51 protein-coding genes (1 of these 51 cut by a window edge) are annotated in these 57,671 nt (G+C 50.1%); 20 read left to right on the top strand and 31 right to left on the bottom strand.

What is annotated here, in order from left to right:
* Positions 1-99: the final stretch of a hypothetical protein gene (locus ACN5NT_RS02500; protein WP_419174369.1), read on the top strand. It extends 882 nt beyond the left edge of the window; only the last 99 of its 981 coding nucleotides appear in the window; its start codon lies beyond the left edge, outside the window; it ends in the stop codon at positions 97-99.
* Between the two features lie 44 nt (positions 100-143).
* On the opposite strand, the gene ACN5NT_RS02495 is transcribed toward ACN5NT_RS02500, so the two are convergent.
* The 8 genes from ACN5NT_RS02495 to ACN5NT_RS02460 form a co-directional block, all read right to left on the bottom strand.
* Complete coding sequence (locus tag ACN5NT_RS02495) at positions 144-347, bottom strand: hypothetical protein (protein ID WP_136799412.1); 204 nt, start codon at positions 345-347, stop codon at positions 144-146.
* A gap of 101 nt (positions 348-448) precedes the next feature.
* The gene (locus ACN5NT_RS02490) at positions 449-769 is read right to left on the bottom strand and encodes a hypothetical protein (protein WP_136799413.1); all 321 of its coding nucleotides are present in this window, start codon (positions 767-769) and stop codon (positions 449-451) included.
* A 29-nt stretch (positions 770-798) separates the two neighbouring features.
* Positions 799-1,137 (bottom strand): STAS domain-containing protein, encoded by a 339-nt coding sequence (locus tag ACN5NT_RS02485; protein ID WP_136799414.1) that lies wholly within the window; start codon positions 1,135-1,137, stop codon positions 799-801.
* Positions 1,138-1,234: 97 nt separating this feature from the next.
* Entirely contained in the window at positions 1,235-1,636 is a 402-nt protein-coding gene (locus ACN5NT_RS02480) for an ATP-binding protein (RefSeq protein WP_136799415.1), read from the bottom strand.
* Positions 1,637-1,639: 3 nt separating this feature from the next.
* The gene (locus ACN5NT_RS02475) at positions 1,640-2,155 is read right to left on the bottom strand and encodes a Crp/Fnr family transcriptional regulator (RefSeq protein ID WP_136799416.1); all 516 of its coding nucleotides are present in this window, start codon (positions 2,153-2,155) and stop codon (positions 1,640-1,642) included.
* Positions 2,130-4,655, bottom strand: coding sequence for an ABC transporter ATP-binding protein/permease (locus ACN5NT_RS02470; protein ID WP_136799417.1), 2,526 nt, complete (start codon positions 4,653-4,655; stop codon positions 2,130-2,132). Before ACN5NT_RS02470 ends, ACN5NT_RS02475 begins: the two co-directional genes overlap by 26 nt.
* A 126-nt stretch (positions 4,656-4,781) precedes the next feature.
* Positions 4,782-6,560: a SpoIIE family protein phosphatase gene (locus ACN5NT_RS02465; protein WP_419174368.1), complete on the bottom strand. Its 1,779-nt coding sequence runs from the start codon at positions 6,558-6,560 to the stop codon at positions 4,782-4,784.
* A gap of 126 nt (positions 6,561-6,686) precedes the next feature.
* Positions 6,687-7,295: a PAS domain-containing protein gene (locus ACN5NT_RS02460; RefSeq protein WP_136799419.1), complete on the bottom strand. Its 609-nt coding sequence runs from the start codon at positions 7,293-7,295 to the stop codon at positions 6,687-6,689.
* A 652-nt stretch (positions 7,296-7,947) separates the two neighbouring features.
* On the opposite strand from ACN5NT_RS02460, the gene ACN5NT_RS02455 reads away from it, so the two are divergent.
* Positions 7,948-8,133: a hypothetical protein gene (locus ACN5NT_RS02455; protein ID WP_419174367.1), complete on the top strand. Its 186-nt coding sequence runs from the start codon at positions 7,948-7,950 to the stop codon at positions 8,131-8,133.
* A 72-nt stretch (positions 8,134-8,205) separates the two neighbouring features.
* Here ACN5NT_RS02455 and gnd read toward each other — a convergent pair whose 3' ends face one another.
* Together gnd and ACN5NT_RS02445 are read right to left on the bottom strand one after the other, a co-directional pair.
* The gene (gnd, locus tag ACN5NT_RS02450) at positions 8,206-9,654 is read right to left on the bottom strand and encodes a decarboxylating NADP(+)-dependent phosphogluconate dehydrogenase (protein WP_419174366.1); all 1,449 of its coding nucleotides are present in this window, start codon (positions 9,652-9,654) and stop codon (positions 8,206-8,208) included.
* Between the two features lie 60 nt (positions 9,655-9,714).
* Positions 9,715-11,688 carry an FAD-containing oxidoreductase gene (locus tag ACN5NT_RS02445; RefSeq protein WP_419174365.1) on the bottom strand — a complete coding sequence of 658 codons (1,974 nt, stop codon included), beginning with the start codon at positions 11,686-11,688 and terminating at the stop codon, positions 9,715-9,717.
* A 535-nt stretch (positions 11,689-12,223) separates the two neighbouring features.
* On the opposite strand from ACN5NT_RS02445, the gene ACN5NT_RS02440 reads away from it, so the two are divergent.
* Together ACN5NT_RS02440 and ACN5NT_RS02435 are read left to right on the top strand one after the other, a co-directional pair.
* Complete coding sequence (locus ACN5NT_RS02440) at positions 12,224-13,402, top strand: adenylate/guanylate cyclase domain-containing protein (protein WP_419174364.1); 1,179 nt, start codon at positions 12,224-12,226, stop codon at positions 13,400-13,402.
* Between the two features lie 279 nt (positions 13,403-13,681).
* Complete coding sequence (locus tag ACN5NT_RS02435; RefSeq protein WP_419174363.1) at positions 13,682-14,773, top strand: GTP pyrophosphokinase; 1,092 nt, start codon at positions 13,682-13,684, stop codon at positions 14,771-14,773.
* 807 nt (positions 14,774-15,580) lie between these two features.
* Here the strand turns inward: ACN5NT_RS02435 and ACN5NT_RS02430 are convergent.
* The 3 genes from ACN5NT_RS02430 to ACN5NT_RS02420 form a co-directional block, all read right to left on the bottom strand.
* Entirely contained in the window at positions 15,581-17,476 is a 1,896-nt protein-coding gene (locus ACN5NT_RS02430) for a chorismate-binding protein (RefSeq protein WP_419174362.1), read from the bottom strand.
* Positions 17,477-17,880: 404 nt separating this feature from the next.
* Positions 17,881-19,056, bottom strand: coding sequence for an ABC transporter substrate-binding protein (locus tag ACN5NT_RS02425; RefSeq protein WP_419174361.1), 1,176 nt, complete (start codon positions 19,054-19,056; stop codon positions 17,881-17,883).
* 410 nt (positions 19,057-19,466) lie between these two features.
* The gene (locus tag ACN5NT_RS02420) at positions 19,467-19,691 is read right to left on the bottom strand and encodes a hypothetical protein (protein WP_136797458.1); all 225 of its coding nucleotides are present in this window, start codon (positions 19,689-19,691) and stop codon (positions 19,467-19,469) included.
* 61 nt (positions 19,692-19,752) lie between these two features.
* Between ACN5NT_RS02420 and ACN5NT_RS02415 the strand changes: the two genes are divergently transcribed.
* Positions 19,753-20,967: a molybdopterin molybdotransferase MoeA gene (locus tag ACN5NT_RS02415; protein ID WP_419174360.1), complete on the top strand. Its 1,215-nt coding sequence runs from the start codon at positions 19,753-19,755 to the stop codon at positions 20,965-20,967.
* A 647-nt stretch (positions 20,968-21,614) separates the two neighbouring features.
* Here ACN5NT_RS02415 and ACN5NT_RS02410 read toward each other — a convergent pair.
* Positions 21,615-21,809: a hypothetical protein gene (locus ACN5NT_RS02410; protein ID WP_419174359.1), complete on the bottom strand. Its 195-nt coding sequence runs from the start codon at positions 21,807-21,809 to the stop codon at positions 21,615-21,617.
* Positions 21,810-22,152: 343 nt separating this feature from the next.
* The gene (locus tag ACN5NT_RS02405; RefSeq protein ID WP_419174358.1) at positions 22,153-23,547 is read right to left on the bottom strand and encodes a glycoside hydrolase family 1 protein; all 1,395 of its coding nucleotides are present in this window, start codon (positions 23,545-23,547) and stop codon (positions 22,153-22,155) included.
* A 554-nt stretch (positions 23,548-24,101) separates the two neighbouring features.
* Here ACN5NT_RS02405 and ACN5NT_RS02400 point away from each other — a divergent pair.
* Both ACN5NT_RS02400 and ACN5NT_RS02395 read left to right on the top strand, forming a co-directional pair.
* Positions 24,102-24,677: a glutamine amidotransferase-related protein gene (locus ACN5NT_RS02400; RefSeq protein WP_167495761.1), complete on the top strand. Its 576-nt coding sequence runs from the start codon at positions 24,102-24,104 to the stop codon at positions 24,675-24,677.
* Positions 24,678-24,699: 22 nt separating this feature from the next.
* The gene (locus ACN5NT_RS02395; protein ID WP_136797465.1) at positions 24,700-26,850 is read left to right on the top strand and encodes an ATP-grasp domain-containing protein; all 2,151 of its coding nucleotides are present in this window, start codon (positions 24,700-24,702) and stop codon (positions 26,848-26,850) included.
* A 27-nt stretch (positions 26,851-26,877) separates the two neighbouring features.
* On the opposite strand, the gene ACN5NT_RS02390 is transcribed toward ACN5NT_RS02395, so the two are convergent.
* Positions 26,878-27,657: a dimethylarginine dimethylaminohydrolase family protein gene (locus ACN5NT_RS02390; RefSeq protein ID WP_419174357.1), complete on the bottom strand. Its 780-nt coding sequence runs from the start codon at positions 27,655-27,657 to the stop codon at positions 26,878-26,880.
* Positions 27,658-27,819: 162 nt separating this feature from the next.
* Positions 27,820-28,515, bottom strand: a complete 696-nt coding sequence (locus ACN5NT_RS02385; RefSeq protein WP_419174356.1) for a thermonuclease family protein — start codon at positions 28,513-28,515, stop codon at positions 27,820-27,822.
* Positions 28,516-28,820: 305 nt separating this feature from the next.
* On the opposite strand from ACN5NT_RS02385, the gene ACN5NT_RS02380 reads away from it, so the two are divergent.
* The 4 genes from ACN5NT_RS02380 to ACN5NT_RS02365 all read left to right on the top strand — a co-directional run bounded on the left by ACN5NT_RS02380 (position 28,821) and on the right by ACN5NT_RS02365 (position 31,504).
* Positions 28,821-29,276 (top strand): hypothetical protein, encoded by a 456-nt coding sequence (locus ACN5NT_RS02380; RefSeq protein ID WP_136797468.1) that lies wholly within the window; start codon positions 28,821-28,823, stop codon positions 29,274-29,276.
* Positions 29,277-29,402: 126 nt separating this feature from the next.
* Complete coding sequence (locus ACN5NT_RS02375; RefSeq protein ID WP_136797469.1) at positions 29,403-29,615, top strand: hypothetical protein; 213 nt, start codon at positions 29,403-29,405, stop codon at positions 29,613-29,615.
* Between the two features lie 179 nt (positions 29,616-29,794).
* Positions 29,795-30,187, top strand: coding sequence for a hypothetical protein (locus tag ACN5NT_RS02370; protein WP_419174355.1), 393 nt, complete (start codon positions 29,795-29,797; stop codon positions 30,185-30,187).
* Between the two features lie 291 nt (positions 30,188-30,478).
* Complete coding sequence (locus ACN5NT_RS02365) at positions 30,479-31,504, top strand: alpha/beta hydrolase (RefSeq protein WP_419174354.1); 1,026 nt, start codon at positions 30,479-30,481, stop codon at positions 31,502-31,504.
* Positions 31,505-31,544: 40 nt separating this feature from the next.
* Here ACN5NT_RS02365 and ACN5NT_RS02360 read toward each other — a convergent pair whose 3' ends face one another.
* Together ACN5NT_RS02360 and ACN5NT_RS02355 are read right to left on the bottom strand one after the other, a co-directional pair.
* Complete coding sequence (locus ACN5NT_RS02360; RefSeq protein ID WP_419174353.1) at positions 31,545-31,928, bottom strand: hypothetical protein; 384 nt, start codon at positions 31,926-31,928, stop codon at positions 31,545-31,547.
* 36 nt (positions 31,929-31,964) lie between these two features.
* Positions 31,965-32,153 (bottom strand): hypothetical protein, encoded by a 189-nt coding sequence (locus ACN5NT_RS02355; RefSeq protein ID WP_419174352.1) that lies wholly within the window; start codon positions 32,151-32,153, stop codon positions 31,965-31,967.
* 435 nt (positions 32,154-32,588) lie between these two features.
* Between ACN5NT_RS02355 and ACN5NT_RS02350 the strand changes: the two genes are divergently transcribed.
* From ACN5NT_RS02350 to ACN5NT_RS02325, 6 genes are all read left to right on the top strand, one after another.
* A complete protein-coding gene (locus ACN5NT_RS02350; RefSeq protein ID WP_419174351.1) occupies positions 32,589-33,791 on the top strand; it encodes an efflux RND transporter periplasmic adaptor subunit in 1,203 nt (400 codons plus the stop codon).
* 12 nt (positions 33,792-33,803) lie between these two features.
* Positions 33,804-36,977, top strand: a complete 3,174-nt coding sequence (locus ACN5NT_RS02345) for an efflux RND transporter permease subunit (protein ID WP_419174350.1) — start codon at positions 33,804-33,806, stop codon at positions 36,975-36,977.
* Entirely contained in the window at positions 36,970-38,400 is a 1,431-nt protein-coding gene (locus ACN5NT_RS02340; protein WP_419174349.1) for an efflux transporter outer membrane subunit, read from the top strand. Before ACN5NT_RS02345 ends, ACN5NT_RS02340 begins: the two co-directional genes overlap by 8 nt.
* Positions 38,401-38,433: 33 nt before the next feature.
* Positions 38,434-38,955 (top strand): DUF3833 domain-containing protein, encoded by a 522-nt coding sequence (locus tag ACN5NT_RS02335; protein WP_419174348.1) that lies wholly within the window; start codon positions 38,434-38,436, stop codon positions 38,953-38,955.
* Between the two features lie 226 nt (positions 38,956-39,181).
* Positions 39,182-40,171 (top strand): arsenic resistance protein, encoded by a 990-nt coding sequence (locus ACN5NT_RS02330; RefSeq protein ID WP_419174347.1) that lies wholly within the window; start codon positions 39,182-39,184, stop codon positions 40,169-40,171.
* A 266-nt stretch (positions 40,172-40,437) separates the two neighbouring features.
* Positions 40,438-40,914, top strand: coding sequence for a bacteriohemerythrin (locus tag ACN5NT_RS02325; RefSeq protein ID WP_419174346.1), 477 nt, complete (start codon positions 40,438-40,440; stop codon positions 40,912-40,914).
* A 95-nt stretch (positions 40,915-41,009) separates the two neighbouring features.
* Here the strand turns inward: ACN5NT_RS02325 and ACN5NT_RS02320 are convergent, their stop codons facing one another.
* Together ACN5NT_RS02320 and ACN5NT_RS02315 are read right to left on the bottom strand one after the other, a co-directional pair.
* The gene (locus ACN5NT_RS02320) at positions 41,010-42,554 is read right to left on the bottom strand and encodes an AbgT family transporter (RefSeq protein ID WP_419174345.1); all 1,545 of its coding nucleotides are present in this window, start codon (positions 42,552-42,554) and stop codon (positions 41,010-41,012) included.
* Between the two features lie 548 nt (positions 42,555-43,102).
* Positions 43,103-44,308 (bottom strand): NAD-dependent epimerase/dehydratase family protein, encoded by a 1,206-nt coding sequence (locus ACN5NT_RS02315; RefSeq protein WP_419174344.1) that lies wholly within the window; start codon positions 44,306-44,308, stop codon positions 43,103-43,105.
* Between the two features lie 284 nt (positions 44,309-44,592).
* Between ACN5NT_RS02315 and ACN5NT_RS02310 the strand changes: the two genes are divergently transcribed.
* Positions 44,593-45,225 (top strand): MBL fold metallo-hydrolase, encoded by a 633-nt coding sequence (locus tag ACN5NT_RS02310; protein ID WP_419174343.1) that lies wholly within the window; start codon positions 44,593-44,595, stop codon positions 45,223-45,225.
* Between the two features lie 391 nt (positions 45,226-45,616).
* Here the strand turns inward: ACN5NT_RS02310 and eda are convergent, their stop codons facing one another.
* From eda to hexR, 10 genes are all read right to left on the bottom strand, one after another.
* Entirely contained in the window at positions 45,617-46,270 is a 654-nt protein-coding gene (eda, locus tag ACN5NT_RS02305) for a bifunctional 4-hydroxy-2-oxoglutarate aldolase/2-dehydro-3-deoxy-phosphogluconate aldolase (protein ID WP_419174342.1), read from the bottom strand.
* Positions 46,267-47,103, bottom strand: a complete 837-nt coding sequence (gene kduI / locus ACN5NT_RS02300) for a 5-dehydro-4-deoxy-D-glucuronate isomerase (RefSeq protein ID WP_419174341.1) — start codon at positions 47,101-47,103, stop codon at positions 46,267-46,269. Before kduI ends, eda begins: the two co-directional genes overlap by 4 nt.
* A 109-nt stretch (positions 47,104-47,212) precedes the next feature.
* Positions 47,213-48,232: an alcohol dehydrogenase catalytic domain-containing protein gene (locus ACN5NT_RS02295; protein ID WP_419174340.1), complete on the bottom strand. Its 1,020-nt coding sequence runs from the start codon at positions 48,230-48,232 to the stop codon at positions 47,213-47,215.
* A 64-nt stretch (positions 48,233-48,296) separates the two neighbouring features.
* Positions 48,297-49,271: a Gfo/Idh/MocA family protein gene (locus ACN5NT_RS02290; protein WP_419174339.1), complete on the bottom strand. Its 975-nt coding sequence runs from the start codon at positions 49,269-49,271 to the stop codon at positions 48,297-48,299.
* Between the two features lie 120 nt (positions 49,272-49,391).
* Positions 49,392-50,363, bottom strand: coding sequence for a TRAP transporter substrate-binding protein (locus tag ACN5NT_RS02285; protein ID WP_419174338.1), 972 nt, complete (start codon positions 50,361-50,363; stop codon positions 49,392-49,394).
* 12 nt (positions 50,364-50,375) lie between these two features.
* Positions 50,376-51,665: a TRAP transporter large permease gene (locus ACN5NT_RS02280; RefSeq protein WP_419174337.1), complete on the bottom strand. Its 1,290-nt coding sequence runs from the start codon at positions 51,663-51,665 to the stop codon at positions 50,376-50,378.
* Positions 51,666-51,716: 51 nt separating this feature from the next.
* Positions 51,717-52,214 carry a TRAP transporter small permease gene (locus tag ACN5NT_RS02275; RefSeq protein WP_419174336.1) on the bottom strand — a complete coding sequence of 166 codons (498 nt, stop codon included), beginning with the start codon at positions 52,212-52,214 and terminating at the stop codon, positions 51,717-51,719.
* Between the two features lie 103 nt (positions 52,215-52,317).
* The gene (allD, locus tag ACN5NT_RS02270) at positions 52,318-53,334 is read right to left on the bottom strand and encodes an ureidoglycolate dehydrogenase (RefSeq protein ID WP_419174335.1); all 1,017 of its coding nucleotides are present in this window, start codon (positions 53,332-53,334) and stop codon (positions 52,318-52,320) included.
* Positions 53,335-53,371: 37 nt separating this feature from the next.
* The gene (locus ACN5NT_RS02265) at positions 53,372-54,334 is read right to left on the bottom strand and encodes a sugar kinase (protein WP_419174334.1); all 963 of its coding nucleotides are present in this window, start codon (positions 54,332-54,334) and stop codon (positions 53,372-53,374) included.
* Between the two features lie 7 nt (positions 54,335-54,341).
* The gene (hexR, locus tag ACN5NT_RS02260; RefSeq protein WP_419174333.1) at positions 54,342-55,199 is read right to left on the bottom strand and encodes a transcriptional regulator HexR; all 858 of its coding nucleotides are present in this window, start codon (positions 55,197-55,199) and stop codon (positions 54,342-54,344) included.
* Positions 55,200-55,524: 325 nt separating this feature from the next.
* Between hexR and ACN5NT_RS02255 the strand changes: the two genes are divergently transcribed.
* Together ACN5NT_RS02255 and uxuA are read left to right on the top strand one after the other, a co-directional pair.
* Positions 55,525-56,340, top strand: coding sequence for an SDR family oxidoreductase (locus ACN5NT_RS02255; RefSeq protein WP_419174332.1), 816 nt, complete (start codon positions 55,525-55,527; stop codon positions 56,338-56,340).
* Between the two features lie 101 nt (positions 56,341-56,441).
* Complete coding sequence (gene uxuA / locus ACN5NT_RS02250; RefSeq protein WP_419174331.1) at positions 56,442-57,620, top strand: mannonate dehydratase; 1,179 nt, start codon at positions 56,442-56,444, stop codon at positions 57,618-57,620.
* The last annotated feature ends 51 nt before the right edge of the window (positions 57,621-57,671 follow it).

The raw sequence follows: 57,671 nt of genomic DNA, 5'->3' as shown, positions 1-57,671 counted from the left end.
AAGAATATCCAGTACCTGAAAAAGATAGTCCCCAAAAGCGAGAAAAATCCCGCCTTGCTGGGTCACTACCTCAAGCGGCGTCATCCACAAAACAGGTGACCCCATGCCAGCCCCGGCGACCTTGTCTCTATGCTCCGAACATGCTATTTCTGTCTGGGATCCTTACCTGTTTCAAACATTTCAAACAGTTCATAAAAAGTTCTGGCCACGGCACTGTAGTGGGTAACTGAGCCTGAACTGGCATACGCCTTACTCAGCTCCATTGCCTTCACGAAACTTTCATGGCTCTGTGATTTCTGCGGTTCTTTCACTGCTTCTACCAGCTTCTCTCCAATAGTATCCTTCACGCCTTTCGTCCTTACCTGTTAATTGCCTGTAATTTCTGCCAGGCCAAATCTTTGCAGGAATCGCGACCCGATAAGATTCTTCTTTTGCTGTAGAATCTCTTTCAGGCCTGCACCCTTGTACCAGAGCTGTACCACCCATCGAAAACAGCTGCCACGCCAGCCTGCTCCGCCTTTTTATAAACCGACTTCAGCATGCCTTCCATGTTTTCCACATGATGTCTGCGCACCATCATGGTCCGTTTGACCTCTATGATTTCCCAGTGGTTCCTTGCCACATGCCGTCCAGCCCTCGCCTTGGCAAGTTCAATATCCTCGGCAAAAACCATCACTGTCGCTATCGCACCGCTCAGGTCTGAATATCCATCGTTTTCACCCGTCGGTCGAACCTGATATTGAAAATAAAATGGATACGTGGTGATCATGCGTACCTCCATGGCAACAAATGCGTTTATCAATCTCCTTGGGCAAGAATAAAATCACCAATGGAATTATGGATCTTGATAAAACTGTCAAATCCCGAAATTTCAAAAACCTCGCGGATATGATCCTGCATATTACATGCTGCAAACTGCCAGTCAATCCCCCGATACACCTTCGCCACATTCAGCACCACCCGGAGTCCGGCGCTCGATATATAATCCAGATCGTTAAAATCCAGCAGCAAATTGTTTTTCGGTGTGCGCACATACTCTTCCATCTCTCTTTCAAAATCGGGTGATGTGAGCGAATCCAGCCGACCGACCGGTTTTACAATGATTGTGTTTGCTTCCTTTGCAATGGTAAATTCCATATTTAAAGCCTCATGAAAATATTCACACCGGGCAACCGCCCGCTGTCTGTGACGATTTGCAGATGGCTCCAGTTCTACGATAGTTCCCTGTCTTCTGCTAATCTATAGTTTTACGAACCACAGTTACATTCTTTTTGTCCCGGCGCTGGTACTCAATACTGTCAGTATAACAATGTACCAGATGCACCCCCAGCCCTCCCGGTACACGCTGCGCCAAAGCTTCACAGGTGTCAGGCAATGGCTGCTTGGTTATATCGAAAGGCGCGCCGTCATCGACCATGGTAATGATCAGCTGATCCCAGTCCTTAACAAGGGATATTTCTATGTTTTTACCTTTCCCATGCCTTACAACATTAGCGCACAACTCCTCTATGACCAGCAGAATTTCAAACATCTGCTTGTCTGAGCACTGGATTGACTCCTGAAGATTCTCTATCGCATTACTGAGCGTATCCAGTTGATCCAGGGTGGCGTCTGTCAGTTGAAAAGTAACGTTCATTCTTTATAATAGGGTCACGCCCACTTTTTGTAGACAACAAAGATCCAGGTTTTCCAGGTTCCTCTGCTCCCAGAGCCTCAACTGCTTTAACATCGTTTTCCTCAACAGAGGCGCAAGCTGCGGGTGTTTTTCACGAATAGTCAAAAATTGATCCCGGTTGAGAATGAGCAGTGTCGAAGGTTCCTCCACTTTCAGGGTGAACAGGGACGGCATGCTGCCCACCAGAGAAAAGGCCCCGATGAATTCTTTTTCGCCATAACTTCTCAGGAGTCTCTCTTTTTTGTCCACCTCCAGATAGACCCCCAAAGCCCCTGAAATTATATAAAATGCCATTCCCGGATCATCGCCTCTCTCTATCAAAACGTCACCGGCCCGATATCTCCCCTGCTCAAAGAGATATGCGATCAGCTTCACCACCTCTGGGGGAAAACCTTCAAAAAACTCGATTTCTCTGACTATTTCCAGATTACGCTGCAGTTCTGAAACATGCTTTTTACCGTCTTCCAGAGACGAGCTCATGGAGCACCCCCTTCTTTTTCATCAATTCCTTATAATTGCCGAACTCGATAATTTTTCCCGCCTTCATCACCGCCACAAAATCAAAATTGGCAATTGAATCGAGTCGGTGAACCACAGAGATAACCGTCGATTTCCCTTTCCAGCGGGTATCCATCAACTGCTGAATACGGGCCTGAGACTTATTATCCAGGGCAGATGTCGCCTCATCCATAATAATCACTCTCGGCTCTTTCAGCAGAACACGGGCAATTGCCAGTTTCTGCCGCTGCCCGCCGGAAAGCTTGTCTCCCATACTACCGACCCCGAAATCCATGCCAATGCTCGCGACCTGCTCAAGAAGATCTTCTTCAATGAGTAACTGGATCATGGCTATATTTATTTTTTCCTGGGCGTGGGGCAGATCTGTCACAACTCTGCCAAAGAAAATATTGTTGAGAATGGGCTCATCAACAATATACTCTTTCTCATCGTAATGACTGAATCTTTTAGGATATTTCTCAGTACTCCAGCTTACCCAGGCTTTTCTCGCATTAAGAATCTCCCTTTCAATCTCGTCGGTAAAGGTTGCGACCTTGTGGCGTCCAGGGCTGTAATTAAGGGCCAGGTGAATCAGGGATTGCTTGTCAGCATCAGCCATACGGTAATTTTCCGCAGGCCGGATTCTATCCAGCAATAACCGGTAGTCCTGCATACGTTCAGGTTCAACAGGGCTAAACCTGAAGAACATCTCCACCGAGCCAAAACCAGAGAGTATATCTTCGGTCTGATGGGCGATCTCAATACCGAGGTCTATCAGCAATTCTTCAAGACCTGCATGCCTGATGAACGCTTTAAAGTCATCATGGCCGATGAGCCGGTCGATATTCCAGCTTCTGTCATGGTACATACCAAACAGGATATTCTCTGCCAGCGTCGCCTGATAGAGAAACACATCGACCTGATAAAACTCCACATAATCTGCCAGTTGCTCGCCGAAATTCTTCCGGAAATTTGCGCGCATGCGCACTATTTTCTCCATCATTGCCGTATCGGAATTGTCGAGCAGTGATTTGAGCCCAAATCTCAATACATCAACAAACAAACCAGCCTGCTGCAGGCAAAGAATCATTCTGTCGAGCGGAGGTGCTTCAAGTTGCGGCAGGTTCTCCGGTGTAGCCGCAATCTCGCTTACAGCCCGTTCTGCATAAAGCAGATTCTCCCTGATGGTTCCTGTAAAGACGAATGGGCTCTGGGAGATGTAGCCTATATTTTTAATTATATCCTGTTTGGTGAAATCAAGCAGGTCATGACCATCCAGGGTGATGGTGCCCGATCGGTACTTGTGCATTCTGGCAATACACTGAACAAGTGTTGACTTGCCACTTCCTGAAAAACCAACCACAGCCAGATGCTGCCCGGGTGCAAGTTTCATGCTCACGCCATCGAGCAACCGGGCGCCTTCCGGCGTTTGATAGACGAGATTTTTAATCTCGATCTCCCCCTGCAGGGTCAATTGCTCGTCCCTGGTGATGGTCGGGTCAAAATCGGGCATGGCCGAGTATTGATGCATAGTGCGCGAATACCTTACCTGCGCATCCTGATACACCTGGTAATAATCAACAAGCTCCTTCCAGGGGTCATAGAGCTTCTCCTGGGCAGACAGAAAAGCCACCATGGCACCCAACTCAAGTTCACCACGCAGGATAAGAATACCACCGAAAATAAAGACGATGAACGGGCCCAGACTGACAAAGAAGTTGTTGGTCGTCTTTATACCCTGCCGCAGTAACGTCCAGCGAATTCGGACCTTTCTGAGCGCCTCCGCCAACAACCCGAATTTTACATTCTCCCTGGTATAGGCACCATGAACCTGGACTTCCTGAATTCCCGTGATCGACTCGGCTATCTGGCTTGAGAATTTTCTGGAAAGATCCACCCGCTCGGCATTGGCAATGTTGGCTTTTTTCTGCATGCGCGGAAGTACAAATACTATGAAAGGATATATTCCCAGTGTCGCCATTGCGAGCTTAGGGTTCAACCATAGCAAATAAACGCCAAGGGCCAGCAGGGTTAAAATATTAGTGACCGGCACCGAAAGCGCCATACCTGCAAATGCTCCTGCCGTGCTCAGTTCAGTTACCAGGGAAGAGACAACCATTCCCGGCTGGGTTTTTCTGAAAAAGGAAAGAGGCAGGGTTACGATATGCCTGTAGAGTTCCCTGCGCATCTCCACCATGGCCTTTTCGCCGATGATGGTCTGTATATAGTTGATAGCCAGCTTCAGCCCGCTTGCCGCCGCGACGGCTGCCAGGTAAATGCAGGAATAGAGAATGAGATTGTCGAATTTTCGGAGAGCGATCGAGTCATTGATGATCCTCTTCTGCATCTCAAGCGGCAAAACCCTGGCCACAACCACGAGGAGAATTATGAATAACAGGAGCAGCTGGAGTTTGAGATTTCCATGCAGCACCCAGTAAAAAATCGATCTGCGGGTCAGCTCTGTCGCCTTCTTTTCAGCCATTCACAGGCTCCTTGACCTCGCTGTCAACTCGCAGGGGTGCTATTGCAGAGCTATCTTTAAAAATTTCCAGAATAATCATCTTCGGCCTTAACACGAAATTTACGGGTGACATGTGTCTTGCCTTTTTCAGGTCACAGCCTGCCCATTGCTATTAATTTTGACCATAACCAGGGTAACGTCATCTCCCAGCGATTTTTCACCGCAAAAATGAATTACCGCGTCTGTGATAATTCTGCACAATTCTTCACTTGTGCAGGCTGAGTTGGCAAGCATAAGCGCTTCGACCCGCGCCCTGCCAAAACACTCTCCCGAGGTGTTTTGGGCCTCCCATATACCATCACTGCCGATCATCAGCAGAAGTTCTCGATCTTTTATCTCAATACTGTTTTCCTGAAATTGCCAATTCTTATCAAAGCCGAGAACCAGGCCGTCCCCCCTCACCTCGACAAATTCTCTGGCAGCCGGGTCATACAGTATGGCAGGCTCGTGACCACAACGAACCCAGCGAAGAATATTTTTGTCCCGCTCAACAACCAGAAAAAACAGAGTCACAAAATTGCCTGTCTTTTCAGTATCCTTGTATAGCAGCTCATTGACATCCCGGACGACCTCCACCAGGGTTCCCGGTTGTTCACTTCGACAACGGACCAGCGCCCGCACAGATGCCATCAGCAACGCTGCGCCGATGCCGTGCCCAACCACATCGCCCACGACAACCCCAACCCGCTGACAATTCTTCGGATCAGGCAGTATATCATAATAATCGCCACCCGTTTCATCGTGGTATTGACTCAGCCCGAAGATATCTATGCCATCTTCTTTGTAGCTTGATTTTGGCAGCAGGTTCTGTTGCACTTCCCTGGCAACGGTCATTGCTTCCTGCAACTCCATCCGCTCCTTGAGCTGCCGGGTCATGACGTTAAAATTTCTCACCAGCTGGCTTACTTCGTCCCGCCCTCTCTCTTCCAACTCCGGCCCAAATTGACCATTTGCCAGGTTATGGGCCGACTCCGAGACGTTTCTGATCAATTTTGCTGGAGCGCTGGTCGCAAGCTTGATAAAAATCAGCACAGTAAGCATACCGATACCCGCCACCCAGAAAAAATAGCGGCGAAAAGTGATAATATCCTTAAGAATCCTCTCTCCCGGTGCGACCACAACCAATGCCCAGGGCGCCTCCTGCAATCGATAAAAAGCACTCACCCGTTCCGGCGGCATTCCGGCACCATAGACAATGCCGTGATGCTTTTTATTGATCTCTTCCATGGTAATTTTTTCCAGCCTTCCACCTTCCCCGAATTTCTCGTTTACCCGGTACTGATCATCAAACTCGAGAATGTTTTTTTGGGTCAGGACGTTACCCTGGTTATCGACGATGAAGGCCAAATTTTCCTGCCAGACCTCAGAATCGACAATGTCCTTGATAAGGCTGTAAAAAAGGATTTTCACCTCCACTCTTCCCACGCGCTGGCCATCATTGTTATAAAACTCACTTACCAGCGATGTCGTGGGACCTTTCAACTCGGCATCATATTCCGGGATCGTAAGCTCAAGAGGCTGCTTGCGCCTGACGCGCATTCCCTCCATTACATGCCCCCTCTCACCGGATCTGCTTTCATTATTATACCAGATGACCTGAGCTGTAATCACTCCCTCCTGCTGTCGAATCTCATCAAGCAGATAGCTTGCCACCCGTCTGTTTTGGTTCTGCTCCAGATTCTCCTGATACATAAACAGCAGTTCTTTTGGCTGCATCAGCAGCATATCAACATGGTGAGCGGCCTGCTGCATACGGGCGACTGCCGTCTGTTCCCACTGCTCCAGCAAAACATCGCGGGCAAGGCGCAAGCAGACCACCCCGACAACCAGCAAAATGATCATCGTGGGCAAGATTATATAATACATATTGCGCTGCTGAAGTGTTCTCGGCAGCAGAAGTTCGCGCAGGTTGAAGGTCATGAGAATTGTTTGACAGTGTTTTTGTGAACAGTCGATTAGGTCAGAGACATCTTTAACGCTCAAAGACCAGCGTTACTCATCATCGAGATCAGGATAGAGCTTTTGAGCGCAATCCGGGCAGATTCCATGACTGAACGTCGCCTTGGTATTTTCAGCTATGAATTTCTCAATACGTACCCAGGCGCCATCACCTTCCTTAATGTTTTTACATGACACGCAGATTGTCAAAATTCCGTTAAGCACCTTCAGTTCGGTAAGAGCTTCACTCAATTCTCTTATGAGCTCTTCCCGCTTTCGTTCGCGATGCCTCTCCCGGGAGATATTGCGGGCGATGTGGACAACAGCAACAATCTGGTCTGTTTCATCATAGATGGGGCAACAGCTTACCAGCAAAGGCACAGGCAAATTGTCGTCTTCAATTACCTCGCTGACTGTACTGTTAAATTCCAGGCTCTTTTTGTACGGGCAGTTTGGCCATGGCTCACTTTTCCCGTGAAACACCTCATAACAGTGCTTGCCCAGCAGATCCTCCTGCGATTTACCAATGAAACTGTAAAACGACTTGTTCGCCCGGACGATCCTGAAGTTCCTGTCATGAACTGATATTATATCCGTAATAGAGTTGAATAACTTCTCCAACTCAAAGTCTGTCGCTTTCCCGACGGGATGATCAGTATCCATAGCCCACCCAGGTTTGAGTATTTGAACAACGAATATCTACCGGTCAAAACTCCACCACAGGGAACAGCCCACAAGCAATTGATTTTTCCATATTATTTCAATCCCTGCAACCTGTTCCGTTAACGCGCCCCGCTTCAATCAGGCGGGTCTACCTGAATTTGCAACGCTTCGTGTTTAATTCTACCTCAAAATACAATGGGGTTGCCAATCACATCTAACCGACGAAACACCAACAAGAGGATCACCTATTAAATGAAATCACCCAACTATCATAATCGTATTCGACTCTTTTCAGTGCACATCTGATAATCAGCAAATTTGCCTGACGTGCCGGGTGGAGTGCTGGCTCCTACCTTCCCGACATAAGATTTGTGAGGAGGAGCAGGAACAAGTGGCCTGGGAGTACAACTAAAAACCAAACAGGACTCCTCAACAATCCGACATAATTGATTATTATAGGAGATAACCACTTTACAATCCACAACGCCCAACGCCTCACGCCCAACGCCTGACGTTCTCTCCTCACCTTTTTAAGCTGAGGATTGGTGATAACCAAGATATTTTATCCTGTATAAGCAGGGACTTTAAGGTAATAGTAAGACAGCCCCGGTAATTTGTTCCATATCTTTAAAACATCGGGGGGAGAAGAGTGATGACACCGGAGCAACGTTACGATCTGGCAATAGAGTGGCGCCGAACCAGCCACAAGGTGCGGCATATGATCAGGCTGGAGTACCGGCGACGATTCGGCAATGACAATTCGGAGGAACACTGGGAAGAGTATTTAACAGAAGCTCTGAACATCAAGCCTTTCTGGAAAACGGCTGGCCTTATCTGACCCGCCGTTCCCATTGTGATGGATAAGCGCAATCAACACCGTCGCTAAGCGTTTCCGTCTTTTCGGCGGACACTATTTCGAATAGCTTGTTGAAGTAGTCGTCCCGCCCCTGCCGGTCCAGTTGGTGTGAAACCACTCACCACGCGGTTTATCAACACGCTCGTAGGTATGCGCGCCAAAATAATCGCGCTGGGCCTGGAGCAGGTTGGCAGGCAGCCTTTGGGTCCGTAATCCGTCAAAATAGTTGATGCCTGCACTGTGACAGGGCATGGGAATGCCTGCCATCAACGCCGTGGCAACCACCCGCCGTAAGCTCATCTGCGAACCGACAAGTTGTTCTCTGAAATACGGCGCCAGCAGCACGTTGGCCAGCTTCGGATTTTCAGTATACGCCTCGGCTATGCGGTCGAGAAATGCCGAACGAATTATACACCCGCCACGCCATATCCGGGCAATATCGGCATAATTCAGCTGCCAGCCATACTCCTCCGACGCTGCCTGCAACAACCCGAATCCCTGGGTATATGAGATAATCTTGGCACAATAGAGTGCTTTACCCAGATCTTCCAGGAGAGCGTGTTTGTCGCCTGCGAATTTCGCCACATCCCCTGAAAGAACTTTTGACGCCTCCGTTCTCAACTCCTTAAAACTCGACAAACAGCGAGCGAATACCGACTCTGAAATCAGCGAGAGCGGGATCCCGTAATCAAGTGAGGCATCAACAGTCCACTTGCCTGTGCCCTTTTGGCCTGCGGCATCGAGAACTCTGTCGACCACGGCAAAGCCTTCCTGATCGCGAAAAGCCATGATCTCCGCGGTAATTTCTATCAGGTAGGAGCTCAGCTCCCCTTTATTCCAACGGGCAAATGTTGAGTGGATCTCATTATTATCCATGTCCATGATTTCTTTCATGAAATGGTAGGCCTCGCAGATCAATTGCATATCGCCATACTCTATGCCGTTATGCACCATTTTCACGAAGTGGCCTGATCCCCCGGGCCCCATCCAGGCGCAGCAGGGAGTACCGTCATCAACTTTAGCAGCCGCTGCCATAAATACAGGTTCAAGATAGGGCCAGGCAGCTGCAGAACCACCGGGCATAATCGAGGGGCCTTTCAGCGCTCCCTCCTCCCCGCCGGAAACACCGCTGCCGATAAAGCGAAACCCTTTCTGCTCGACATACTCCAGCCTGCGTATGGTATCGTGATAATTGGAATTACCCCCGTCGATGATGATATCACCTTCTTCAAGATAAGGAATGAGCTGGTCAATAAACTGGTCCACCGGATCACCAGCCTTCAGCATCATCATGATTCTTCTCGGTGATTCAAGACTCTCAACAAATGATTTCACACTCTCGAAGCCCGTTATATTTTTCCCCCGGGCCCTGCCCGCCATAAACTTTTCCGTCTTCGCATACGTGCGGTTATAAACAGAAACGGAAAAGCCTCGTGATTCGATATTCAGCACCAGGTTTTCGCCCATTACCGCCAGGCCGGCCAGACCAAATGTGTTTTTCATGTTCGTCTTTCCATTGTTATGCTTAACTATCAGCTTAGAATATAAAAATCCGGCAATTGCCTACCGTCTCAAGGCCATCAGATTGTGAAAAATACTCTTTATGGTCGGAGTAAGCCGATCTCGATTGTACGCGTCGCCGCACTGACGAATCGCCTCCGCCATTGTGGGATATGGGTGTATGACAGCGGCAAGGCTCCCTAAAGTTGTCCCCGATTGCATCGCCAGCGTTATCTCGCTGATCATATCTCCAGCCCCACTACCCACAATGGTGGCACCGAGAATATTCCCTTTCCCTCTGGAAACATGAATCTTTACAAACCCCTGTTCCCGGCCATCAACTATGGCCCGGTCCAGATGTCTGAACTCGCGGCTATAGGTAGTATAGGCGATATCTCGTTCTTTGAGGTCCCTTTGGTACAGCCCCACATGGGCGACCTCCGGATCGGTATAGGTGGCCCATGGGACTATCAGCTCAGATACTTTATCCTTGCCGAAAAACAGTGCATTCTTTATCACCTGCCGTGCCATGAAATCGGCCATATGAGTAAACTGATAGCGCCCGGCAACATCCCCCACAGCAAAGATATCCGGATTTGAGGTCTGCAGTTGATCGTTGACCAGCACGCCCTTGCGACTGTCAAAATCCACCCCCGCCTTTTCAAGACCAAGATCAGCAACCGCTGGTTTTCGACCCGCCGCGACCAGAAGCGCATCAAATTCGTGCACCTCTTCTCCACCGTCCTTTGCAAGAACCAACCGGATTGGAGCTTCACTATCTTTGCCCTCAATCCTCTGGTACTGTGCATGAAAGACTATCTTCACACCATCTCTTTCAATAGATTCCCTGACGAGCTCTGCTGCTTCCCTGTCCTCTTTGGGCAATATCCTGCCAGATCTGGAAAAGGCCGTAACCCTGGAGCCAAAACGCTGAAATGCCTGGGCCAGCTCCATTCCGATCGGGCCAACACCTATAACTCCAAGACGTTCCGGCAGCTCTGTAAGATTGAATATTGAGCTGTTGGTCAGATACCGTGACTCTTTTAACCCCGGGATATTCGGCAAAGCCGCAGTTCCTCCGGTCGCAATCACAGCTTTTGCAAAGTTCAGTTCTTTGCCGTTAACCTCCACCCGGTCTTTACCAATAAATCTTGCCCTGCCCTGGAAGACATCGACACCGAGCTGGTTCGCATACCGTGCAGCTGAATCCACCGGCGAGATCTGTGCTCGCAGCCGCCTCATCCGCTCCATGACAAAACCAAAATCGACACGGACCTCCCCTTCGATCCGCACTCCATAGTGATGGGCCTCACGGGTATGGGCCGCCGCCTTTGCACAGGCAAGAAGCGCCTTGGAAGGTACACAGCCCACATTCAGGCAGTCTCCTCCGAGAAGATGTGACTCCACCAACGCCACCCTGCCACCAACGCCCGCTGCGCCCGCTGCTGTAATCAATCCACCGGCTCCGGCACCTATCACCACCAGGTTATATTTCGGCTTCGGTTCAGGATCACGCCAGGCTCTGGGATGGACATTATCAAGAAGTTGTGCATTATATTCATCGAGTGGCGAGATCCCCACTTCTTCGAGGCAAACCTGATCCATACTGGCGAGATTGACATCCGGCTCAGGGAGAGTCGGTTGCAATACCTTCTCACCTCTCCTGCCGGCCCCTCCGCTACTCAAAAAATCGGCCCATTTGACCCAGGATTCCTGACTCGCTTCAGCAGCCACCCCGCCATGATCCTCATCGACAGCAAACCGATAAAAGAGATATTCATTTTTAAACGAATGCGCTCGCTGCACGTGGTGGAACACCCCATGCGCCATGAGAAGATTGCCAAGACGCAAGGCATCCCCTTCATCTATGGCCATGCCGGTTTCGAGAAGGCGGGCAACCGCTTCTTCACCGACAAAACAATTCCGGTAGGTCCTGGCAGGAAAGCCATATTTTCTGTGCTGAATATCAAATATCGACCTGAACTCGGTGGCCAGAGACTCCAGTTCCTCATTTCCCAATGACACATTTTCACTCAAGCCCTTCTCCTTAACCACAACGCACCTCATTATTCGGTAATCACGAATTCCCGGCCTGATTTTCTCACACGCCTCAATCCAGAACCTGCACGTGCCGAATTTGCTACCGGGCCGCTCAATCCTCCCGCCTGTAGTTGTTGCCTGAAATCAAATTTTACAACAAATTACACCAGAAACGTTAGTTCCCGTTTCTCCTAATCAAATCTTTATCCCATTGGCTGCTGGTTATCCTCCTGCCAGGGCTCACCGATCCCCTCTTCTAACATACGTCGTTATATCATAATGTTAAAAGATATGTCTCACATCTTGAAAGGGCTACACCCTGACCTCGCACATCGCCTAAATAGCTAAAATAATTACTTCATATTGTTTTTCCAGTTGAAGTAAGCTTCACCTTCCGTTAACTTGATGCAGGGGAATATTTGAGAAATTCAGTAAGTTGTATGACATAGAGCTATTTTCGGATATGGACAGGTGTCCTGCCCGAATCTCGCTAATATCAATGTTTGCATGAAACTAAACCATATCGGTGCGTATGGACTTACACCTGAAAAACGAATATTCCAGACTGAAAATGTTTCTTTGGGTCTCCCTGCTAATAGGAGCAACCCTCTGCGCCCTGCAGTACATCGATAAGTTTGCCACTTTCGACGCGTTGCTGATCACCAGGGTGAATCCCGGCGATCTCGTTGCTCTGCCTGCTCCTATAATGATATTCATCATTATGTTTCACACCTTCATGCCGGGTTTTATTATTACTGAAGAAGGAGCAAACAAAGGCATCCTCTATACAACTATCATCTGGTTCTTTTATATCCTGCTCGCCTATTCCTACGCATCGGACAGTACCGTTTATGTACCGATCATCGCCCCGCTGATGGGCTGCATCATTTCTATAATTCGTGTGCTTGGCTGGGAAGAAGCATTTCTCATTGAAGAAAAAGAGGGCATACGAAGAACTCTGGACAGCTATGTCGAACCGTCCGTAGCTGACATGCTGATCAAAAATCCCAATATTTGTCAGCAAGGCGGTGAGAGAAAAGAAGTGACCATCATGTTCGCCGACCTTCGCGGCTTCACCAAACTGTGTGAAGTTATCCCCGCAGAGGAAGTGATCACCATGCTGAGAGTTTGCTTCAGTAAGCTGATCACTATCGTCAAGACCCATGGAGGCACTGTCGATAAATTGATCGGTGACTCAATGATGGTTGTCTGGGGCAATCCCGAGCCCGTTGATAATCACCCAGAGAAAGCTCTTAATGCCGCGCTTGAGATGCAGAAAGCCATGCAGGAACTCAAGAAAGCCTATAAGACCAAGCTCAATGTCGATATTAAGCTTGGTATAGGCATAAACACTGACGAAGTGGTTGCCGGTACAATTGGCTCAGAAGATTTTTTTGATTACACAGTCCTCGGCACCGGCGTAAACCTGGCATCACGACTCGAATCAGCCTGCCCCGGCGATCAGATATGTGTTTCTGCATCGACCTACAAATATACCAGACAAAAATTTGTTTTTGCCCACCCCAAGATCCTGAAGTCGAAACATTACAACGCGACAATTAGGGTTTACAAAGTTCTCGCCACGAACGAACAGTGGATGCTCGCCTCCCAGCAACGTCGCCAGAAACAGGCAGAGCTGGAAGCCGAGCTGAGTACCAAAGGGATCATTCCCCAGCATCAGCCGGAAGTCACAGCCCCGGCGGTTGGATAAGACGACCTGGGCTGATACTTCTTTTCTGCAGGTAATGAGTACATTAAGAAACGAACTGTGTGCTCTTTTTCGGCCCCAAAACTGGTATCCTAACACTGACCCGCTTTTAATATCTGTCAACTGCCCCGCAAAACCAAACTTGAGCGACTGGAGTTGCAGGTAGTAATTTCCTCAAAGACGAACTATTTTGCGTTGGGTCTAAAACAATTCATATATTATTCTCTATACAGCTACTCAACAGATTGGCCGCTAAAGAAGATTTTCATATAATAGAACACCATGGCATCACTAGACTTCGAAACGGAAAAAGTTAACTTCAGGCAGTTCTACGACAGCAATCGCCGTCTGCTCGTGGAAGCGATGAACAGCTATATCAACATTATCAATGCCCAGATCAAACGATTCGACAACGTCAATGTTGGTGAAATTCCAAAGGTTGAAGGACGAATCAAGAGCAGGGAAGAATGTATTAAAAAATTCCATCGTAAATACCTGCGGCAGGTAGAAGCGGCCGAGCATCCGTATGAAATACAAGACTTCATCTCAGACCTCATCGGCATTCGCATTGTCTGCCTCTATGAAGATCAGATCGACCAGGTGTATCGGCTGCTGGAGGAGCACTTCAAAGTACTTGATGTGACTGATAAGATTTCCTCAATGGAGAGCACTGAACATTCCTTTGGCTACAAAGGGCTTCATCTTGATCTTGCCCTCAATGACGAAATGGCCGGGCTGCCTAAGTATCACCAATATGCAGGCTTCTCATTTGAAGTACAGATCCGGTCCCTTATCCAGGATGCCTGGAGCGTACTTGACCACAAGATAAAGTACAAAAAATCAATCCCCAGCGACCTTAAGAGAAGGATCAATATTCTTGCCGCACTTTTTGAACTTGCCGATCGTGAATTCAAAGAGATCCGGAATGCCACCACAGCCCTGATCCAACAGGAGACTGTGCAACCGGTTACAGACCTGATCGATGACGCCAGGCAGGCTCTTGACGAAGCCGGAATATCATCCCATGCAAAAAGCTTGAATGCCTTTAATTTCCTGAGGATTGCCGGGCATTTCTTCCGTGATTTCGAATTCGTTGACTATAAGGTGGATGGCTTCGTACACGATATTCTGCGCCTGGATGAAGAGTTTCAGAAATCTGAATTGCATAAATGTCTCATCGAAAACCTGAAAACAGTGAGAGAATACCGGGAAAAATTTCTCCAGGAAAATCCCGACAAGACCTTTAGCCCATATACCTCAATTCGCCACAGTCTCTTTCTTCATGACCGGGAAAAGTTTGATCGGATTCTCTCCAGGCGGGTAAAGGAGAGATTTCTGGAATGGCTTGATGAGACTTCGGGGGAACGTCCTTAACCGGACGCCCGGGCAATCATTTGCGACAAATTACCACACGTAACCCGGGACAGCGCCATAGGCCGGGTTACAGACGCGTATCCTCCCCATAACTGAGCAATGGTATGGTAGCGGCGATTAACTTATCTGAATCACGCTGACCTATCGATGAACGCATCTACCAGCATAACTGCACAAGTTGCCTCTGCGCCGCAAATAGCCCGGCCGCTTCGGCATCATCGATTTCAAAAGACATGTTTCTACTCTATTGAAGAATCGGGCTGCCCTTACAGCTGCAAGTATAATATTCAGCCAGGGAACGAACCAGTACATTCATCCACCTTCACCCGGAGCCCTTTCTGATTGAGTGAAGTTGATCCCAAATCCGGAAAGCTTTGTACTCGCCACTCTTTTATCCCTGAAACCTTTACCTCTTTGCCTGCCTATGATGGTTCGGATTTTCACTTCAAGATCCGGTTCTACATCTACGTCATGCAGTAGTTTTCCGCCCTTTCCACAATATTCATTTACTTCAGGGTCGTCGTATCCGCATTGGCAACGATGCACCACATTCCCGCTCACCTCCACGAACAGAGACAAAGACCAAACGCTCGTCGGGAATTGACAGATTACAGCCGGTTTGTGGTAAGATTATTGGCTTAGAAGCAATTTGACGCTACCCAATCAAGAAGTCAGGCATCAAGAATGATCAGCCAGCGAATATTTTGAATTACTTGGCCGAACATCAGTACCGATGACTCTATCGTCACCGGTGCTGATGTCGTAAGGGGAGTTTATCGAAGCAGCTAAACAACAGCTTTTGCTGATTTACTTTTTCGAAAGCAGGTGGTTCACGCTGGTGTGGAGAATTGAGAAGCCGTTTTTGCTTAGCAGAGATTCAGGATGGAATTGGTAACCTATAAAGTTTTCTGCCTTGATACCGACAATTTCTCCAAGTTCAGGCAAGGTGGCTATCTCCTGCCCTTGCAGTTGCTCGGGTAACTGCAAGGGCACTTTAGGAGCAAAAGTATTGTAAAAACCAACCAGCTCCTCACGGCCAAACAGATTAATTCTGACCTGGGAGCCCTGAAGGGGATTTTCCTTGCGCGCCACCTCAAGCCCGAGACTGCGGCTGAGAATCTGATGGCCAAGGCAGATAAATAGCGATTTTTTCCCGGAGCTGATTAATTGGCCGGCGATCTCCAGATTCCTGGCGATTTTTGGGGAACCCGCATCGTTGGGGTTACCCGGACCAGGCCCGAGTAAGGTTATATCGCTCTCATCTTTGGTAAAATCATATTCATCATAGCGCACTACATGGGTCGTAATCCCCATGCAGCTGAACATATGACGTAGCATATAGACAAAATCATCCTCGTTGTGGATGATAGTTATCTTCACCCGCTCACCATTACTGCCGGCGATGTCACCGGTCTCCTGTTTGAAGAACCAGAAATTTGAAAGATTCTGGTTACGCTGGACCATGGTTTCCACGATCTCGTCATCATTGTAAAGGCGCATCAACAGCGGCTGGGTTTGCTCTTTTTTGCCGGGATTGACAATTGAGGAGAGAATAGCTGCACCCTTGGCCTTGGTTTCCAGTACCTCAGATTCGGCCACGGAATCTTTGACCAGGGTCGCCCCGGCACTTAAGTGCATACTACCATCAATGCTTATCTCCGCTGTACGTATGGTGATTGGAGAATCGAGAAAGTCCTCACCATCCTGGTCCCGGCCAACCAGCATCATTGCGCTACCGTAGTACCTTCTGGATGAATCAGAGTATTTGGCGATGATTTTACAGGCACTCTCCACCGGGCTGCCAACTACAGTGGCGGCAAACATCGAATCGGTAAACAGCTCAAAGATATCTTTGTCACTCTCCCCCGCCAGCAGATATTCAGAGTGGATCAGCTGTGACATTTCTTTGAGCAGAGGGCCGACAATGGCACCACCACGATCGCACATCTTGGCCATCATCTTCAGCTCTTCATCCACCACCATGAACAACTCGTTGATCTCTTTCTGATCGGTCAGAAAAGTGAGCAGATCCTTTTTGAACTCTTTTCTGTTCGCCCAATCGCCACCCTTTCTGAAGGTGCCACTGATCGGGTTCATTTTCACCCTTCCCCCTTCCACCAGCAGATGTCGCTCAGGGGTGGAGCCGATGAAGAATCGCTCACCGTTATAGAAGATATATTTCCAGTAGGTTCCGTAATCGTTTTCGAGCAGTGATTTGAAAATTGTCAGACCGCAAGCCACCGAAAAGTCATTAATTTGCCCTTTGGCATTTCTTGGCACAACAAAATTGGCCCCCTCGCCGTTACCAATCTCATCCTCGACAATTTTTCTGATTATCCTGCCGTACTCTTCCTCACTGGTTTCGTACTTTATCTCCCCGTCGAGATGAATCTCCTCCACGGGCAGCTGGCCAATGAACTCCTCGGCATCAACCTCATACTGCTCGTGAATCTTGATGGTCAGGATCTCCTCACCACCATCACGGACCACATAGCCACGCTCCCGGATCTGGCAAAACGGCACCACACTGATGGTGTCGTACACCCTGCCGTTCCCTGTTGCACCATGTTGTCGGGGAATATCCTTGATGTTACGGTAGCTGGCGGTCTCACCGGTGACGATAAGAATCTCTTCACTGTCCTGCTTCTGGATTATACAGAACGGGGTCGAACCGGAGGTAAGGCGTTCGAGAATGGTTTTCATTTTGCTCTCCTGATAGATGATTTTCATGCGCCCGAAAAGCGACCTGATTCCGTCTTTTCTTCAGGATCTGCCCGACCTCGTTTTCTCCCTTAAAAGCATGGTAAGGGAGAAAAAAAAAGGCCCTTGCAAACCTGAAGTCGGTTCACAAGGGCCCTTATATCAATGCATACTAAAGAGACTATGCCACTACCAACTTCCGTCGACGTATCCGCGCCAGTTACGCCAATTGCGCCAGATACACCAGTTATTGGAAGAAGAAATAGTATGCATAATCAAAGTCTGTTACCTGTTTTATTTGCTGGTTTAAAAATCAGTCACCTAAGAATTATAGAAAGCCGGCAACTTGTCAACACTTAGTTTTATCGAGTCCAGCTGAAAGATCTGGCCCCTGTTGTTTTTGTGCATTACGGATTCACAGTGGTGTAGGACTCAAACTCACCGGTATCGGTGATGCGGATAATGACGGCACCTTTCAGCGGGTCACCACTTGGGTTCATATTGATCACACCCGAGACCCCTTGGAAATCCTTTATCGCCGCCATCTGCTCCTTGATCTTGGCGCGATCGATAAAAAGATTACCGCTGAAACCATCTATTCTTGAGATCGCCTCCATTAACAGTTTGGCGGAATCGTAGCCCAGGCCGCCGAATGCGGTAGGCGTTGAGCCATTCACCTCATTAAATTTCTTGACGAAGTCCCCGGCCATTCCTTTGGCACCAAGTGCTGCAAAGTGAGAGCTGAAGTATTGCCCTTTACAGGATTCTCCACATATCTCAAGAAGATCAGATGCTTCCCAGGCATCACCGCCCAGCACAGGCTTACTCCAACCACCTGCCTCGAGCTGTTTAAAGATATTGGGCAACTCACTGGAGTATTGCGGAACAAAGAGCACATCCGCATCAGATTCAACTATCCGGGCTATCTGCTGGGAGAGGTCGCTCGCATCGCTTTCCCAACTTTCAAAAACAACCGAACCTTCACCTTTTTCCTTCTCAAAAGAAAGCTTGAAAAACTCTGCTAACCCTCTGGGGTATGCGTTATCAAAGTCAAAAAGTACCGCGGCTTTCTCAGCCTTCAGGTCCCTGGTCGCAAACCGTGCCATCACTTCACCCTGAAAATCGTCAAGGAAGCAGGCGCGAAAAACAAACGGTCTCTTCTGGGTGGTTCTCGGATTTGTGGAAGTAGGAGAAATCATGGAAATTTTGAACGATTCGCTGATACCGCCGACAGGGATAGCTATGGAACTGATAATGGGACCGACGATACCCAATACATTCTCACCGCTTATCTGGGAAAGCGCTTCACGTACCGCCACCTCCACATTCGACTGGTTGTCCCCCTCCACAAATTCAACCAGATAACGCTTGTCACCTATGAGCAGTCCCCCCTGCGCATTAACTTCATCTTTCGCAATTTTCGCACCTTCAAGGCTGTTGCTTCCAAGATTCTTCATCCCCCCGCTGAGCGGCAGGTTGATACCTATCTTGATGGTCTCAGCTGCCTGAGCTCCGGTCACCAATAGTGACAGAACAAGGGCGCTGAAAATACTCTTGATCTTTCCAAACTTTCTGAGGGACATGATTTCTCTCCGTTTTTCCTTCATCACAACTGGAAATCTTCACCTGACGAGAACCAGTGACAGCTCGCGTACCTGGTATATAAAATCCTTAAATGCCAAGATTCCTTTTATACGATAACGTATGGTTTTTGCAATATAATTCGAGGTACAGGAAGCACCGGCAAGGGTCTGACCAACACACTTGAATTACGATTATTACAATCTTTACAAATTGTTACAACACCGCCCCAGGCCCCTCAACCCACTTAGATTCTTCAGTAGTTTTTTTCCTGAATAATCAATGTATTGGACAGGATAGTTTCGCGCCTGGCTCAATCAGCCCCGGCCTTTGAACGGGTTGTTCGAAAAGCTTCGCGCAGCAGGGTCACATTGAGCAACGATACGCGAGGGCTCGAGTCTACCCAGGGTCACTACCGACGATTCCAGCCATACTGAATATCCATTTGCCGCAGTCCCTTGACCAGCAGCTCATAGCAATTGATATCGTTGTAGCTTTCGCCGATAAACGAACGAACGGCCTCGGTCATATCCTTTACTGGAAGAAGAACTTCGCTCTCTTTTCGAGTGGCCGGCAGATAATGGCTGTTTCGTACCACTGCCAATCTGGGTATGATGCACAAAAATCTGTTAGCCATTTCAGGCTATCGATATACAACCTCGATAAAAAAGTAGCCGAAGTCAGTGGAGCAGCCTACTATGGATTTCCAGTCGTGTCAGCAGCTAATAGCCTGTAAAATTAACACTCTCGGCAGTGAACGTGTCTCTCTTGAGGCCGCTCTGGCACGGGTTACCGCCTCTTTGCACAAGGCCATTGTTCCACAACCGGAGTTCAGGCAATCACTTCGGGATGGCTACGTTATTGGTGATTATGGACAACACGTTGGCGAGACTGTTTTTTTCCCGGTTTCAGGTATGATCCCCGCAGGAAGAATTGCACCGCCCTCGCTGGAACCTGAGAAAGCCTCACGAATCATGACCGGCGGCATGGTGCCCAAAGGTGGAACACGGGTACTGCCTCAGGAAGACTGTGTCGAGACTTCAAGAGGGATCGAAGTCCCTCTTGCCGCGCTCAAACGCCGCAACACCTTCATTCAGGAGCAGGGTTCGGAGATTGCAGCCGGGGCTGAAGTCGTCCAGGCGGGGACCGTACTCTTGCCTGATCATATCAGTACATTGGCAGCTGTGGGTTGTGAGGATATTGAAGTATACAACCGGCCCAGGGTCGGCTATCTCTGCACCGGCAGTGAACTGGTCGACACCCCTCAGGAGCTGCATCCCGGGCTTAAGGTCTCTTCAAATCGTTACCTGCTTGATGGCCTTATCCGTCAGTTTGGCGCTGTTCCTGCCTATCTTGGCACAGTGCATGATTCAGCGGATAAACTTGCGGCCATCATCGACAAACTCTCCTACGATCGCTATGATCTGGTGATCAGCACCGGCGGCATGGGTCCCGGAAAGTATGACCTTATAGAACAGGCGTTTATAAATACCGGTGGCGATGTACTCTATAACGGGCTGGACCTCCGCCCCGGCAAAGCCACCCTCTGCGGCACCCTGGCACGCACTCTCTTCTTCGGCCTGCCTGGACCACCGACCGCCGTTCGGGCCCTGATGAATTGTATCGTCGGTCCGGCGCTCTTGCAAATGCAGGGTATTGTAAAGCATTATCCCATTACGATCCAGGCCCACCTCACCCATGACTTTGCTGTTAAACGGCCCGGAGTAATGCAATTGAAAGGTGGCATACTCTCTTTCAATAACGGCAGATGCGAAGTGAAAGAAGCCAGTAAACTTATGCCACCGTGTTGCTACCTGATCATTCCTGCCGACCGCGCATCTTTTGAAAAAGGTGAACCAATTGCCGTTCAACTTACCTCAGCGCCCTTTTCCTCAACTGTCGGCGAGCCGTAAAGTTATATCAAAATGCCTATCTGGTGGTGGGCGTGGTTGGTGCTACAATAGGCGAAACGAGATCGGGCAGATGCCGTACGCCTGTCAGGTTTTAGGGATTTGAAATTGATTCTATTTGAAAAAATGAGAAAGAGATCTGGAATGAACAGCAATAAGATGTGAGGCAGCCTTTAAAAGACGGAAGACCAGGCGAACCTCACCTGGTCTTCCGCTTTCCCGCATAGCATTTTGCAGGATTACCGTCCCCTACACTGCCCTGCTAAACTCCACGTACAGTTGATTGCGGGAAAAAAGTACAATCTTGTTAATCTACACCTTTTTCCACAAGAACCGCAAATTCGACTCACCCATGCCCGATTCCGAGTACCATAATACCCGCCCTGAAAAATATTACGATGTTATTTTTTGTCAGGACAGGTCGATTTTCACCGAAAAAGATATAGTTACAACCCATTTTAAACCGTATACATCACCGTTTCAGGAGAAAATGGCACCCGTGGTACATAAGCACTTGAAGACAGCGCGGACAGTGGCACCGGGGGAGATTGTGAGCTTCTTCACATTTCCTGCATCAATGAGTTAAAGGGCTCTGTCTGAAAAATCGCAGGTGGACGTTGATCGCGTACTTTAAAGGTGATGTTCTCCATTCAACTCCTGCCATGGAGATCAGTTGTGGTGATCATTGTGGTGTGTACCCCTTCTTTCAGACCTGCAGGAGCCGCGGCGCTGCCATTGATCATCACTATTTCTGTCTTCGAAAACAGTTCCCTGTGGCTGATTGGCCCCGGCCTAAACGCCATCACTCTGCGCTTTACCACAATAGCAATTCCAGAATTTCCCATGCAATTTTGCTGATTACCCTTGCATAAATCTTCAACCATAAGGTTAGAGGCCCATTGTTGTTAGGGCAGCCTTTCACTAGGAATCATTCGTATCGATACTGCTCTTGCCGAAGTTGTGGAAGAAAACTCACTTGAAGAGCTCAATCGCAGGATCCTGGAAATACTCGCCAATAGTGACAATGGCTGAGACAAACAACATTGCTGAAAAGGCTCCCCAAAAACTGGTGATGCTGCCCCCTTCTCTCCCGTGCAGGTCATCCCAGCACAAGCGAAAATGGGCAAGGTCTCTTTTACACATCCCCCTACGTAGCCCGCTCTCGTCCGGCCCGGCACAGAGTTCTTATCAACTCAGGTTTCGTAAAGCCCCACCCCGACTACCAATCACCTCTTTGTACCAATAGTAGCTTTTCTTTTTAATTCGACGCATGGTGCCGCTGCCGTCATCATTGCGATCGACATAAATGAACCCATAACGCTTGCTCATCTCAGCAGTTGAGTTACTTACCAGGTCTATCGGCCCCCAGCTTGTGTAACCAATAATTTCAACACCGTCGGCAAGAGCCTCCGCAACCTGCAGAAGGTGATCGTTTAGATAAGCAATGCGATAATCATCTATGATTTGGCCGTTATCATCGATAACATCACTGGCACCCAACCCATTTTCAACCACAAACAAGGGTTTCTGATAGCGATCATACAATACATTCAACAAGTACCGTATTCCTTTGGGGTCGATCTGCCACCCCCACTCACTCTTTGCCAGATGCGGATTTGGCACCCCGGCAACGATATTGCCGACTTCTTTCCTGCTGCTATCAGCACTGGCACAGAGGCTTGCGTAATAACTGAAAGAAATGAAATCCACGCTCGCATCTGCCAATTCAGCCAGATCACCCTCCTCCATTTCCAGGTCGATGTTGTTTTCCCTGAAATACCTGCACATATACCCAGGATAACGGCCACGTACCTGCACGTCCCCGAAGAAAAGCCATTTATTGTTTTCGAGCATGGTGGCAATAACATCATCAGGATGACAACTCAGCGGGTAGGCAATGGCACCGAGCAGCATGTTGCCTATTTTTGCCCCGGGGATGATAGCGTGGCAAAGCCGCACCACCCTGGCACTTGCCAGCAATTGATGGTGAATTGCCTGATAAATCTGTTGTTCAGTTGCCTCTTCAGCCAAACCAACCCCGGTGAAAGGTGCGTGCAGCGACATGTTGATTTCGTTAAATGTGAGCCAAAGCTTTACCTGCCGGGAATAGCGCTGAAAAACCACTTCTGCATAGCGTTCAAAAAAGCCTATCAACCTGCGATTAGCCCAGCCACCATATTTCTCCACCAGGCCATATGGCATCTCGTAATGCGACAGTGTAACAAACGGCTGTATACCGTATTTCTCCAGCTCGGCAAAGACCCGATCGTAGAACGCGAGCCCCGCCTCGCAGGGCTCGCTCTCATCTCCCTGTGGGAATATCCTGCTCCAGGCTATGGACATTCTCAGACAGGTAAATCCCATTCCGGCCAACAGAGCAATATCTTCAGGAAAGCGATGATAGAAATCAATGGCCACATCTTTAATGTTCGGCCCTTTCTGATCAGGCTTCTCATGTGGCTGCAATATCCCACGGGGCAGGAGGTCCGATGTGGATAGCCCCTTGCCGCCGGCATTGACCGCACCTTCCACCTGATTGGCAGCGATAGCCCCTCCCCAGAGGAAATCTTCTGGAAACTTCATAGCCCCACCTCCCATGGCAAACTAATCCGGCCCCAGGATCAACATTGTCCCTGAACGTAATGAGCCGGCATCAATATCATGTGTATTGAAATCACCATCGTCTACACCGATACAACCTGCTGTTCAGGTTTGAGGTTCAGAGTCAAGGGTAATCAATTGATCTGAATACAAAACCATTCCCGGTAACAGACGATAGTGTGAAACTCCAAAAATAATTCTGATAATACCCCTTCAAGTCTACCATTTGCTAATTTTGCCTTTACCGTAAAACTGCTCCACCTAACCCGACTCCTTGCGATAAAATAGTATCATGAAACAGCAACAGTCAGTTGTGCCCCGGGAAAGGTCGCATAGGTGTTCTCAGGGTTGATAAAGTGGCTGATACGTCAATCAAAGATTGAGCACTCACTCTATCCCCTGTTATCGATACAACCCGTTCCCGTTGGTATTTCTGTTCCTTGATTGGTCGCTGCAAACCTCCTTGCATCAGGCCGGAGAACTGCTCTTAAGCATTTGCATCCGACAGTCAGACATCAGCAATGAAGGGAAATGAAATGATCCTCATAATCGACAACCAGTCAAGCTTCATTAAGAAATTCAAACGACAGTATCTCTCTGAACAAGACTTTGACTATGTGTTTTTTGATCATAATCAACCCATAACGCTTTCTGCGAAAACCGAGATCGATGGGATCATTCTCTCAGGTGGCAAAGGCAATCCATACGAACCCCTGAACCTCACCACCAATTTTGTGGCCCTTATGAACTTTGACGTACCAACAATCGGCTTTTGCCTGGGCCATGAGATAATCGCGGCGGCATACCGGGGGCGAATAAAAAAGCTGGAAAAATACCTCCAGAAAAAGGAGACCATCCGAATCATCCACGACGACCCGATATTCGAAGGATTGGGCACAACAGAGATCAGTCTGATCAAAAGACACTCCTATCACGTCTCTGAGATCTCCCCGGATTTTATCGCCCTGGCTGAGTCAGACACGACTCCCAACGAAATAATTCGGCATAAGGAAAAACCCATTTACGGTTTCCAATCTCACCCGGAAGTTTCAGGAGTACCTGGCCTCCGCATGGTGAGGAATTTTCTTAAGATGTGCGGGGTGCCTGCATAACCCTGGCGTTGGAGAAGAGCAAATGAAAGTAGCAATTATATACAATATGGACCTTACCGGCGTGCTGAATAAATTTGGCATGCAGAACAAGGAATTCTATTCCCAGAAAAATGTTAAAAACGTAGCTCACTGTCTTGAACTTGCCGGTCATGATACGGCGATCATAGACGGCAATATGTACGTTATAGAGCGACTGCAGAACTTTATGCCACGCACCATTAATGGCGAACAGATAGGGATGGTCTTCAATATGGCCTACGGCATTCAGGGCGAAAGCCGATACACCCATCTCCCTTCAATGCTTGAAATGCTTGGAATACCATATGTCGGATCGACTCCATCAGGCCATGCGCTCGCGCTTGACAAAGTAATAACCAAGGTGGTTTGGCAAAACAAAGGACTCCCCACACCCGATTTCTGGGTTTTTAGTTCATCCAGCGAAGTTCTATCCGACGTCAGATATCCAGTAATTGTAAAACCCAAAATGGAGAGCGTCTCATTCGGCCTGAAAGTCGTCTATGATGAAAACGCATTACGGGAATCCATACATTTTATTGTCACCGAATACCAGCAACAGGCCCTCGTGGAGCAGTTTATACCTGGCAGGGAGTTTGCTGTTGGCTTGCTGGGAAATTCACCCGCCGAGGCATTCCCTGTTCTGGAGTTTGACCTTGAGGGAGACCCGGACGCGATCCAGACTGAAGATGACAAAAAGAGAAAGCCGCGGCGCAAAATCTGTCCGGCAGAGATCCCGCAGGAATTCGCCGACAAGCTTACCGACTTCAGCTGTCGCGCCTTTCACGCCCTTGAATTGAGAGACTTTGCACGGGTGGATATCCGTGTAGATGCCAGCGGCAACATCTATCTGCTTGAGATCAACTCAATGGCGAGTCTCGGCCAAGGCGGCTCATATGTGGCAGCCGCGAAAGTTGCTGGTTACGACTATTGTTCACTGGTGAATAAAATGCTCGACGTCGCAACTGTGCGCTACTTCTCCGCCCCGCTTCTTTCTTCCCTGCCCAATGAGAAAACCAGAAAATCACCCCTGGCAAGCCGCCTGCGCACCTTCTTGCGGGGTCGCCAGCAAAACACCGAGGAAATGCTTGAAAAGCTCATAGATACAAACACATATTCACGGAACACCGAAGGCGTCAACAAGTGCACGGAATTTCTGAAAAGTCATCTTGCGCAACTGAATTTCACCAGTGAGATTTACCCTCAATTTGAAGTCGGCAATCTTATGTATCTGACGAACTCCATGGGGGATGACCTTGACTATCTGCTCCTCATGCCTGTCGATGACTCGGTGCCAATGGAACGTCATGAAAGTTATCGGGCCACTGAACACCGACTCTATGGCACCGGCATCTGGGAGAATAAAGGAGGTATTGTTACCTGTCTCTCGGCGCTGCAGGCTCTCCGCTTTATCAAGTCGTTAAAGAAAATTAAAATAGGTATTTTAGTAATTACAGACTCTTCTGCGTCCGGCAGGTTTTCCAAAAACCTCATTGCCCAGAAAGCCTTGAAAGCACGTCATGTCATCGGCCTGCATGGGGGAAGCACCGATGGCAGCGTCATAACCAGCCGATCTGGGTCGGCATCATACCACTACAGTTCGAGGCTGATTGATTCAAGTTGCTCTGAAAATGTTGCTTTAGCTTCTAAACAGTTCTTTGGGACCATCAGTTCAATACTTGATCTCAGAGACAGTGAACAAGAGAATGTGATTGCCCCTTACCGTGCCAATTTTCATTCCAATATCTTCAAGATAACCGCATACGGCTCAGCCAAAATCAGCGTCAGGTTCAATACTGTCGAGAACTTCGAAAAAATCGATCAGCGTATACGAAAAATTACAACATTACCAAGGAAGCTCACAAAGATTTTACAGAGTCAACTTGAAGGTGGAATGAACCGTCAACCACTATCCGCCAGTGACCAGAGCAAAGAACTACTCTCCCGCTTATCGAGGATTTCTAAAAGTATCGACAGCACGATCATCGAAGAGCACCGCTGGAACTCCGCGGATATCTGTAATATCCCCATAGATATCCCCCGAATAGACGGACTCGGCCCCATGGGTGGGTTCAATGGTCTGAAATCTGAATTTATTTTACGGCGAAGCGTGATAGACAGAGCGCTGCTACTGACATTGCTGCTAAACGGGAATTAAGGGCATCCTGCAGGGGGCCAAATCAGCTCACACTGCAAGAAACGGTACACTCATACAGGTAAGCCCCGCCTCGGCCTTTACAAACTCAGATATATCCGTAGTAACCAGACTATACCCGCCAGAGCCAACCAGATCGATAGTTTGCGGAAAGGCCTCATTCATACACAGTGTGTCACAGCCATTACCACTCAGACGCAACACGTTAGCCCCAAACGGTTCCCCGGGCAACGTATTGATATGTTTAAACTCAGCAAAAGCGCTGCTGTCAACCCAGGCAGGGTTGATGATAATTGTCGACTCGTCCAGGGCGGTGCAACCAGTTTTAAGATGCAGACAGCCAGACACTTTTACCGGGGTCACGCTATAACCATAACCAGCAATAATGTGCTCCAGGGCCCGGATACCTGCGATATTCGTTCGGGGCGATTCGCCGACAAATACCCGTTTACCGATCTTCAGCACATCTCCACCCTCTATCCTGGCGGGCAGATTAATTTCCTCAACCCGTCGATGGCGGCTGAAAAATTCTTTCAGGGTGGCCCGTTCCTTGCGGCGTGACTCAACCCCCATGGAAGTGAGAACTGCAACCTCATCAAAAACGATAACCGGATCCTCCACAAAGACACTGTCCGGAAGCACGCTGTTTTCCTCTAATATTATTACGCGAACCCCACAGCGCTCAAGCATCTTGCAATAGTTGCGGTGTTGAAGCACTGCCTGTTCATAATCGATACGTTCACTTTCGACAAAAGTCAGCTCACAATCCTGCAGGGCGGGTGATGGAACATGGGTCACAGCTGATAACATAATCCCTCTCATATAAAGTCAAAAAAACATTTCTAGCCGATTCAGTTACAAACACGTGAGGTGAAATTCTCATCGGTTCATGCTGGAGCGGCGTATTCAGCATACATCCGAAAAATACAGAGTCTTTCTCTATTTAAACACCATAACCCTGTGCCATCCCGGTCAGGGCGAGCATATCTTACAGGGTTTGTAGCCCTTATTCTTCGCCTGATTACGATCAGTAAAACTCTCCAGGCAATTCTTGCAGTCATAATGTTTACAATCCGAACCATGAAATACCCGGCTGTTCACATTGCCGCTATAACTTCGGTTTGCCTCACCTTTGCTTACAACACGGTTGAAAAATTTGGAAACACCAGGTTTTCCATCCCGTTTATTTCTGCGCCAGTCCCAGGGCGCGACCGCGGTATCATCGTTCCAGAGACCGATTTTTTCATTTCTGGCTTTTTCTTCCAGCCTGCGCCAATCCCGGCAAAAAGGCTCTTTGCAATACCTTCCGTATTTCCAGGCATAACCCTGTTCTATGAGACGCTGATTGACATTCACCCCGTCAACCATCACCACACCGACAACACGCCCATACCGATCCTTATCATACTTGATCACTTCGGCCTTTTTACCGGCAGTCAGTCGGGCGGCATAACGGGTTGCCTCCCGGCCAAACTCCTGGCCACTCTCCGGGCAATCAATCCCGTAAAGGCGAATTCTGTGTTTCTGGTTCAGCGAATCCCGGACGGTTATGGTATCACCATCAGCCACATGTGTGACCTTGCCGATAATTACACTCGCATATGAGAAGGGAATGACAAAAAGACAAAGAATGAGAACAGGAACGACGATAGAGGAAATTCGTTTCATAACAATGGCTATATTTCGATCTGACCTAACAAATAACGCACCTGTACAATACTTGGCCGCCAGCTTCGAAAAAACGCCTGTTTTTCTTCCTATACGGACAACGTCGGGTACTGCAGGGCACAACTCATAACATTCATTTCCAACCTGGGTTTCTCAGCCCCACCATCGCCATGGAACTCTCAAAAAAGCGAACAGACTGGTAATACAGGATATTTTTTGAGTTATATACGTTTTTGGCTCGCTATTCAATCTCTATTACCTGTCGCTTCGGGTCATCCTTCCACAACCGGGATAAAGAGAATTACATGACAAATACAGAGGCAGGAAGATTATATCTTCAACGTTCAGCCCACCTTCTGTTCTTCATCTGCTGTCTGTCGCAAATTATCCAGTCTTGCCGGCTCGAAGCATCAGATACCCTCAATAGCAGGATAGACAGTGCGATTCAACTCCCACGCACCGGCAGAACTGATGAAGCCATTCAACAGCTACAGGAATTCAAAACCGAGTATCCGGAAAACATCGTTCTGCGAATCGACCTCTCCCTGTTAGTTATGAGAAACAACCAATATCAGGTGGCACTGGATACCATCAAGCCACTCGGTGACACCCGCTTCTTCCCTGATGTGACAAGGCTGGCAATGAAGCTGCTTCGGCGCCAACCCGATTCTTTAGATGCCTATGAATCAGCGGTTCTTAGTAACGCCTATGCAAATAGCAGTAGAGAGGCGAGCCAAATCTCAGCGAAGATGATTCCATGACATCTCTTGGTGCAAACATTTTCCATATGGGGATGTTGATTCGTCCCCACGAACAGCTATAATAACGTGACAGGATGTGCTTTTTAAATTGCCTCTGCCAAATTCATCACTTCAAGGAGTGTTCCCATGTCAGAGCAAAAACTGCCCAAGTCTGAACATGACGATATTCTGGACAATATCCCTGATGCTGCCGGAGAGGATGAATTTCTTTTTGGCGACAAAAGGCCGCCCGACCATGACCCTGGTGGGAAATCAGGTTGTCTTGCCACTCTGTTGATACTTCTTTTGCCAGTCGCTGTCACAGCGGGCAGCTATTGGTATTTGACGGCACATGTATAACAATCCATTTCAAGCCTGGAGACCATACTATTTAAACGTCATCAATCTACCGCGGCTTCACGCCCGGCAGTTCTCCCGCTTCAGTTCAACTTTATTTTCAAGTATGCTGAACTAAGTTCAGCATCTTTTCCAGTTACGACACAGGCTGTCTAAAATGACCATAGTTATTGGGGATTACTATGTCTTCCTTCCGCTTACTGCTGATCGCTTTTCTTCTATTGTCAGCCCCTGTTACCCTGGCAGCAGAGGTTGATGAAGTCAGCAAACCCGATCTGACCATGCCGGCCATAACACTCTTTCAAACTCAACTCAGCGTCAGATGCCTGCGAAATACAAAAAACAGTGACGACTATCAACTCTGCATCCAACGTTCCAACAAATCGATGCAGGATGCCATCCACCATATCGCCACCATTACAGGACTTGGAGCCAGCCCTGACGACCAACAGGCAAAACAGCTTCAATCCTGCGTAATACAGGCAGACATCGCCACGAAAAATGCTCCAAAAAAAGAGAGGGAACCCATTTACTGGCAAACACTTACCAACTGCATTAAAGGAGTGGAAGAATAGCTGTAGCGAGTATCCCCATTCTGGGAGCCTGCCGGACTCTTGCGATTTTCACTCAAATCGAGGCATCGAAGGAAAATTGAGCGGAGCCGTATCACTCAAGATACTTCCCGCTTCATTCCACACTTTATTGCCGATTAGATTTCACCAGCCAGTCCTGCCCTCCCTGGGATTAACGTTTCACATAATTCGCCATTACCTTGCAATGCCTGTATCTTTTAGGACATAATTCTAGCTGTAAACCCTCCCCTGTATTCTATTCTAAGTGTATGCCCGCAAGCGTCTGGAGACATGATGGCCACAATCATTTCCTGCGTGTTGAGAAACCTGTTGCTCCCCACCTTGAGTTGCCTGATCCTCTCTGGGTGCCTTGGCCCATACGTATACCAGGAACATATCAACGAATCTATGGCCCCGCCCAGGTTCCTTATGGGTCAAGCTATCATGCCGGACGGGTACCTGCTGCCTGTTGCTGTTCAAAGCGGCAGCTCCCCCCCGGCAGCCATCGTTCTTGCTCTACATGGCTTCAATGACTACAGAAACGCCTTTCATGACATTGGCAATTACCTCGTAAGCAGAAATATCAGTCTTATTGCCTATGACCAACGAGGATTCGGCGAAACTGAAGGGCGTGGCTACTGGCATGGTACGGACTCCATGGTACAGGATCTGTTGAACATGGTTAATCTGATCAAGACCAGATACCCTGATATTCCTCTCTACATCCTGGGGGAAAGCATGGGTGGAGCTGTCACTCTGGTGGCAGCTAAAGCACTGCGGCAGGAAGGTACGGTTCGCGGGATAATCCTGGTGGCACCCGCTATCTGGGCTTATAACACCATGCCCTGGTATCAGCGTTGCCCTCTGTGGTTTTTCGCCCATACCCTCCCCTGGTTCCACCTTTCCAATAAAGGGATGGACATCATGCCTTCCGATAATATCGAGATGCTGATCGCACTGGGAAGAGACCCGCTGGTCATCAAAGGGGCGCGGGCGGATGCGATATACGGCCTGACCCTGTTGATGTCCGATGCCCTTGAAGCCTCTGCACAGCTGGACGTGCCCGCCCTGATACTCTATGGAAAAAACGACGAAATTGTGCCGAAAAGCCCAACCTGTGAGATGCTCAGGGCTCTCCCGGCAGACAGCAGCTCGGAACACCATTTTATTCTATACGAAAACGGCTACCACATGCTTACCAGAGATCTGCAGGCCGGGCAGGTATATGACGACATAGAAAACTGGATACAAAAACATAACCATGGGGAGGACCAGGGCGGGAAAATTGCCCGGCAGGATATGGAGTTTCTGTGCGAATAACCACACTTATCCTGCTGAAAAACGCTTCAGCAGCCGCGCTTTAGCTGGCAGCACCGCCCAGACTATTCAGCAATTTCCCTACCAGGTTCCGTACCGACTCGCCTATGGCCCGAATCTGCTCAGCATCTGCATTATCGACATGAATACCGCAGGCTACTGCAACCACACAGTTTGTCGCTGAAGCAATCTGTTCGGCCACACCATAGGCAAGGCGGTCTTCCTTGTGGCCGCAAATGGTGATAACTGAAGTTGAAGCACGCGTTACCTCCGGGTCCGCCAGGCTTGGCCGGGGTTGTGCCAGGGCAACTGCACCGATATGCCCCTTATCACCACCATGTATTGATATATTGATATCTGTTCCAAGTCTGACTGCCTCAAGTGTAATCGGGATGCCATACTCTTCGGTTGCAAAAAGCAGTGCCATAGCCCCTCCTGTTCCATGGTTTATGCAATTATTGCTCTACCCAGCCGGTCGGTCACCAAACAGTGAATACACGTAGCACAAACCCTGCGCTCCGCTGCCACTCACTGCAGTTCCGCCCGTATCATCTACATCCCCGGCTTCACTGCAATCGTTCCACCTTCTTTTACCAGCCTCATGGAGAAAATCAAAGCCCGGCTCAAATCTCCCCCAATCCATCGTTTGCATTTCCCCCCCTTTTTAACGCATACTTCAAGAGGGAGAACCTCCTGTATTTTAAACTCTCCCACCTGTTTCACCTAACAGGGAAGCGACCTGTCCCCACTGAGTACAACAGACAAAAGTATTGATGATTTTCCGTTCAGACTGTGTTGAAACATCAACATTAAGCAGCCTTTGCATAACGTAGATGCGTCGTTGAAGTGCATGCTGCAACGACCCAGCCATATCAATGCAGAACTGCCAATCTGCTACCCCGGCCCTGAACAGGAAATCTATCAGACCGTATACCATGCAGCAAAATGACAGGGCATTACAAATCAGGCGCGTACAATATGGCAGATGTGGAGTGAAACAATGGATGACAAGGATTGCCCGCAATCTCACCCTCAACCTGCCTGACACAACATCTCACAAGAATCGATTCATCCCAGGAGCCATGCCATGATTGCGGAGAGAGAATTCTCCAAGCTTTTCCGGACAACCTCCAGCGTGTTTTTCACTGCCATAATCTCATTGGGGTTGCTGGGTTGTGAAAAGGAAGAACCCCCAGCCCCCACGCCGCCGGCAGAAGTGCATGCCATCACCCTCAAGCCCAAAACAGTGCCGGTAAGCGCCTCCTTTGTGGCCCAGATCGAGAGTGCCCACCAGGTCGATATTGTCGCCAGGGTCAACGGATTCTTAGAAAAAATACTCTACGAGGAAGGTGAAGTGGTCAAGGAGGGTCAGGACCTGTTCCTGATCGACCAGAAACCATTCCTCGCCCAGGTGGAATCGGCCAAGGGCGCTCTGGAAAACAATCAGGCTCAGTTATGGACTGCTGAGGTCAACCTGAAACGCATCCAGCCCCTTGTCGAGCTGGATGCAGCAAGCAAATCTGATCTGGACCAGGCGTTGGGCGCTGTTAAATCGGCCAGCGCCGACGTTCATCAGGCAGAGGCACAGCTGCTACAGGCAAATCTCAATCTCAGTTATACCGAGATCAAGTCCCCGGTGACCGGGGTGAGCGGTGAAGCCAAAGTGAGAGAAGGTGCCTATCTGAGTGTTGGTGCTGGAGGGTATTTAACCTATGTCGCCCTGCTTGATCCGATCTGGGTTAATTTCAGCATTTCCCAGAATCAGGTTGCCAAATTTAACACCGATGTTGATTCGGGTAAGATCATTCCTCCGCCCAACGATGAGTTCACCATTCAGCTCTTTCTCGGTGACGACAGCAAATATCCCCACACCGGCACACTTAACTTCATTGATCCCACATTTAATCCGGATACGGGGACATTCCTGATCAGGGCGGAACTGCCAAATCCGGACAGATTGTTGCGCCCGGGCATGTTCGTTACAGCGGAACTGCATGGGTCAAAGCGTGCCAACGCCCTGGTCGTTCCCCAGCGCGCAGTTCAGCAGACCTCCAACGGCCATGTGGTCTTTCTGGTAAATGAGGAGGGAGTCGCTGAGGTGCGACCAGTAATTGTTGGGCCATGGGCCGGTGATGACTGGATCATCGAAAGTGGCCTGGCAGAAGGTGAGGTAGTAATCACCGATGGCTTCATGCGACTCGCCCCCGGGATGCAGGTGAAAGTCATAGCCAGTGAGCCTCCTGCCTCTAAACCGGAAGCAGCTCCTGCTCCTGAAACCAAATCGGACTAGAAGAGGTCCTTTATGGCGAATTTTTTCATTGACCGGCCGGTTTTCGCCATGGTCATCTCCATCATCATCGTGCTGGGCGGTTTGGTCTCAATGAGTGCCACACCTATTGCCCAGTACCCTGAGATAGCGCCACCCACGGTGCAGGTTACCGCGACCTATCCCGGCGCCACCGCCGAGGTCATTGCCAACACTGTCGCGGCACCGCTGGAGTCGCAGATAAACGGCGTCGACAACATGAGCTATATGCTTTCCACCAGCTCATCCTCGGGCAACATGACCCTTACCGTGACCTTCGAGCCGGGAACCGACCCGGACCAGGCCCAGGTGGACGTGCAGAACAGAGTGAGCCAGGCAAATCCAACTCTGCCCGAAGTGGTAACCAAACAAGGCGTTATTGTCGAGACACGCTCCTCTGCCTTCATGATGGTTGTCGCTTTCTATGCAGAGGATGATCGCTACGATCAGACCTATCTCTCCAACTACACAAATCTCTACGTGCTGGAACAGGTCAAACGCATACAGGGTGCAAACCTCTCCAGTATGTTTCCGCTGCCCGATATTGCCATGCGGATCTGGCTGCGTCCTGATCGTCTGGCCCAGCTGGGGCTCACGGCCACGGATGTGCGCAACGCCATCCAGAGCCAGAACCAGGCCTTCGGCATTGGCCAGATTGCCCAGGCGCCTACGACCAAAGGTGTTCAACAGAGTTTCGTTGTCACCACCCAGGGAATGCTCACCGCCCCGGAAGAGTTTGATAACATAATCATCCGTACCGAATCAGAGGAATCGGCCATCGTCCACCTGCGAGATGTCGGCTACGCCGAACTCGGTTCGAGGGATTACTCTCTCGTCACCCAGTTCGAAGGGAAGAAGGCCGCAGGCATTATCGTTTATCAGCAGCCGGGTGCCAACGCCATCGCCACTTCCGAAAAAGTACGAACACTGCTGAAAGAACTCGCACCAGGGTTTCCGGATGGCATGGAGTACAAACTGGTTATCGACACCAGCACCTTTACCGAGGCCTCCATTGAAAAAGTGGTCCACACCTTTTTCGAGGCTGTTGTCCTGGTGGTACTGGTGGTATTGCTGTTTCTGCAGAGCGTGCGTGCCACCGTCATTCCGATCCTGGCGGTACCGATCTGCATAATCGGCACCTACACAGGTATCTACGCCCTCGGCTTTTCCACCAATATGCTCACCCTGTTCGGCATGATCCTGGCTATCGGCCTGGTGGTCGACGATGCGATCATCGTTGTGGAAGGTGTTGAGCATAACATGGAAGAGTACCAACTCTCGCCCAAGGAATCAGCCCGCAAGACTATGAAAGAACTCACAGGCGCGCTGGTTGCCATCGTGCTGGTGTTGGTCTCGGTTTTTTTGCCGGTCGCCTTTCTGGGTGGGCTTACAGGAACGCTCTACAAACAGTTCGCCATTACCATCGCCATCTCCATGGTGATCTCAGGGGTTGTCGCCATTACCCTGTCCCCCACACTCTGCACCCTGATCCTCAAAGATAAACACAAGGAGAAAAAAGGGTTCGCCAAATGGTTTAACGACACCTTCACCAAGATCACCAATCTGTACATTAATGGGGTGAAATTCCTCATTAACCATACGTTCATAGGTATTGCTCTTTTCTGCTGCGTTGTCGCGGCGACGGTCTTTTTATTTAAAACTCTGCCCAGCAGTTTTGTGCCGGAAGAGGATCAGGGCTATTTCTTTACCATCAATATCATGCCCGATGCGGCCAGCCAGGAGCGAACCACCCTGGTCTCCAACCGGGCGACTGAAATTCTCCGCGCCAATCCTGCGGTGGATTCGGTGTTCCAGGTCGACGGCTACAGCCTGATAGACAGCCAGAACAAGACCAACGCCTCGGCCATATTTCCGTCGCTGAAGCCCTATGAAGAGCGACAGACGGAGGAACTCAGTGCATTTACCGTCATTCACCAGCTGATGATGCAATTCACTCAGATAAAGGATAGCATTGTGGTACCGTTGAACCCACCGTCCATACCGGGCCTTGGTACCACTGGTGGCTTTGAGTTCTACATCCAGAATATGGGCAGCGGCAGCTCCCAGGATCTCGAAAGGGTAACCAAAGGTTTTATTGCCAAGGCCCATGGGCGAAAGGAGTTGACTGGCGTGGCCACAACGTTCTCCGCCTCCCAGCAGCAGCTCTTCTTTGATCTCGATCGTGATCATGCAGAACTGCTCGGTGTGCCCGTTTCCGATGTCTATGATACCCTGCAGTCCTACTTCGGTTCCTCATACGTCGCCCAGTATGTGCAATTCGGCAGGATCTGGCAGGTCATCATCCAGGCCGAACCTCAATATCGCGATGACCCGACTGATTTCGACCAGATCTACGTTCGCTCAAACAAGACCGGGGATATGATCCCCCTGTCTGCTTTGGCAACACTTCGCTACGTACCTGGCCCCGGATTGATGCCGCGCTTCAATGGCTTTCCTGCCGCTAAACTCACCGGTAGCCAGGCCCCCGGTTACAGTACCGGCCAAGCTATTTCAGCCATGGAGGCGCTTGCAGATGAAGTCCTGCCCGACGGTTACAGCTACTCATGGTCCGGGCAGGCGTTTGAAGAGAAAAAGGCCGGTGGCACCTCCGCCTCCGCCTTCGGGTTCGGCCTGATCATGGTTTTTCTCATCCTGGCAGCCCAGTATGAAAAATGGTCTCTGCCCATCGGTGTGATGATGGCCGTCCCCTTTGCCATCTGCGGCGCACTGCTGATTACCATGATACGTGGACTGGAAAATGACGTCTATTTCCAGGTTGGTCTGGTAACTCTGATCGGGCTCTCCGCCAAAAATGCAATTCTCATTATCGAATTTGCGGTCGATAACCTGCACTCCGGTATGAGTGTGGTCGATTCAGCTGTGGAAGCTGCCAGGCTGAGGCTTCGCCCAATCGTCATGACTTCCATGGCCTTCATTCTCGGTTGCGTACCGATGGCCATTGCCAGCGGGGCCGGTGCCAACAGCCTGCATGCAATAGGCACCGGCGTGATTGGAGGAATGCTCGCCTCAACGTTGGTGGCCTCATTCTTTGTGCCCATGTTTTTCGTGATTATCGAAAATGTTTCCGGGATGTTCAGTCGCAAAAAAAAGCGCCCTGAGCCAGCAACGACAACGGCAGCAAGCCCGGAAGGAGGTGCCCCCAATGCGTAACCTTCTCATTGCAGCTTTTCTGCTGACCATTTCCGCTGCCTGCACGGTCGGCCCTGATTATGAACGCCCCGAGGTATATACGCCTGCTGACTGGACAGTTTCCTATGAGGCAGCAACTGCACTGATAGATACAGCCTGGTGGCGACAATTCAATGATCCGGTACTGGATGATTTGATAGCGACCGCAATTACCAACAACCTCGACCTCAGGGCTGCGATGGCCAGGGTCGACCAGTTTCTCGGGCAACTGCGCACGACCCGCTCAGAGTTCTTCCCGCAGATAGGTTACTCGGGCAGCGCCTTCCGCCAGGATGACACAGATACCGGCCTGTCGCCGCCACGTGGTGAGTACAGTGACTATCAAGGCCTTATCAGCGCCAGCTGGGAACTTGATCTCTGGGGTCGCATACGCCGCTCAAACGAAGCAGCCAGGGCAGAGTTGCTGGCGAGTGAAGCAGGCCGTCGCAGCGTACTGCTCAGTCTGGTCACCAATGTCGCCAGCAACTATATCATCTTGCGCGGGCTCGACCGGCAACTTGAAATCTCTATTGAGACTGCTGATACTTACCGGGATTCACTCCGTATCTTTAATTATCGCCATACCTATGGCACTGTTTCACAGGTTGAAGTGAGTCAGGTTGAATCTGAGTACGAAGACGCCCTGCAAACCATACCCGAAATCGAATCACAGATAATTCAACAGCAGCATCTGCTCTCTGTTCTGCTCGGTCAGAATCCAGGCCCGATCTCCAGGGGTAACACCATCAGCCAGCTCACCGTTCCTGCTATTCCCGCAGGGCTTCCGGCAGAACTTCTTGAACAGCGACCGGATATCATTCAGGCAGAACAACAGCTGATTGCCGCCAATGCCCGTATCGGTGTCGCCAAATCGCTCTATTTCCCGACCATCTCTCTCACCGGAGCCTTTGGGCAATCAAGTATCGACTCGGATCGGCTCTTCGACAGCGATTCTGCCATCTGGCAAATTGGTGGCGATATACTCGGCCCTATTTTCACCTTTGGCGATATCGAAGGGCAGGTCATGACCAGCGAAGCTGCACAGCAGGAAGCGCTCTACAACTATCGGCAATCGATACTATCAGCTTTCCGGGAAGTGGAGGATGCCCTGATAGCCACCACCAAGGGGCGTGAGCGTCAGGAGGCCCAAGGTCGTCGCACCCGTACCCTGGAAACCTACTCACGGCTGGCCAAATATCAATACGATGCCGGAACCACCAGCTATCTCCAGGTTCTTGACGCCAACCGCAGTCTTTTCTCAAGCCAGCTCGATTACGTTCAGAACCAGACATCGACCCTGGTCAGCCTAATCGATGTCTACAGAGCACTGGGAGGCGGCTGGGTGAATGTCGCCGACGGCATGTTGCAGGATTCTGATCCTGTCGCAGACGCTGACCTGCCCTGACAGCCAAACTTAAAAAAAAGATGGATATGGATTATGAAATCACTCTACTCTCTGCTGATACTGGTTATACTCTCAAGCTGTTCCGGAATAGATCTGCAACAGTATGAAAGCAACACACCGCAACTCGATCTTTTTGAGTATTTCACTGGGCCAACAACCGGTTACGGGATCGTCCAGAACAGAAGTGGAGAGCTAACCCGCCAATTCACCGTTGACATCGCAGGAGAAGTTAACGATCGGGGTGAGCTGGTCCTGACAGAAGACTTTGACTGGAGTGACGGTGAAAAATCCCAGCGGATCTGGATTCTCACCCAGGCAGATCAGCACAGCTATTCGGGGACAGCCGAAGACGTCATCGGCCGTGCTGATGGAATAGTGTACGGCAATGTGTTGAACTGGCAATATGTTGTAAACCTGACTGTCGATGACTCCACCTGGAAAATTCACTTTGATGACTGGATGTTCCTGGTAAGCGAGCAACTGCTGATCAACAAGGCGATACTTACTAAATTTGGCTTTAAGGTTGGAGAGGTCACCATAGTCTTTCAGAAATAGCTTTACCCCGTCAAGAAGCACCCCATCACAACACAACCTTTCTGAAATCCCTCTTTTTCACTCCTGCCGCTCTGAGCACAAGGAAACTATCCTCATATATTTTCAATAACTAAAGCTTTTTATTAAATTCTTCAAGTAACATATTGACATCAGCCCCGCAAATGAGCAAACTGGGCATATGCACAACTAAACATTCAATACCGTCTATCTTTCTGTGGAGGGAAATATGTGGAAGCTGCTGGTCAGAATGAATAAAAATCTGGTGTACGCGATCCCGGCAATGATGCTTGCCGGCCTTGCCTTCGGTGTTCTCATGAATCAAAACCTCATCAGCCAGCTGAAGGCATTGATCCTCCCGCTCACCATCCTGATGGTCTACCCGATGATGGTCACCCTGAACATCGACAACCTTAAAAAAGGCCTTGAGCCCCGTCTGCAAGGGAGCGCTATTCTGATCAACTTCGCAGTTATCCCTTTCATTGCCTATGCTCTCGGCAAAGCGTTTTTCCCAACCGAACCTTACATGGCACTTGGTCTCCTGCTTGCTTCATTGCTCCCCACCAGCGGCATGACTATCTCCTGGACCGGATTCGCTAAAGGCAATATGGGAGCAGCCATCAATATGACAGTGATCGGCCTTACCATTGGCTCCCTGGCGACACCCTTTTATGTCAACTGGTTGCTCGGTTCCACAGTTGAAGTTGAATTCGGCAAAGTAATCAGACAGATAATCTTCATCGTCTTCCTGCCTATGGGACTCGGCTATCTCACCCGGAAGATGCTGCTCAAAAAATTCCCGATGCCGGAATTCAAAAAACGGATCACCCCACGCTTTCCAGCTCTTTCCACTATTGGCGTGCTCGGAATAGTGTTCGTAGCGATGGCTCTCAAAGCCAAAACCATAGTAGCTGCACCCGGTCCGTTATTATTTATCTTTTTGCCTCTTTTAATGCTTTATCTGGTTAATTTTCTGCTTTCGACCCTGATCGGCAAAGCGTTCTTTTCAAGAGGGGACGGCATCGCCCTGGTATATGGCACAGTAATGCGTAACCTCTCAATAGCCCTGGCCATAGCAATCAACGCCTTCGGTGAAGCGGGCGCCAATGCGGCACTGGTCATTGCACTGACCTATATCATCCAGGTCCAGTCCGCTGCCTGGTATGTACGATTCACAGATACGTTCTTTGGTCCCTTGCCTGCCCACCAGGAATCATAACACCCGGGGCTGGTGGCAACCCTGCTTCCAGCCCAGAAAATCCGCACGTTTTCATGTTCTGCCATGTCGGGCCTCAGCGCTTTCCCCGGCATATGCCCGCGTATTCGGTAAAGCTCCTTTCAGCCGGTCTGCCCTTACCAACTTTCCTGTACTGCAGCACCGATAGATGTTGACTTTTCCTCCATCGGCTGATTATTAATATCACGTTAAATATATGAAATTAATTATTATTCACCATGTAAACTTTAGAAAAACAGCATAGCATTATGGAACTACTCGAGTGGAAAAAATCCTACGATACCGGCATTGAGGAGATAGACAACCAACACAGACAATTGCTCGAATTCCTAAACGAACTCGGCAAAGAAACAGCATCCGGCGATAACCGGAAGACAGCTGAAATCCTTGAGGGATTAAGCGAATACACCGTATCTCACTTTGCTTTTGAGGAAGCGTTAATGGAAGAGGCCGGTTACCCCTACAGCGGCCCCCATAAACACGTTCACAAGACGCTGATTCAGCGGGTCACAGCATTCAAAGAGAAGTTAGCTGCGGGCGAAGCAATTTCTGAAGAACTCCACTCTTTTTTGCGGAGATGGCTGATAAACCATATTCAGCGTGACGATAAAGCCTATGTTGCCTCGGTCAGCGCCCATTTTAAACTTGAAGACGAAGCACCGGCAGAGGAAAAAGAAGAAAATCATGGCTGGATAGCCAGAATGACCAGGAAGTTTTTCGGGTAAAGCTCGTTTTTCAAGGAGTTATCATTCAGGAGAATACAGAGAACTGCATCCTCCTGAATGAACAGCTGAAAATTCGGTCCGTTACGTAGTCTCAACTACATTGCCGGATAAACGTAACTGGACTGCAGACCAAGCGGAATGCCCAGCCCCCAGTACGCCAGCATAAACAGCGTCCAGGCAATCAGAATAGTTATCGAATACGGAAGCATCAGAGACAGCAGGGTACCAATTCCCGCGTTTTTCACATAGCGCTGGCAATATACCACAACCAGGGGGAAGTACGGCATCAGCGGCGTGATGATGTTGGAGCCCGAATCACCTACCCTGTAAGCAGCCTGGGTGAGATCCGGCGAAATGCCGAGCTGCATCAGCATGGGCACAAAGATTGGCCCGAGCAGTGCCCACTTGGCTGAGGCCGATCCCACAAACAGGTTGACGAAGGCGGTGAGGAAGATGATGCCAACGATGGTCACCATGCTTGGCAGGTTCATGGCCTTCAGCAAGGTCGCACCCTGAACAGCCAGCAAGGTTCCAAGATTAGACTTTGAGAAGGCATCAATGAACAGTGCACAGAAGAAAGCCATGACGATATAGTAGCTCATACCCTGCATGGCCTTGCTCATGGCATTGATCACATCCCTGCTGCAGCTGAAGGTTCCCGCCATGTACCCGTACACAGTACCCGGAATGATGAACAACAGAAAGATAAGCGGCACGATTGAACCCATGATAGGCGCTGCAAAACTTGCCAACTCACCATCAGGTGCACGCAGCGGCGAATTTCCAGGCACAAGCACCGCCACCAGCAATGCAATACCTGCCAGCATCACCAGGCTTGCAATTTTCAGCGCCCTGTTCTCGCGGTCATTGAGTGGATGAATCTGCGGGATCTCCTCCGGATCTCCATCAACTTTGGTATCTTTTAATTTCGGCTCAATCACCTTGTCTGTGAGATACCAGCCGATTGCCACGATCAACACACTGGAAACTGAAGTAAACAGCCAGTTGTTCAGGGGATTAACCTGAATAGCCGGATCAAGCAAGCGGGCGGAAGTCTGGGTAAATCCCTGCAGCAGAGGATCAATGGCAGACGGGACGAAGTTTGCGCTGAAACCACCACTCACACCTGCAAAAGCGGCGGCAATACCGGCCAGCGGATGACGCCCTACACCGTAGAAGACAATACCGGCCAGCGGAATCACCAGTACATAACCGGCATCTGTGGCGGTATGGCTCACGATGGCCACCAGGATCACACCAGGGGTGAGCAATTTAGCCGGAGTAATATCCAGCATGCGCTTGATACCCGCATTGATAAAGCCGGAATGCTCCGCAACACCAACACCGAGCATCGCCACCAGAACAACGCCAAGGGGCGCAAATCCAGTAAAAATGGTGACCATCCGGGAAAGGAAGTCAGCAAGAGCCGCACCGGTCAGCAGATTTTCCACACTGATAGCTGTATTGCTGCGCGGATCAAGAGCACCAAACTCCACGCTGGAAAGGAGCGCAGACATAACCCATACCGAAATCAGCGCCAGCAGGAATATGACGGCGGGGTCCGGCAGGCGATTACCAAGCACCTCTACTTTATTCAATATTTTTGTGATCCGTTTTTGATCAGATCCTCTTTCAACCATAGTTATATCCTGTTCATGTTTTTCAGAAACATCTCCTGATTACAGAAAGTTTCTGTTGTTATTCTGCCTCGAACTATTTGACAGGCCCGCCGGATGCGAGCACTTGAAGGGTTCACGTCAGAAATGAAATAACACAGTACAACGTGGGGGTTTCTACAAGAGATTGCACTTTGAATCAATAGGGATTTCGGGGGAGCTGCCGTGTCAGGTCTTTTCTCAACATCGACGGAATTGCGGAGACGTCCGGCAACTTCCTGCTAAGCAACTCCATTAGGCATTGGTTTGACAGGAAAAATTGCTACAACTCATTTTCAACCCGACCTGCCTGCCGCACCAATGCACCTGCCACACACTTGAACTGCCGTAATGGATTAATACGAATAGTATTTTGCGGAAATCATGTGAACAGACTTCGAAATTGGCCAAACGTGATAACCGACCTAGAATAATCATAATTCCAAAATATTGATCATGATAACTACAGCCTTACCCGTAGTTCCATACACCCGCCTGTAATTTTTTTTCGGCTGGGATAGAAATTACAGGGTTCAGCCATGGGCTTCCCCTGGTCTGGCATCACTGTTAGCCTGTTGTTCACTGCGCCACCCCACTTCGCCACCGACAGTTCGAACAGCACCCTGATGTGCTGCCCCCATAAGCGCTTCGGGATTGTGTTGAAAAGTTTCAATAAAATCCTTATCCAACTTCATTTCCTCGTTATAGGTGGAGATCAGATTCTGGTGACTCCAACGATCGATATAGTAAAGAATCATTTCCGGCAAACGGCTATAGATTGTCTCATCCGGGGCCGGATCAGCGAAACTCGAATTCTGCAGGCGGTCAGAGTTCAGGGTCTGGCTGACATAAAACTGTTTCAGAAAAACCAGCTCAGACGGCAGCTGCGCTTTAAGCCCAAACTTTCTCAGCAGCTTCAGCAGCACCCCCACACTCTTCTGGCCGCTTCTGGCCAACACGTATGGTACACAGATTTCTTTAGGTATATTGAGTTGCAGGTAGGACTTGATGGTCATTATCAGATCAACCAGCTCCACCGGGTCCTTATCCACAAAATTATAATCCCCCCCGGCAAACTCCCGGCGGTGATTTAGTGTATGATGGATGAAATAGGGAAGTTTCCGGCAATTTGAATACGAGTGGAGCACCCCTCTTTTGGTAAAAAGAACGGGCATCGATTCATCGGCCACAGAAAACAACATACGATGAATGCCCTGGATCTTGTGATCGTGATTACCATAAACCGCTGCCAGCCTGATGAGTGTATAGTCCAAGCCCTCCTGTCGGAAAAGATACTCAAGGGTCTTCTCCGCCATCAGCTTGGAGCGGGTGTAATTGCTCATCCCCGTTGTGAACTGCTTCTTGCGGTCCTCCCCAATGTCCATACCCAGTTCCAGCGTCGCCGCAGAACTGATATGAATATATGGGATCTGCAGCTTAATCGATGCTCTGGCAAGAGTGAGCGGACCAAGATAATTCACCTCATACGAGAGCTGTTCATCCGAGTTGATATTGGCAATTGCCGCATTAATTATAAAATCGGGTTTTTTCTCCTGCAGATAGTTATGAATATCTGCAGGTTCGCGTATTGAGAGCTTTTTGCTCGACGGCGCCAGCACATCGATGGGCTCCGGACACTTCGACTTGAAATAGTTGACAATGGTACCCCCGACCAGGCCCGAACCACCGATCACAACCCCCTGCCGAGATTCCTTCCCTGCTAACTTCCTGGTACCCATAACAATACCTCTGAATACTGGTACTCTCCTTTTGCGACCTCTATTTAATTATTTAATTAAAATAATTAATACACGGTTTGTCAAATTGTTACTCATACCAGCAGGCCACATCTTTCAGTTCCACCCTTGATTGGATTATACCCTAAAACTCACGCGGCCTGTCTTTTGGGCAAACATTTTCAGATACTCCAGCTTCTCAGCACAGCGTCCTTGACCTGTACCTCTCCCATCAAATAAAGTGAGCGTAGGGTTGAAAGAATTTAAAAATGCGCTGGAGGTGAACCATGATTTCGAAGATATTGGAGAGCATTACCTGGCTTGGACATGATGGCTTCATGATCAGGGATGACACCAGAACCATCGTTATAGATCCCTATCAGATATCAGGCGGGGAACCGGCCGATATCATCCTGATCACCCATGACCATTACGATCACTGCTCACCCGAAGACATCGCCAAAATCCAGGATGATAGCACGATAATTGTCACGGAGGCGGCATCCGCCAAAAAGCTCTCCGGCGACATCAGGGTAATGCAACCTGGAGATTCACTGGAATTGAACGGAGTAACTATAGAAGCTGTCCCCGCCTACAACATCAACAAGAAGTTTCACCCCAAAAAAAACAACTGGCTCGGTTTTGTGATCACGGTCGGGGGCTGCAGAATATATCATGCGGGCGATACCGACCTGATTGATGAGATGGCCGACCTCAAAAAAATCGACATCGCCCTGCTTCCCGTCTCCGGCACATATGTGATGACCGCTGAAGAGGCTGTAGCCGCAGCAATGTTGATAAAGCCTCAGGTGGCTATCCCCATGCACTATGATTCACTTGTGGGTACCAGGGACGACGCAGAACAATTCGCCGACAAACTCACCGGAGTTTGCGAAACGAAAATATTGAGCTGCGGCTGATTCAGACATAGCGACTGGAGGGGGCTGTTTTACGACACCCCTCCTTACCGAATGATGTACTGCCTTGTTTTCACCCGGCCATTGCTCCCGCCATGAACTTTATTGAAGATGGCCAATGGATTCCGGCTATTAACAAACAAAATGAGGTGTGCAAAATAAAGCCTGGTCAAGAGATTCAGGGGCAAACGTGCCTGGTAACCATGGAGCTGGCGCCCCTGGCGGGCGAAATGTGGCGTCACAGAACCTGTGCAGGATCATTGATATTGAAGTGGAACCAACTCTCTCCATCACCGAACTCCATAACAAGGCGCAGGTTCATGCTCTGCTTCAACTCAAAACGAGAGTCAACAACCGACTGCAGGTAGAGGTAATATTGACGACTTCCTTGTTTTTAGCGGCTGCCAATAGCTAAGAGAGCACGTTTGATTCTGTTTCGTATCTCCATCCAGGCACCCTGCCGCATGAGCTCTTCAGAGGCAAGCCAACTCCCGCCGCAGCAGAAAACAGAACTCAACTCCAGATATTCCAGAAGATTATCCATATTCACGCCTCCGGTAGGCATGAAATGCATGTCACCGTAAACCGCTGTCAGTGCCTTCAACATCTGGATCCCACCGGCGACTTCTGCCGGGAAGAATTTCACCGCATTGACTCCCATGCACCTGCACTGCAAAACTTCAGAAGCAGTTGCAGTTCCAGGACAAACTGGTATTTCCTGCTCAAGACAATGAGCCACCAGCTGCCTTTCGAATCCGGGAATAACAATCCCTTCAGCGCCGGCCTGACGTGCAATATCCACCTGCTCGGTGGTCAGCACTGTGCCGGCCATTATCGTCAGCTCACTGCATCGCTCTTTCATGGCCGCGATAGCCTCTGCAGCACAAGGCGTGCGAAAGGTCACCTCCGCCACAGGCAGTCCGCTTTCAACCAGAATTTCCGCCAGAGTGATTCCTGCCTGCACAGATGGCAAGCTGACCACAGGTACAATCCTGTAGTCAGTAAGCCTTGCTATCACTTTACTATTTTTTTCGGCAAAACTGCTCATCGCAAATCCTTCATATCGACAAAATCCATATCATCGAAGACCTGATTTTCACCTGCCATAGCCCAGATGAACGCATATGGCTTGGTGCCAACACCTGAGTGAATGGACCAGCTGGGGGAGATCACTGCCTGACTGTTGCGCATCACGATATGCCGGGTTTCAGATGGCTCACCCATCAGGTGGAAAACGACACTATCTTCATCCATCTCTATATAGAAATAGACCTCCATCCGCCGATCATGGGTGTGGGTCGGCATGGTGTTCCAGTTACTGCCCGGAGCAATGCGGGTAAGCCCCATGCTCAACTGGCAGGTCGGCAGCACATCCGGATGGAAGTATTTGTTGATGGTTCGCACATTACAACGTGCCTGCTCGCCAAGGTTTTCCACAACCGCCTCGGCAGCTTTGATATATTTTGCCGGATAACTGGTGTGGGCCGGAGTACAGGCCATATAAAAGCTGGCGTGCTCTGCAGCCGAGACCGAACTGAACTGAATGTCTTTCGTACCTGCGCCCAGATACAGCGCCTCCTGATTCTCGAGAACAAACTCTACCCCGTCAGCCAGAACAACCCCGGTACCACCGAGATTAATCAGCCCCATCTCACGCCTCTCCAACAGGAAATTTACCCCAATTTGCTTGCCGAGTTTCTGATCAAAGATCAACGGCTCAGCCGTCGGACAAATCCCCCCCACGATTATCCTGTCGATATGGCTGTAGGTGAGGGTAATCTCTCCGGGCACAAACACCTTTTCGATGAGGAAATGATCCCGCAGATCTTCAGTGTCCAGAGCCATAGCATGGTCCGGATGGATAGGATGTCGAACGTCCATTAAATTCTCCCAAAATTGCCGTGCCGGTACATTCCGGCAGGGCTTCGTAGCGTTATGGTTTCAGATTTTATGATGCAACGGCTCAGCATGGCAAAGCCCGTTCAATTCTTTAAAAAGCAATGACAGCCTTACAGAATCCCTCTGGCTGCCTGATAGCCATTTCAAATGCCTCAGCAGCCTCAGTAGCAGTGAAGCGATGGGTGAGGATTGCCTCCAATGGCAACTTTCCTTCGCCAATCAGCTCCAAAACCGTCGGGAACATGTTCGAATTCATGCGACTCCCCACGATGGTCAGCTCTTTTCTGAAAATTGCCAGCTCCGTGACGTTATTCTTCTGACCGTCCATGCCCAGCAAGACCACGCAACCGGTAGGTGCAGCGAGCTCAACGCACATATCAACTATGGTGGGATGACCCACCGCATCACAGGTCACATCCGCACCCGCGGCACCGGTAAAGGCCAGTATCTGTTCTTTCACATCGGGCGCCGCCGCATTGACCCCACCTTTTGCACCGAGCCTGACCGCATTTTTCAGCCGGTCCTCTTTCATATCAACCAGCACGCATTCCGCACCGCGCTCCATGGCCATGAACATGGTCGTGAGGCCGATGGGGCCCGCGCCGAAGATGACCATGGTCTGTCCCGCGCTGACATTTCCTCTCCAGACAGCCTGGGCGCCGATGGCAAAGGGTTCTATCCCCGCCGCCAGCACCAGGTCAGCCAAAGCGTCAGGCACGATATGGACATCCTGTGCCCGCACCTTGAACAGTTCCTGCATGGCACCTTCCACATGCACTCCGCGACACTTCACCTGAGCACAGGCATTGGCACGGCCATTATTGCATGGCGCACACTCACCACAGCCAAGAACCGGATCAATAGCCACCCGATCACCAACCTTGACGTTTTCCACCGCAGTACCAACTGCTGTAACCACACCTGAACACTCGTGGCCGACAATCACCGGCGGCTTTACAAACGGATGGGTATTGGTGTAGGTGTGGATGTCGGTACCGCAAATCGAGACCCCGGCGATCTGCACAATTACATCGTCCGCTCCGGTAATTACCGGCTCAGGTGCCTCTATCAGCGAAATTTCCCGTGTCCCCGAAATCTGAATAGCTTTCATTATAATTCGTTGTCTCTCTTGTTGTTCACTGCCGTAACCGAAATGCTCGCCCGGCACCAGTCTGTTACTTGCCGATATAGGTTTTCAACAATCCATCTATAAGATAGTTGGGCCGGCACGCGGTCTCTGCGTCGCCCCGCCTGTCTCCCGCCGCTATCCTGGTCAGCATCTCTTCGACAAATGGCTGATATATCGGGGTGGGAGTAATAAATTCATACTGCTCTATGGCACCGTTACAGCTCAGTTCCACCGGCTCATCGGTAAAGCATGAGAAGCTGATGGTTCCCTGCTCTCCATTAATCACGATCCGGTCGCACCAGCGATCAGCGTTGAAATTGAACAGGGCAGAGCCGATGATCCCATTTTCAAACATCATCGCCGCCCCGGTCACATCTTCGGCCTTGTAACAGCCACCCAGGTTGGCGGAAAAGCCTTGTATCTCTGTAATCGGTGACACTAGAAAGTCTAGGATATCGAGGACATGGCTGCCCATATCCATCAGGATTCCGCCACCACTGATATCCGGCTCAAAGCGCCAGGGGATCTGCCCTCCGTCCCGTACTTCGCCCGGGATCTGCTGGCATTGGGTCACCTGTACCGAGCTCAACGTGCCGATCCGACCTGAACCCAGCAGTTGCCTGATCTTCAGGAATTTTTCCATGCTCCGTCGGTAATAGGTCACAAAAACCGGTACCCCTGCTGCTTCAGCGGCGGCAATGATCTCATCGCACTCGGCACCGTTCATTGCCATGGGCTTTTCCAGGCAGAGAGGCTTGCCGGCCGCAATTACCTTCAGCGCCAGTTCCTTGTGGGTCACCGGCGGTGTAGCCACATAGACGGCATCAACCTGCTTATCGGCCAAAAGCGCTTCAAGCGTTTCATGAACCACAGGTACGTCATGCCGCGCAGCATAATCCACAGCCTTGCCATGAGTACGGTTATACACCGCATGCAACGTTGATCCTTTCGCCTGGTAAAAGGCAGGACCACTTTTTATTTCGGTCACATCGCCAGTGCCGATCATCCCCCAGGAAACCATCTGAACCTCCAATCAATACCGCAATACATCTCTCTGTTTGTGCCAGGAGTTCGTGACGCGGAGCTTGGCAGTTACTCCGCGTCACGGGACTCTCTTGCACAACAAAGGAGAAATGTGTGTTTACTGCTCGGCCAGGATTACATCGACCAGGCCATTTTTGTACTTAGCCTCGTAGGCTACCAGCAGATCTTTGGTGGCATCGGCAAACGGAGTGATGTCCTTGATTTCGTTGAACTCAACCCAACCTTTCTCGGTCATCTCCTGTACCATGCGGCCTTCGTTCTCCGCCCAGAGCTTACGCTCATAATCGCTTGCATCCCGCGCAACTTCCTTGAGGATAGCCAGGTTCTTCTCACCAAGCTTCTTGGCAGTTGCCTTGGAGAGCGCCACCAGATCAGGGGTCATGAGATGACGGGAGTAGGAGAAATATTTGGACTGCTCATAGAGTTTCAGAGAGTGCATGGTCACCGGGCTGTTCTCCCAACCATCCAGTACGCCCTGCTGCAGCGCGCTGTAAACCTCTGCCTGGCTCATCGGGGTAGCGATGGCACCCATCTGGTTTACCGCCTTGATAACGGTCTTTACGCCGATAACACGAATCTTCAGACCTTTAAGATCTTCCACTGTGTTGATAGGACGCTCATTGTTGATAAAGGAGCGGGAACCACCGTAGAAGTAGGTGAGCGGTACAAAACCTTTCTTCTCAAGTGCTTCACCGAGAATATCGCCGGCCTTGCCGTTGAGGGCCTTGAACAGTCCTTCCTCAGACTTGAACAGGAACGGCTGAACCAGGATTTCGACCTCCGGTACATAAGAGGAAAAGGTGCCGGCAAACTGCTGAGCGATATCGATGGTGCCCAGAGTAACACCTTCAACCATCTCCTTGTTGCCACCCAACTGGCTGTTCGGGTAGACATCCATCTTTACTTCACCGTTGGTACGCTTTTCAATCTCCGCTGACATATAGCGCAACGCCTTGGTCATCGGATGATCTTCACCTACAGTGTTGGTCGCCCTGAGGGTAACCGGTTTGGCATAACAGGTGGAAGCGAGCAGAAAAGCTGCCATTGCCAGCAGTACTATCTTCTTCATATCCAACTCCTTTTAATAATGTTGAATGTACCCCGCCATGGTAGGAAGCCATGTGGAGAAAAATGGAAAAAATATTACCAGAAGCAGTACCGTGACCATGGCCAACAGATACTTCCAGTAACAACCCAAAACATCGTTTAGCGATATTCCCGATATACCCGACGCGACAAAGAGTGCGATGCCCACCGGAGGTGTACACTGACCAATTGCCATATTGACAATCAGACAGATTCCAAAATGAATCGGCTCTATTCCAAGCTTCATAATGATCGGCCAGACAATAGGAACCACAATGATGATGATCGCAGATGGATCGAGAAAAGTGCCCATAACGAGGAAAAGTCCCATCAGCAGCATGATGATGACCCATCTCTGATCAGACAGAGAAATAACGAACTCCGCGATCTTTACAGGGATATTCTCAGCGGTAAGAATCCAGCCGAAACCTGACGCCGCCGCCACAGTAAAGACCACCACCCCGGTGGTGACCGCACTCTTGACGAAAATCCCGGGCAGATCCTTTATTTTAAGTTCTTTATAGTAGAAGAAACCGACGAGAAAGGCGTAGACAGCCGCTACCACCGAGGCCTCGGTCGCGGTAAAGATACCACCCACAATTCCGCCGACGATGATTACCACTGTGATAATAGCCAGGATTGAGTCGAAAAATGAGCGCACCAGCTCCTTGAAGGGGACTCTATCTTCCGGTTCTATCTTTCGGGCCTTGCAGTAGAAGTAATTGACCACCATCAGGGCCCCGCCCATCAGGATCCCCGGCAAAACCCCGCCCATAAACAGGCCGCCGATGGAAACACTCGCCGTAACACCGAGGATGATCATGGGAATTGACGGGGGAATAATGATGCCGATGGAGCCAGCCGTTGCCATCACCGAAGTGGCGATGTCAGAGCCGTAGCCTTTACGCTTCATGGCCGGAATCAGCAGGCTTCCCACCGCCGCCGTATCCGCAGCGGCTGCACCGGAAATCCCTGCAAAAAACATGGCGGCTGTTACACTGGCGTTGGCCAACCCGCCACGAATGTGACCTATGAGATTGGAGGCAAAATTGACCAGGCGTCTGGAAATTCCCCCAGACTCCATAAAGCCACCGGCCAGAATGAAAAACGGTACCGCAATAAGATGATAATTGCCTGTGGACCGGAACAGTTTCAGGACAATTGCAATGGTGTCGATATCACTGGCGATATACATCGCCAGCACCGTCGATACCGCCAGACAGAACGATACCGGCATCTGCAGCAGCAGAAAACTGATGAAGATTATAAATAGAGAAGTTGCCATTAGTTACCACCTGAATCTTTTGGTATTACAGGGAGTCTCCTGCCTGTCTGATCATTTCTGAACCACTGGTAGAAAATCACCGGTCAACAGGCGCTCCACCGAATGGATGAACATGAACGCTGCTGAAACCGGTAAGGCCAGATATGCCCACATCATGGAAAGTGGCAGTACATCCATCGTCTGCCAGATGTTGACATTCGTTAGAATTACGCCTTTGTAAAACAAAAATATGGTAAAGAGCACCATCACTATCCACACCATGTAAAGCAGCGGAAACGATAGCCACGCGGGTAAACGAACCACCAGGCAATCCACGTTGAAGTGAGACAGACTGTTCACCGCAAGACTCGCCCCCAGGAAGCTGGTCCAGACAAAGGAATAGGTCAGCAACTCCTCTGACCAGGGAATGGGCATGTGCAGAATGAACCTCGCCACGATCTGCAATACCCCGCAAAGGATCATGCCTACGAAGAGGATGATCAGCGCCCAACGTTCGATGAGTACGACAAAATTATTAATCTTTCGCCAAATCTGTTTTGCCAGTTGCATTGATAAATACCGAAAATTCACCATTTCCCGCCCCGACACCAGGTACGACCGGTTTATCGAAACAGAGTTTCCACTGCTGGAGAAAAAAAAGGGCCTGAAATTATCAGGCTCCCTTTTGCAGCCATTCGTAGATCGAATCCACCACGGGAACACCGTGCTCTTTATTCTCCCGCTCCCTGATAACCTCAAGTTCACCGGGGACATAGACCTGCTCACAACCCGGTGCCGCTGGTTCTGCATGGAGATCATCCACCATGGCGTCCATCTGGGCCCTGAATCTTTCTGCCGAGGTGAAGGTGCCGGGATCAATGGCGATCATCAGGCTGGCCAACTCACGGGGTTTATCGTAGTCACCGTACATCGCATTGATATGGGGACCATATTTTGCTCCCATGAGCACACCGGTCAACACGTCAATGACCAGCGCCAGACCAAAACCCTTATGGCCACCAAACGGGATCAGCGCTTCCACCGCGTTGGGATCTGTGGTTGGCGCACCGTTGCCGTCTATACCCCAATCAGCGGGGATCTCAGTCCCGGTCTCCTTGGCATGGAGAACCTTACCAAAAGCGGTGTTACTGGTTGCCATGTCGAGTACGACAGGAGGATGTTTATGGGTAGGGAAAGCAAAGGCAATGGGATTGGTCCCGAAAAAGGCACGGCCACCGCCATAGGGTGCCACACATTTATCGGTATGGGTAACCGCCATGCCGATCATGCCCTTTTCCACCGCCTGCATGGTAAAGTAGGAAAGCGCACCGCAATGGCTGCCGTTTTCCACACCGACCATGGCAATACCGCTTTCACTCGCCATATCAATGGCCTTATCCATCGCCTCATAACAGGCGACATGGCCCATACCTGCATCCGCATTGAGCACCGCGGCACCCGACCGCAACTCGCGGAGGGTAAAGCTCGGGTCACAGTTCAGACTGCCGGCCCCTATCCTCTTCACATAATGTTCGGTCCGCATCACCCCGTGGGAACGTACCCCACGCAAATCAGCATGAACCAGAACGTCTGCTACACGTTCGGCATGGTCTTTTTTCAATCCTGCCGAACGTAATCTCTCAACCACAAGGGAGAGTAATTCCAGATAATCTACGCGTACATCAGCCATAACATCCTCTTCTACAATGGGGCAGCAGCCCCTCACCTCATGCCTGCTTCAGATCACTGAAGTCCGGCATTGCACCTGCCGGTGCAATTGCGCCCTTATGTCCAATTACATACGACGCCATTCTATGAGCCAGCCGGGCCGAATCCACGACGTCCCGACCAGCCAGTCTCGCCACCACATAGGTGCCACTGAATGAATCGCCGGCGGCCGTGGTATCAACCACCTGCTCAACCTTTTCCGCCGGCACTTCATAAGAAGTACCGTCCCTCCGAATGGTGCAGACGCCACCGCCACACCGGATGACCGATTCGCCGACCCCGCACTCCGCCAGAAAACGATGGCCCGCTTCCTCTTCGCTCACACCATGGATCTCAGCCAGTTCATCCAGACCTACGAAAACAGTCTCACAACAGGGCAGGATGGTCTCGTAGGCTCTTTTCGCGGCATCAATATTCGTCCAGAGTTTAGGTCGATAGTTGTAGTCAAAAAATATCCTTACGCCTGCGGTCGCCAACTCCTTCAATCGGGTAAAGAGCCGATTTCTGCTGGTCTCGGTGAGGATGGCAACGCTGATGCCGCTCAGGTAGATACTGTCGAAATCGGCCAATGCTGCCAGCACCCTGTCGCTATCCGCCGACTCGAAGCATCTTTTCGCGGCCGCCTCTCCCCGCCAGTAGCTGAAGGTTCTCTCGCCTGTCTCATCCAGCTGGATGTAATACAAGCCCGGCATCTCGCCCTCACGCCGCACGACAAGATCGCTGCCGACCCCTTCGGCTTCCCAGAATTCCATCATTTTGTCGCTGAATCGATCCGTACCGAGCGCGGTGACGTATTCAATACGCAAGGGGGTAAACCGGGCCAGCCTGGCCATATACACCGCGCTATTGAGCGTATCACCGCCAAATGTCTGCTGGGTGCGGCCAGGTTCTATCTCCTGCAACTCAACCATGCATTCGCCAATCAGGGCGATTGAAATTGTCTGCTGTGGCTCCATGTGCATCAATCCCTCATTTTCCCAGGGGTTTCGGTGGGCGGAGCATGTTGATGCTCTCCTTGATCTTTTTCATATGCTCCCAGGCTACCTGACCTTTCTTCATGGCAATGCCTGTGGCCAGGATATCCACAATCGCCAACTGGCAGATACGGGACACCATTGGCGCAAAGAGCTTGGTATCTTCCAGCTTCGGGTTGTTGATCACCGGGTCGCAATAATCGGTAAGAGGGGAGCCGGCACAGGTGACGCCAACCACTGTGGCCCCCTGCTCCCTTGCCAGCTTGGCTGCTTCAATGATATTGAGCGACTCACCCGTATAGGAAAATGCCAGGGCAACGCTGTTCTCATCAAGGCTTGAAGCGGACATCAGCTGCAGATGACTGTCGCGATATGCCACGGTGGGCACTTTGGTCCGGAACAGTTTGTGCTGTGCGTCAAGGGCAACAATACCTGATGCGCCCGAACCGTAAATCTCTATGCGGGAAGCGTTATTCAGAATATCGATTGTCCGGTCAATGGCCGTCATGTCCAACGATTCATAGAGCACTCGCAACGAGTTGGAGGAATACTGGCAGATCTTTTCTGCCATCTGCGAGGTCGAATCTTCGGGCTCTATCGAGGTGTGTACATAGGGGGTGTCACCGGCAAGAGAGACAGCAAGCTCCAGCTTGAAATCCTGGTATCCCTTACAACCCAGTGACCGGCAGAAACGCATAACCGTTGGCTCACTCACTTTTGACTTGGCGGCAAGGTTGGCAATTGAGAGGTGTATCACCTGATCCGGCGCGTTCAGCACATACCTGGCGACCTTTCCCTCAGACGGGTTGAGCTCGTCAAACACTGTTGTAATTTTCTTTAACAAATCATCCATACGTGACCCCTCATTTTTTTGTAGTAATACTACTAACAATATACTAATGTCAACCCAATAAATTGTTTTACTACATGCTTTCCGAGCATTTTTGTTAGATTACAGGTAATTCCTGCATGAATCTTACATTAATTCATGAAATTTTAGTTATGTATACAATACTATACTACTCAATCGCCACCAGGAAAATTGCTGACCACCATATTATGTAGTAAAGCTACTTCATCAATTACAGAGCGACCGCCAACGCCATCGTTTTATGTTTATGCAAACACCACAACCAGTCGTGGCCATATTCAAACATTGAATGTTCAGGGGTATAATTATGAGCTATATCGAAGAAATGTTTTCACTTGCCGGTAAAACGGCCATTATTTCCGGAGGGGCCGGCGCAATCGGTCTCCTGATGTCAGAAACCCTGCTCAGGGCCGGAGCCAACATCGTGGTCTGGAGCCGGTCTGAAGAGTCAATAAACAACGCAGTAGAGCATCTGGCAGAAATCGCCGGAAACAAAGACTCCATATTCGGGCAACAGGTCGACGCAGGTGAGGAGGGACAGGTTGAAGACGCACTTGCCGGAGCGGTTGAACGATTCGGCCAGGTTGATATCCTGATTAACGGGGTGGGTGGTAATATCGGCAAGTCTTCCTTCATCGACACCGACATGGAGACTTTCAAGAAGGTGCTGCACATGAACCTGCTGGCCGGCCTGATGATCCCGACCAAAATTGTTGCAAAGTACTGGATCAATGCCGGGGTACGCGGCTGCATCATCAACCTGACCTCCATGGCTTCTTACAATCCGCTATCCGGTGTCTGGGCCTATGACGCGGCAAAATCCGCTACCCTCAATCTGACTGTAGCTTCCGCCAACGAATTCGCGCCACACGGAATAAGGGTCAACGCTATCGCTCCCGGCTTTTTTCTGGGCAAGCAGAACAAGGCGCTGCTGGTGGATCAGGAGACCGGTGACTATACCGCCCGGGGCAGGTCGGTAATCGATCACACCCCTTATGGACGTTTCGGGGATGTGAAGGAACTCGCCGGCGCCACCATCTTTCTCGCCAGTGAGGCGGCATCCGGATTTGTGACCGGAGTCTCCATTCCTGTCGATGGCGGCTACCTGGCACACAATATTTAATCATAACCGGCCCGACAGCAGCGGAGCATTCTCCATTGTTGCGCTGCTCTTTGCGATAATCATCAGACCAAACCCGATATCCGGGTTGAAGGTGGTGCCCCATGGAACAGACCTGGCGTTGGTACGGACCGCAAGACCCGGTCAGCTTAAAGGATATTCGGCAAGCCGGGGCAACCGGTATCGTCACCGCCCTGCACCATATCCCTAACGGCGCAATCTGGCACATAGACGAGATCCGGCTGCGGCAGAAACAGCTCGCAGGCGAAGGGTTCAAATGGTCGGTAGTGGAAAGCGTTCCGGTTCACGAAGAGATCAAGACCCGCTCCGGCGACTGCGTCCAGTGGATCACCAATTACCGGCAAACCCTTCGCAACCTGGCGCACTGCGGCATCGATACGATCTGCTACAACTTCATGCCGGTGGTCGACTGGACCAGAACCGATCTGGCATATCAGTTGCCCAACGGTGCCAAAACCCTGCGTTTCGATCACATCGCACTGGCCGCCTTCGAGCTTTTCATTCTCCGTCGCAAAGGTGCTGAGGCAAACTACAGTGAAAAAGAGATACACCTCGCTGAAACCTATCACCTCGGCCTGTCAGCAGAAGAGAGAGAAAAGCTGACCGCCACGATAATCGCCGGCCTGCCGGGTGCCGAAGAAGGGTACACTCTCCAGCAATTCAGGGTGCAGTTGCAAAGATACGATACAATCACCAAAGCAACGCTTTGCTATAACCTGCAATGCTTTCTTGAGGAGATTGTCCCTGCCTGTGAAGAGGTGGGGGTCCGCCTCGCCATCCATCCGGACGATCCTCCCAGACCTATCCTGGGCCTGCCGAGAATAGTCTCCACCCTTGAAGATATTGATTGGCTCTTTTCAGCGGTTCCCAGCCCAGCCAACGGCTTGACCATGTGCACAGGATCTTTCGGGGTCAGGGAAGACAATGATCTACCTGAAATAATTAATCGATACGCTTCACGAATTCACTTCGCCCATCTTCGATCGACACAACGAGAAAAGAATTCGAACTCCTTTCACGAAGCCTCCCATCTCGAGGGCAATGTGGATATGTTTGCCATCATCAGACTGCTGGTTGCTGAAGAGCAGCACCGGTCCTCGGCCGGTGACATCAGGCCGATACCGATGCGCCCTGATCACGGTCACCAGATGCTCGATGACCTGAGCAAACAGATCAACCCTGGCTATTCCGCAATTGGCCGCCTGAAAGGTCTGGCGGAAATTCGTGGCATGGAGTTTGCGATCAGGCGGGGAATTCTATAGCTCGAAGCTGAACAAAAAGCTGTTTTCGCACCTGCGCCCAGACCTTCATGC

The organism is Desulfosediminicola sp., from assembly GCF_048381775.1.
Classification (GTDB): Bacteria; Desulfobacterota; Desulfobulbia; order Desulfobulbales; family Desulfocapsaceae; genus Desulfopila; species Desulfopila ganghwensis.
Note: the sequence above shows the minus strand (reverse complement) of the source record. Positions and strands in the feature narration are given on the sequence as shown.

Excerpts from the sequence above, each read along its gene's own strand:
- ACN5NT_RS02440 (WP_419174364.1), top strand. The coding sequence starts at position 12,224 with ATGGACTTACACCTGAAAAACGAATATTCCAGACTGAAAATGTTTCTT.
- ACN5NT_RS02320 (WP_419174345.1), bottom strand. The coding sequence starts at position 42,554 with ATGGTTGAAAGAGGATCTGATCAAAAACGGATCACAAAAATATTGAAT.
- ACN5NT_RS02480 (WP_136799415.1), bottom strand. The coding sequence starts at position 1,636 with ATGAACGTTACTTTTCAACTGACAGACGCCACCCTGGATCAACTGGAT.
- ACN5NT_RS02365 (WP_419174354.1), top strand. The coding sequence starts at position 30,479 with ATGGCCACAATCATTTCCTGCGTGTTGAGAAACCTGTTGCTCCCCACC.
- ACN5NT_RS02285 (WP_419174338.1), bottom strand. The coding sequence starts at position 50,363 with ATGAAGAAGATAGTACTGCTGGCAATGGCAGCTTTTCTGCTCGCTTCC.
- ACN5NT_RS02415 (WP_419174360.1), top strand. The coding sequence starts at position 19,753 with ATGGATTTCCAGTCGTGTCAGCAGCTAATAGCCTGTAAAATTAACACT.
- allD (WP_419174335.1), bottom strand. The coding sequence starts at position 53,334 with ATGGCTGATGTACGCGTAGATTATCTGGAATTACTCTCCCTTGTGGTT.
- ACN5NT_RS02400 (WP_167495761.1), top strand. The coding sequence starts at position 24,102 with ATGATCCTCATAATCGACAACCAGTCAAGCTTCATTAAGAAATTCAAA.
- hexR (WP_419174333.1), bottom strand. The coding sequence starts at position 55,199 with ATGGATGATTTGTTAAAGAAAATTACAACAGTGTTTGACGAGCTCAAC.
- ACN5NT_RS02380 (WP_136797468.1), top strand. The coding sequence starts at position 28,821 with ATGACAAATACAGAGGCAGGAAGATTATATCTTCAACGTTCAGCCCAC.
- ACN5NT_RS02460 (WP_136799419.1), bottom strand. The coding sequence starts at position 7,295 with ATGGATACTGATCATCCCGTCGGGAAAGCGACAGACTTTGAGTTGGAG.
- ACN5NT_RS02475 (WP_136799416.1), bottom strand. The coding sequence starts at position 2,155 with ATGAGCTCGTCTCTGGAAGACGGTAAAAAGCATGTTTCAGAACTGCAG.
- ACN5NT_RS02430 (WP_419174362.1), bottom strand. The coding sequence starts at position 17,476 with ATGAAAACCATTCTCGAACGCCTTACCTCCGGTTCGACCCCGTTCTGT.
- ACN5NT_RS02370 (WP_419174355.1), top strand. The coding sequence starts at position 29,795 with ATGTCTTCCTTCCGCTTACTGCTGATCGCTTTTCTTCTATTGTCAGCC.
- ACN5NT_RS02330 (WP_419174347.1), top strand. The coding sequence starts at position 39,182 with ATGTGGAAGCTGCTGGTCAGAATGAATAAAAATCTGGTGTACGCGATC.
- ACN5NT_RS02345 (WP_419174350.1), top strand. The coding sequence starts at position 33,804 with ATGGCGAATTTTTTCATTGACCGGCCGGTTTTCGCCATGGTCATCTCC.
- ACN5NT_RS02340 (WP_419174349.1), top strand. The coding sequence starts at position 36,970 with ATGCGTAACCTTCTCATTGCAGCTTTTCTGCTGACCATTTCCGCTGCC.
- eda (WP_419174342.1), bottom strand. The coding sequence starts at position 46,270 with ATGAGCAGTTTTGCCGAAAAAAATAGTAAAGTGATAGCAAGGCTTACT.
- ACN5NT_RS02325 (WP_419174346.1), top strand. The coding sequence starts at position 40,438 with ATGGAACTACTCGAGTGGAAAAAATCCTACGATACCGGCATTGAGGAG.
- ACN5NT_RS02315 (WP_419174344.1), bottom strand. The coding sequence starts at position 44,308 with ATGGGTACCAGGAAGTTAGCAGGGAAGGAATCTCGGCAGGGGGTTGTG.
- kduI (WP_419174341.1), bottom strand. The coding sequence starts at position 47,103 with ATGGACGTTCGACATCCTATCCATCCGGACCATGCTATGGCTCTGGAC.
- uxuA (WP_419174331.1), top strand. The coding sequence starts at position 56,442 with ATGGAACAGACCTGGCGTTGGTACGGACCGCAAGACCCGGTCAGCTTA.
- ACN5NT_RS02395 (WP_136797465.1), top strand. The coding sequence starts at position 24,700 with ATGAAAGTAGCAATTATATACAATATGGACCTTACCGGCGTGCTGAAT.
- ACN5NT_RS02265 (WP_419174334.1), bottom strand. The coding sequence starts at position 54,334 with ATGCACATGGAGCCACAGCAGACAATTTCAATCGCCCTGATTGGCGAA.
- ACN5NT_RS02310 (WP_419174343.1), top strand. The coding sequence starts at position 44,593 with ATGATTTCGAAGATATTGGAGAGCATTACCTGGCTTGGACATGATGGC.
- ACN5NT_RS02390 (WP_419174357.1), bottom strand. The coding sequence starts at position 27,657 with ATGTTATCAGCTGTGACCCATGTTCCATCACCCGCCCTGCAGGATTGT.
- ACN5NT_RS02385 (WP_419174356.1), bottom strand. The coding sequence starts at position 28,515 with ATGAAACGAATTTCCTCTATCGTCGTTCCTGTTCTCATTCTTTGTCTT.
- ACN5NT_RS02420 (WP_136797458.1), bottom strand. The coding sequence starts at position 19,691 with ATGGCTAACAGATTTTTGTGCATCATACCCAGATTGGCAGTGGTACGA.
- ACN5NT_RS02350 (WP_419174351.1), top strand. The coding sequence starts at position 32,589 with ATGATTGCGGAGAGAGAATTCTCCAAGCTTTTCCGGACAACCTCCAGC.
- ACN5NT_RS02470 (WP_136799417.1), bottom strand. The coding sequence starts at position 4,655 with ATGGCTGAAAAGAAGGCGACAGAGCTGACCCGCAGATCGATTTTTTAC.
- ACN5NT_RS02485 (WP_136799414.1), bottom strand. The coding sequence starts at position 1,137 with ATGGAATTTACCATTGCAAAGGAAGCAAACACAATCATTGTAAAACCG.
- ACN5NT_RS02360 (WP_419174353.1), bottom strand. The coding sequence starts at position 31,928 with ATGGCACTGCTTTTTGCAACCGAAGAGTATGGCATCCCGATTACACTT.
- ACN5NT_RS02355 (WP_419174352.1), bottom strand. The coding sequence starts at position 32,153 with ATGCAAACGATGGATTGGGGGAGATTTGAGCCGGGCTTTGATTTTCTC.
- ACN5NT_RS02425 (WP_419174361.1), bottom strand. The coding sequence starts at position 19,056 with ATGTCCCTCAGAAAGTTTGGAAAGATCAAGAGTATTTTCAGCGCCCTT.
- ACN5NT_RS02290 (WP_419174339.1), bottom strand. The coding sequence starts at position 49,271 with ATGGTTTCCTGGGGGATGATCGGCACTGGCGATGTGACCGAAATAAAA.
- ACN5NT_RS02455 (WP_419174367.1), top strand. The coding sequence starts at position 7,948 with ATGACACCGGAGCAACGTTACGATCTGGCAATAGAGTGGCGCCGAACC.
- ACN5NT_RS02375 (WP_136797469.1), top strand. The coding sequence starts at position 29,403 with ATGTCAGAGCAAAAACTGCCCAAGTCTGAACATGACGATATTCTGGAC.
- gnd (WP_419174366.1), bottom strand. The coding sequence starts at position 9,654 with ATGAAAAACACATTTGGTCTGGCCGGCCTGGCGGTAATGGGCGAAAAC.
- ACN5NT_RS02490 (WP_136799413.1), bottom strand. The coding sequence starts at position 769 with ATGATCACCACGTATCCATTTTATTTTCAATATCAGGTTCGACCGACG.
- ACN5NT_RS02435 (WP_419174363.1), top strand. The coding sequence starts at position 13,682 with ATGGCATCACTAGACTTCGAAACGGAAAAAGTTAACTTCAGGCAGTTC.
- ACN5NT_RS02335 (WP_419174348.1), top strand. The coding sequence starts at position 38,434 with ATGAAATCACTCTACTCTCTGCTGATACTGGTTATACTCTCAAGCTGT.
- ACN5NT_RS02275 (WP_419174336.1), bottom strand. The coding sequence starts at position 52,214 with ATGCAACTGGCAAAACAGATTTGGCGAAAGATTAATAATTTTGTCGTA.
- ACN5NT_RS02405 (WP_419174358.1), bottom strand. The coding sequence starts at position 23,547 with ATGAAGTTTCCAGAAGATTTCCTCTGGGGAGGGGCTATCGCTGCCAAT.
- ACN5NT_RS02410 (WP_419174359.1), bottom strand. The coding sequence starts at position 21,809 with ATGGGAAATTCTGGAATTGCTATTGTGGTAAAGCGCAGAGTGATGGCG.
- ACN5NT_RS02255 (WP_419174332.1), top strand. The coding sequence starts at position 55,525 with ATGAGCTATATCGAAGAAATGTTTTCACTTGCCGGTAAAACGGCCATT.
- ACN5NT_RS02465 (WP_419174368.1), bottom strand. The coding sequence starts at position 6,560 with ATGTATTATATAATCTTGCCCACGATGATCATTTTGCTGGTTGTCGGG.
- ACN5NT_RS02295 (WP_419174340.1), bottom strand. The coding sequence starts at position 48,232 with ATGAAAGCTATTCAGATTTCGGGGACACGGGAAATTTCGCTGATAGAG.
- ACN5NT_RS02280 (WP_419174337.1), bottom strand. The coding sequence starts at position 51,665 with ATGGCAACTTCTCTATTTATAATCTTCATCAGTTTTCTGCTGCTGCAG.